Below are 57,671 nucleotides of genomic sequence, written 5' to 3' on the forward strand. Positions count from 1 at the left end.
AGGCCCTCGTAGCGCCTGAAGCCTCCGAGGCACCCGAGGCCCTCGTAGCACCCGAGGCACCCATGGCCCCCATGGCCCCCGCGGTGCCCTCCCTCACCCCGGAGGAGGCCTTCGACGCGCTCTACGCCCACGCGGCGCCGGGACTCCTCCACCAGACGTACCTGCTCACCGGCCGCCGCCGGCTCTCCCGGGAGGCCGTCGAGCGCGCCTTCCAGCAGGCATGGCAGCGCTGGCCCGAGGTCGCGGTCGACCGGGACCCGGTGGGCTGGGTGCGGGCGGCGGCGTACGAGTACGCGCTGTCCCCCTGGCACCGGCTGCGCCGCGCCCACAAGCATCCGGACGCACCGCCGACCGAACCCGCGCGGCGGGAGCTGCTCGGGGCGCTGCTGGAGCTGCCGCCGCCGTACCGCCGTACCGTCCTGCTCTACGACGGTCTCGGCCTCGACCTGCCCGACACGGCGGCCGAGACGGAGGCGAGCACCCCCGCCGCCGCCAACCGCGTCATGCATGCCCGCACCGCCATCGGCGAGCGCGTGCCCGCGCTCGCCGACCCCGACGCCCTGCAGCGGACGCTGGGCGCGCTGGTCGCGGAGACACCGACGGCGACGCTCGCGGAGGCCCGGTCCGTACGGGACGGCAGCGAGCGGAGCAGCCGGATGTGGACGCGTGCGGTGGTGGGGGTGACGGCGGCCCTCATCGCGGTGACGGCCCTGACGGCCGCGACCGCGCCGACGCAGTACCTGCCGCTGATCCACCCCGGCGAGCGGGTCAACGGGGTACCCGTCCGCGGCGGCTCGCCGAAGCTCACCCCCGAGGACGTGAGGCTGCACGACCGGCTCCGCTCCCAGCCCCACAACGGGCCGGAGCGGCTGATCCCCGATCCGCACTGACTCCCGCCCCGCGGTACGCGAACGGGCCCCGTCCCCACCCGGTCTCCCGGGCGGGGGCGGGGCCCACCTGTGCGGTTCAGACGTTGCTCGAGCCCGCGAGGCTTTGCTTAACCGGCCAGAATGGCGCGCGCCAGCTTGGCGGTCTCGGTCGGCGTCTTGCCGACCTTGACGCCGGCGGCCTCGAGGGCCTCCTTCTTCGCCTGGGCGGTGCCGGAGGAGCCGGAGACGATGGCACCGGCGTGGCCCATGGTCTTGCCCTCGGGCGCGGTGAAGCCCGCGACGTAGCCGACGACCGGCTTGGTGACGTTCTTCGCGATGAAGTCCGCCGCACGCTCCTCGGCGTCGCCGCCGATCTCGCCGATCATGACGATCAGGTCGGTGTCGGGGTCGGCCTCGAACGCGGCGAGGGCGTCGATGTGCGTGGTGCCGATGACCGGGTCGCCACCGATGCCGACGGCGGACGAGAAGCCGATGTCACGGAGCTCGTACATCATCTGGTACGTCAGCGTGCCGGACTTCGAGACCAGGCCGATGCGGCCCGGCTTCGTGATGTCGCCCGGGATGATGCCGGCGTTGGACTGGCCCGGGGTGATGAGACCGGGGCAGTTCGGGCCGATGATGCGGGTCTTGTTGCCCTTCGACTGCGCGTACGCCCAGAAGGCGGCGGAGTCGTGGACGGCGATGCCCTCGGTGATGACGACCGCGAGCGGGATCTCGGCGTCGATCGCCTCGACCACGGCGGCCTTGGCGAAGGCCGGCGGGACGAAGAGGACGGAGACGTTGGCGCCCGTCTTCTCCATCGCCTCGGCGACGGAGCCGAAGACCGGGACCTCGGTGCCGTCGAAGTCGACGGACGTACCGGCCTTGCGCGGGTTCACGCCACCGACGATGTTGGTGCCGTCACCCAGCATGAGCTTGGTGTGCTTCATGCCCGTGGCACCGGTCATGCCCTGGACGATGACCTTGCTGTCCTTGGTGAGGAAGATAGCCATGGTGTGCTTGACCTCGTCCCTTACTTCGCAGCCGCGAGCTCGGCGGCCTTGTCGGCCGCGCCGTCCATGGTGTCCACACGCTGCACGAGCGGGTGGTTCGCGTCCGACAGGATCTTGCGACCCAGCTCCGCGTTGTTGCCGTCGAGGCGCACGACCAGCGGCTTGGTGACCTCTTCGCCCTTGGAGGCGAGGAGCTCCAGGGCCTGCACGATGCCGTTGGCGACCTCGTCACAGGCGGTGATGCCACCGAAGACGTTGACGAACACGGACTTGACGTCCGGGTCGCCCAGGATGATCTCCAGGCCGTTCGCCATGACCTCGGCGGAGGCGCCGCCGCCGATGTCGAGGAAGTTGGCCGGCTTCACGCCGCCGTGGTTCTCACCGGCGTACGCGACGACGTCCAGGGTCGACATGACCAGGCCGGCGCCGTTGCCGATGATGCCGACCTCGCCGTCCAGCTTGACGTAGTTGAGGCCCTTGGCCTTGGCCGCAGCCTCGAGCGGGTTGGCTGCGTCCTTGTCCTCGAGCGCCTCGTGCCCGGGCTGACGGAAGTCGGCGTTGGCGTCCAGGGACACCTTGCCGTCCAGCGCCAGGATCCGGCCGTCCTTGGTCTTGACCAGCGGGTTGACCTCGACGAGGAGCGCGTCCTCGGCGACGAAGGTCTTCCACAGGGTCACCAGGGCCTCGGCGACACCCTCGGCCACGTCGGCCGGGAACTGCGCCTGGGCCACGATCTCGCGGGCCTTCTCGATGCTCACGCCGTCGACGGCGTTGACCGGGACCTTCGCGAGGGCCTCGGGGGTCTTCTCCGCGACCTCCTCGATGTCCATGCCGCCCTGCACCGACGCCATCGCGAGGAAGGTGCGGTTGGTGCGGTCGAGGAGGTACGAGACGTAGTACTCCGCCTCGATCTCCGGGGACAGCTCGGCGATCATCACCTTGTGGACCGTGTGGCCCTTGATGTCCATCCCGAGGATGTCCGTCGCGCGGGCGACGGCCTCGTCCGGGGTGGCGGCCAGCTTCACGCCGCCGGCCTTGCCGCGGCCGCCGACCTTCACCTGCGCCTTGACGACCGACTTGCCGCCAAGACGCTCGGTGGCCTCGCGCGCCGCCTCAGGCGTGTCGATGACTTCACCGGCCAGCACCGGTACACCGTGCTTGGCGAAGAGGTCCCTCGCCTGGTACTCGAACAGGTCCACGCGCGTCCGTCCCTTTTCTGATGATCGCGGTTCGTTGTCTGCGTGGGCGTGCCGCGGAGGGCAACGTGACTGCGCTGTCACAAGGGAGGCGTACACGGTGTCCGTGGACGCGGCATGTCCGTCTCGCAGGTTATCCCCGCAGGCCGTGGGTCCCTAAATCGCAGGTCACACAGGAGCGGTGATACGGGTCACAGATCGTAGGGGTTCCGGGGCGGTCCGTAGGGGTCCACGGCGGTGACCTGGTGACCCCTGGCACAGGTGGGAACAGGGGTGTACGGCCCTCACGACGCGCCCGGACGCGAGGTGAGGGCCCCGAGGACCCCGATGTGATATGGGCCTCAGTGTGCCCGGACGCGGCCGGCCGGGTGGTTAACCGGCTACGGATTCCGCAGTGTCTGTGCCGTGCCCGGCACGGGCAGCGGCCGCTTCTCGATCGCCGCCGCCATCACCTCGGGGAAGAGGTCCGGGGTGCAGGCGAAGGCGGGGGCGCCGAGCGCCGCGAGCGCCGCCGCGTGCTCGCGGTCGTAGGCGGGGGCTCCCTCGTCGGAGAGCGCGAGGAGGGCGACGAACTGGACGCCGGACGCCTTCATGGCCGCGACCCGCTTCAGCATCTCGTCGCGGATGCCCCCCTCGTAGAGGTCGCTGATGAGGACGACGACGGTGTCGGCCGGCCGGGTGATCTGGGACTGGCAGTAGGCGAGGGCGCGGTTGATGTCGGTGCCGCCGCCGAGCTGGGTGCCGAAGAGCACGTCGACGGGGTCGTCGAGCTGGTCGGTGAGGTCGACGACCGCCGTGTCGAAGACGACGAGCCGGGTCGCGATCGACCGCATGGAGGCGAGTACGGCGCCGAAGACGGAGGCGTAGACGACGGAGGCCGCCATCGACCCTGACTGGTCGATACAGAGGACGACGTCCTTCTTGACCGACTGCGCCGCCCGGCCGTAGCCGACGAGCCGCTCGGGGACGACCGTGCGGTACTCGGGCAGATAGTTCTTGAGGTTGGCGCGGATCGTGCGGTCCCAGTCGATGTCCCGGTGCCGGGGCCTGCTGATCCGGGCCGAGCGGTCGAGCGCACCGGTGAGGGTGGCCCGGGTACGGGTGGCGAGCCGCTTCTCCAGGTCGTCGACGACTTTCCGTACGACCGCTCGGGCCGTCTCCTTGGTCGTCTCGGGCATGACCTTGTTCAGGGAGAGCAGCGTGCCCACGAGGTGGACGTCCGCCTCGACGGCCTCCAGCATCTCGGGCTCCAGGAGGAGGGTGGAGAGCCCGAGGCGGTCGATGGCGTCGCGCTGCATGACCTGGACGACCGAGCTGGGGAAGTACGTCCGGATGTCGCCGAGCCAGCGGGCGACGGAGGGCGCGGAGGCACCGAGGCCTGCGGACCGGTCGCGCCCGGTGCCGCTCGCCCCGGTCTTCTTCGTGCCTCCTCCGTAGAGCGCGGTCAGGGCGCCGTCCATGGCGGCGTCCGTGCCGGTGAGGGAGCGGCCGGTGCCGTCGGCCTCGCCGCCGCCGAGGACCATGCGCCAGCGGCGCAGCCGCTCGTCGTGCCCCGTTCCGCCGGTCGTTCCGGTCATCGGCCCGCTCCCGCCATGTCGATGTCTCCCAGGATCAGCGCGAGCACCGGGAGGACTCCGTCGGCCCGCTCGTCGTCGAGGCCGGTGCCGAAGCCGGGCAGGCCGGCCTCCGTGCGGCCGGATGCGGCGGACGGGCCGCGGGCGACCAGCTCGCCCAGGGTGCGGCGCACGCCGGGTTCGTACGCCGAGAACGTGCGGCGCAGCAGCGGCAGGACGTCGGTGAAGGCGTCCGCCGTGACGTTCGTCAGCCAGGTGTCGACCAGCACGAGCAGCCGTTCGTCGTGGACGAGGAGCATCCCTCCGCCGGAGGCGCCGCCGACGAACCCCTCGATCCAGGCGGCGGCGTCTGCGGGCGGGGTGCCGGGCGAGAGGGCGAGACCCATGAGCCGCGCGGCCTCGTCCTCGTCGAGGCCGCCCTCGTCGAGGAGCAGCCGGGCGGCGCGGCCCCGGATGGTGCCCGGCACGCTGTCGCGGCCGGCGAGCCCGCGCAGGACGCCGGCCCATCTGCCGGACAGCTCCGCACTGTCGGGGAGCAGCTGGAGCGCGCCGTGGACGCCGTCGAGATGGCCGCGCATCTCGACGGCCGCGTCCGTGTCAAGCCCGGTGCAGGCGGGCGGCAGGCCAACGCAGATCCGTTCGGCGAGCCCGGCCGCGACCTCGCCGAGCGCGGCCGTGTCGGTGGCGCGCACGTCTCCGTAGCGCAGGGAGCGGGCGAGCGCGGGGAGGGCCTGGGCGAGGTGGGCGACGTCGGTGTCGAGCGCGGCGCGGTCGGCGAGGGCCGTCATGACGACGGGCAGGGCGGCGCCGAGTCCGCCGAGCAGGCACTGCTCGGCGAGGGCGGTGACGTCGGCGAGGGACGTGGCCTCCAGGGCGCGGGCCTCGGCCTTGGCGGTGGCGGCGGACTCGACGGTGGTGCCCCAGACGCCGGCCTCGGCGACGCGGACGTGCAGCTCGGGCTCCCAGAGCAGCCGCCAGCTCTCCCGGAAGGTGCCGGTGCTGCCGCGTCCGGCGACGGGTGTGCCCCAGGCGACGGAGAGCAGGGTGAGCCGGTGCAGCATGCGGCTGCGTGCCGCGTCGTTCTCCTTGCGCAGGTCGAGCTCCAGCTCCCGCTCCTGCGCCTCGGGCTTGAGGCGCAGGCTCCGCTGGAGCCGGGCGAGGTCGCGCTGGAGCGGTACGGCGGGGGCGGCGGCCGGGACCTCGCCGAGGACGTCGCCGACGACGAGGCGGTCCCGCACGAGGTCGAGCTTCAGGTCGGAACCGTCGCACATCACGGCCCGCACCGCGTCGGTGGTCTCGCCGAGCCCGGCGAGCGGCCTGCCGCGCATCGCCGCGAGGGTCTCGGCGAGCCGCACGGCCTCGATGACATGGGCGGAGGAGACCATCGTGTCCTCCGCCCTGAGGAGGCCGGCGACCTTGGTCATCCACCGCTCGATCGGACGGTCGGGGGTGGCGAAGAGGTGTCCGTACCAGCCGGGGGCGTCGATGCCGGCGCCGTATCCGGAGCGGCGGGCGAGACGGCGGTGGGTCCAGGGCACCCAGGTCATCTCGGTCTTCACCTTGGGCAGCCCCTTGAGCAGGGCGCGGTCGGCGGTCGCGGTCGTCCTCCCCACCAGCGCGGGCACGTGCCAGGCACCGCAGACGACGGCCACGGCGTCGTCCCCGAACTCCTTGCGGGCGGCCCGGAGCTGGATCCGCATGTACGCCTCGCGGATCAGGTCGCGGGCGTGACCGCCGTGGCCGTACGTCTCGCGCAGGGCGCCCATGGCGTCGGCGAGCGCCCCGAAGGGGGCGACGGGGTCGGCGGCGCCGCGCAGCTCGACCACGTCCTCCCACCAGCGCTCGGGGTCGTCGTGACCGGCGGCGCTCGCGAGCTCGGCGATGGGGTCGATCCGCAGCCCCTGGTCGGCCTCGTCCTCCTCGCCGTCGCCCCAGGTGGGGTCGGTGGCGGCGAGGGTGTGGGCGGCGGGGAGGTCGATGAAGCGGACGGCGGCGCCGTGGTCGAGGGCCCAGCGGATCGCCACCCACTCGGGCGAGAACTCCGCGAAGGGCCAGAACGCGGCGCGGCCGGGGTCGTCCACGGCGTGGGCGAGGAGGGCGACCGGCGGCCGCATCCCGTCGTCGCAGGCGAGCGGCAGGAGTGCGTCGGCCTCCGGCGGTCCCTCGATCAGCACGACCGCCGGCCGCCGCGCCTCCAACGCCCCCCGCACGGCCCGGGCGGACCCGGGCCCGTGGTGCCGCACCCCGAGGAACAGGGTCCCGGATCCCCCACCGGGGGCGGCCGTCCCCCGAGAACGTCCCGTACCGGACGGCACGGCCTCGGCAGGCGCCGCCGCCGACGTCACGGCCGGCGCCGCACCGGCAGGCACCGCACCCTCGCAGGGGATCTGAGGTGCCGTCAGCGGCGGGGGTGCCTCCGTGGCCCGGGGCGCCCTCACGCGCTCACCTCGCGGCAGGCGCGGTAGAAGTCCTTCCAGCCGTCTCTCTCCCGGACGACCGTCTCCAGGTACTCCTGCCAGATGACGCGGTCCGCGGCCGGGTCGCGGACGACCGCGCCGAGGATGCCGGCGGCGACGTCGGCCGGGCGCAGCACGCCGTCGCCGAAGTGGGCGGAGAGCGCGAGGCCGCCGGTCACGACGGAGATGGCCTCGGCCGTGGACAGCGTCCCCGAAGGGGACTTGAGCTTGGTACGGCCGTCCGTCGTGACTCCGTCGCGCAGCTCGCGGAAGACGGTGACGACCCGGCGGATCTCCTCGACGCCCTCGGGTACGGCCGGCAGGTCGAGCGAGCGGCCGAGCTGGTCGACGCGGCGCGCGACGATGTCGACCTCGGCGTCCGGCGTGGCGGGCAGCGGCAGCACCACGGTGTTGAAACGGCGGCGCAGCGCGCTGGAGAGGTCGTTGACCCCGCGGTCCCGGTCGTTGGCGGTGGCGATGAGGTTGAAGCCCCGTACCGCCTGGACCTCCTGGCCCAGCTCCGGCACCGGCAGGGTCTTCTCGGACAGGATCGTGATGAGCGTGTCCTGCACGTCGGCGGGGATGCGGGTGAGCTCCTCGACGCGGGCGGTCAGCCCTTCCGACATGGCGCGCATGACGGGACTGGGCACGAGCGCGTCCCGACTGGGGCCGTGGGCCAGCAGTTTGGCGTAGTTCCAGCCGTACCGGATCGCCTCTTCGGGCGTCCCGGCGGTGCCCTGGACCAGCAGCGTCGAGTCGCCGCTGACGGCGGCCGCGAGGTGTTCGGAGACCCAGGTCTTCGCCGTGCCGGGCACGCCGAGCAGCAGCAGTGCCCGGTCCGTGGCGAGTGTGGTGACGGCAACCTCGACGATGCGGCGCGGCCCGACGTACTTCGGTGTGATCACCGTTCCGTCCGGGAGCGTCCCGCCGAGGAGATAGGTGGCGACGGCCCACGGCGAGAGCTGCCAACGGGCGGGCCGCGGACGGTCGTCGGCGGCGGCGAGCGCCTTGAGCTCGTCCGCGAAGGCCTGTTCGGCGTGCGGCCGCAGGACCTCGGAACCGAGATCTGCGACGGCCGGGACGGCGCCCGCCCCGGTGTCGGTGCCGACGCCGGGCACGGCGCTCGCGATGGTTTCGGACACGGTCATGGATCCCCCTCCAGATCGTTCGACCTGATGTGGGATCCACCGTGCACCATGGCACTGACAGTCGGCCCCGGCCGCTGTCCGGAGGGGCCGAAACCGGCTGTGCCCGCGGCCTCAGCCGGCGATCGGGGAGACCGCGACGCAGCCTCCGGCCATCGCCTCCGGGCCCTTCGCCTCCTTGATGACCTTGCCCTCGTGGATGACCTTGCAGGTGAGGTCGGACGGGTCGAGCGCGATCGGCATGACGGCCGGCGGCATGATCCCCTTCAGCGTCACCGTCTTCTTCCACGGCGTCGTCGGCTTCGTCTCCTTCTCGAGCTTCGGCTCCATCGCCGTGCCGCTGCCGCCGTGGTACTCGATCGACTCGATGCCCTTGCCGGAGACCTCGTAGGTGACCTGGAAGGTCTCGTTCACGGCCTTGTCGACCTGGTCCGCCGCCTTGTCCGCGGCCGAGCAGGCGCCGAGGCCGAACGCGAGACCGGTGACGGCGAGCGCCGAGACGGCGGTGCGGATGGTGCGCTTCATGAGGGGTCCCCCTGGTGCGGTTCGTGTGGCGGGTCGGGGGCAGACAATCGTAAAGGGAAGGCAAAGTCAAATACCCGGCTCCGCTCTCCCCTCGTTCGAACGAGCAGGTCAAGTCCGTTGTCAGTGGGGCCCCCTACCGTCGGGGGCATGAACACACAGGGGGTGCGCTGGACGGCGGATCAGGTGCTGGCACTGGCTCCTGACGACGCCTCGCGCAGAGCGGGGAGCAAGCTCGGCGCGGCCGGGCCCTGGTCGGGTACGGGCAGCGGCGACGGGGCCGTGTGGGGGCTGTGCAAGGGCAGCGGCAGCAAGCCGTACCGGACGGTCGTCGACGCCACGGGCCCGGCGTACAACTGCAGTTGCCCCAGCCGGAAGTTCCCGTGCAAGCACGCGCTGGGGCTGCTCCTGCTCTGGGCGTCGGACACGGCGGCCGTCGCGGACGCCGACGTGCCCGACTGGGCGTCCGGCTGGCTGGAGGGCAGACGCGAGCGCGCCGCCGTCCGCGCGAAGGGCGCGGACGGCGCGCCCCCGGCCGCCCCCGCCGATCCCGCGGCGGCGCGCCGCAGGGCGGAGCGGCGCTCGGCCCGGATCACCTCGGGAGCCGAGGAGTTGGAGCAGCGGCTCGCCGATCTGCTCCGCGGCGGCCTGGCCTCGGCGGAGCAGTCCGGGTACGGCCTGTGGGAGGAGACGGCGGCCCGTATGGTCGACGCCCAGGCGCCGGGACTCGCGGGCCGGGTGCGGGAGTTGGGTGCCATACCGGGCTCGGGCCAGGGCTGGCCGGTCAGGCTGCTCGAGGAGTGCGCCCTGACCCATCTCCTCGACCGGGCCTGGCTCTCCGTGGACCGGCTCCCCGCTCCGCTCGCGGCGACGGTACGGACCCGGGTGGGCCTCACGGCCCCCGCCGAGGGCCCCTCGGTACGGGATCGCTGGCTCGTCCTCGCCCAGTACGACACCGGTGACGGCAAGCTGACGACGCGGCGCATCTGGCTGCACGGCCGCGACACCGGGCGCACGGCGCTGCTGCTCTCCTTCGGAGCGGTCGGGCGCGCGCCCCAACTGGCGCTGCCCGTGGGTGTGGTGATCGACGCCGCGATCGTCCCGCACGCGGGTGCCGGGGCGCTCAGGGCGGAGCTGGGAGAGCGGTTCGCCGCCCCGGCCCCGCTGGACGCCCCGCCCCGCGGCGGCACCGTCGGCGACGCGCTCGCGGCGTACGGCCACGCCCTGCGGGAGGACCCCTGGCTGGATTCCTGGCCGGTGACGCTCTCCGACGTCGTACCGATACCGACGGACCACGGCTGGCAGCTCGCCGACGCGGCCCCGTCCAGGGACGACGGCGCGGCGCTGCCCGTCAGCGCGCCCGCGCTCGGGCGGCCGGGCCTGTGGCGGCTCGCCGCGCTCTCCGGTGGCGGCCCGGTGACCGTCTTCGGCGAGTGCGGGCACCGCGGGTTCACCCCGCTCGCCGCCTGGTCGGCCGACGCTCCCGGCGAGACGGTCCCGCTCCACTGACTCCGCCCGCCCGACTCCGTACGCCCGACTCCGTACGCCCGATGACAGCCTGGAGGCCTCCATGGACGCCTGGGAAGAACTCGTCACCTCGGCGCTGCTCGGCACGGATCGCCGACCGCCGGCGCTCCCCGTGACGGCCGCCAGCGGCGCTCCCGTCGCGCTGCTCGACGCCGCCGCGCTCCACACGGTACGGCGCAGGGCGGGCCTGCGACCCGGGCCCGCCGCCCCGGCACCCGAGCCCGCGCCCGAGGACCACCGCCGCCCTCTGCCCGAGGCCGCCCGCCACCGACTCGGCCAGCTGCTCGCGGGCCGCGCCGCCCCCGCCCCGTCCGGCGGTCGGCGCGGGGCCGCGCCCGACCTCGCCGAGCTGCTCCCCCAGTGGCTCGCCACGGCCAACGAACGCGGTTACAAGGCACCCGCGTCCGCTCTGCCCGCCCTCCTCGACGCCGCCCGCGCCCGTACGGACCTGCGGCCGCAGGCGCTGACCCTCGCCGGGCCGCGCGGGCTCTGGCTGGCCCGGCTCAACCCGGACTGGAAGTTCGCGCTCCGCGGTGCGGGAGGCAGCGCCGCGCTCCCCGACGTCCGGGACCGCGAGGCGGTCGAGGCGCTCTGGGAGGAGGGCCTGTTCGCCGAGCGCGTCGCGCTGCTCACCTCCGTACGGGCCGAGGACCCCGCCGCAGGACTGGCACTGCTGCGCTCCACCTGGACGGCGGAGCGGGCCGAGGACCGGCTGATGTTCCTGGACTCGCTGCGGGCCGGACTCTCCGGCACGGACGAGGGGTTCCTGGAGGAGGCCCTGTCCGACCGCAGCCGTAACGTGCGGTCCACCGCCGCCGAGCTGCTCTCCGCCCTGCCCGAATCGGCCCTCGCCGACCGGATGGCGGGCCGCGCGTCGTCCTGCGTCTCCCTGGACCGTACGGACGGGCCCGCGAGGATCGCCGTCGAGGCGCCGCACGAGTGCGACGCCGGGATGCAGCGGGACGGAGTCGTCGCCGTCCCTCCGGCGGGCCGGGGCGAGCGGTCCTGGTGGCTGGGCCGGATCGTGGAGTCGGCGCCGCTGTCCTGCTGGCCGGATCGGTTCAAAGGGCGCACCCCCGAGGAGATCGTCGCGCTGCCGGTCACGGACGACTGGGAGGGCGAGCTGCACGCCGCGTGGTGCCGTGCCGCCGTCCGCCAGCGGGACGCCGACTGGTCCCGGGCGCTGCTCGGCGCACCCTCCGCCCCGCCGGCGACCGGTCCGGGCACGTCGTCCCTGGCGGAGCGGGCGAAGCTGCTCTCGATACTCCCGCACGAGGAGCGGGCCCGCTGGGTCGCCTCGTTCATAGCGGCCCACGGCCTGTCGGAGGCCTTCCAGCTCCTCGGGGTCTGCACGGTGCCCTGGTCGGATCCGCTGGGCGGGGCGGTGATCGACGCCCTGGACATCGCGCGGGACGCGGGCAGCTACCCCTGGAGCTTCAGCGGGGTGATGGGGCTCGCCGAACGCTGCCTCTCGCCCGGAGCTGCCGACCAGCTGGAGTCGCTGACCGCCCTGACGACGGACCCGGAGGACGCCTCCCCGGGAGCCGGGGGGTACTGGTCGGAGGCGTTCCAGCGCCTGGTGTCGACGCTCCGCCTGCGCGCGCAGATGCAGAGGGAACTCACGGAGCCGGCGGATCCGGCAACCCCACCGGGGTAACCGCCTAGGCAGTGCGGCCCGGCGGGCACGGAGGGCGCGGGATTGAGCCGTTCGAGTGAATGCCCGTCACAGTCCCGGCCGCCGGGAGCACCCCGGCGCGGAGGCGCCACGACGCCGGCCGGGCAGCACGGCGTGACGGTGCGGGGCGCGGCTCGTGGGCCGTGGCACGCCGCCCGACGTCACGGGGCCAGGCAGGACGGCGCGCGGCGGCGGCAGGCACCGGGCGGCCCGGGGGGGGCGCCGGGCGGCCGGGGGGCGCCGGCGCCCCGTGCGGACCGGTGCCGACTCGTCCCCGCCCTGCCCCGTACCTGCCCCGCAGGGCTTACGCGGCGACGCGGACGTTCGCGTTGACCCACTCCACGATGGACGCCGTGGTCGCCCCCGGGGTGAAGATCTCCGCCACGCCCTTGTCCTTCAGCGGCGCGATGTCGGCCTCGGGGATGATGCCGCCGCCGAAGACCTTGATGTCCTCCGCGTCGCGCTCCTTCAGAAGCTCCAGGACCTTCACGAACAGCGTGTTGTGCGCGCCCGAGAGGATCGACAGGCCGATCGCGTCGGCGTCCTCCTGGATCGCCGTGTCCACGATCTGCTCCGGCGTCTGGTGCAGTCCCGTGTAGATGACCTCCATGCCGGCGTCGCGCAGCGCCCGCGCGATCACCTTGGCCCCGCGATCGTGGCCGTCGAGACCCGGCTTGGCCACCACCACGCGGATCGGACCGGTCACACCCATCACTGCCTCCACATGCGACCCCCGCGCTTCATTGCCGGGGAGGTGAACGAACGTTATCGCCAGCATCCCGCACGGCGCTGTTTCGCGGTGGGCACCGAGGGGGAAATCACACGGTGGGACATTGTTCGCCTGCGCCGGACCCCCGGGCCCTCCTCCTGGGCCCACCAGCCGCAAGGGTCGTGCGCAAGGGAGCCGCAACGGGGTAGCCGTACTTCCGGGCCGTCAGCCGGCGGCCCGGACGTACGGCTCACCGGACTACCGTTCGGCGCCCGCGTGCCGCTCGGAGGTAGCCGATGGAGCTCACCAGGCTCACCAAGGTCACCACAGCACTGAAGGCCAACGCCCTCGAGCTGGCGATCCTCACCGGCCATCTGCTCCTCTACCCCTCCGGCATCGTCTCCGAGCGCCCCGAAGTCGCCGCCGACACCGCGCCGGGGACCGGGGCCGGGGCCGGGCGTCCCGTCGTCCTCCTCCACGGCTTCGTGGACAACCGCAGCGTCTTCGTCCTGCTGCGCCGCGCCCTGGCCCGGCATGGTCGTCACCCCGTCGAGTCGCTCAACTACTCTCCGCTCACCTGCGACCTGCGTGCCGCCGCCGAGCTGCTCGGCCGCCATGTCGAAGAGGTCTGCGCCCGCACCGGCCGGTCCGAGGTCGACCTCGTCGGGCACAGCCTGGGCGGCCTGATCGCCCGTTATTACGTACAGCGCCTGGGCGGTGACGCGCGGGTGCGGACGCTGGTCATGCTCGGTACCCCGCACGCCGGTACCACCGCCATCGCCTGGGTCGGCGCCCATCCCCTGATCCGCCAGATGCGGCCCGGCTCCGAGGTGCTGCGGGAGCTCGCCGAGCCGGCGCCGGGATGCCGGACGCGCTGCGTCAGCTTCTGGAGCGACCTGGACCAGGTGATGGTGCCGGTGGAGACGGCCCGCCTCGACCACCCGGATCTGCGCGTGCACAACGTTCAGGTCAGCGGCATCGGCCATCTCGCCCTGCCGGTGCATCCGACCGTCGCGGCGGGGATCTGCGAGGCGCTGGACGTCGACGAGCCCGGCGCCACACCGGAGGCCGAGCCGGGGGCCGCCTCCGTCGCCTGAGCCGGTACGGATTCAGGGGATCTGACGACCCGCCAGAAAGCATCTGTTCTTCGAACGTTCCTCGAACACAAGCCAAAGCTCTTCCCCGAGGCCGCCGAAACACGGCCGATTGCCCGTTTCCTGTGGAACCAAAACCCTCGGAAGATTGTCGGTCGCGTATACCGCCGGGTACAGTCGCGCCACTGCTTAACCCCGGGACACCCCTCGACGGGCCCGCCCCGGACTGGTCCTGCCGCCGAGGCGAGAGAGAAGTTGGTGAACGACCAGCACCCCCACGCCGGGTACGTCGGAGACGACGCCCACAGCACCGGCGGCTTCGCCACGGACCCGCTCTTCGGCGCCCTTCCGGGCGGCTACGACGCCGGTCACAGCGGCCAGTACGACACCACGCAGTGGAGCGGCAGCCACCAGTGGGAGTCCGGCGCCTATGGGGCGACGGGCCAGTACGACACCACCGGGCAGTACGACACCACCGGGCAGTACGCCACGACGGGTCAGTACGACACGACCGGCCAGTACGACACCGGCGCGCAGTACGACACCACCGGTCAGTGGGACGCCTCCGCCTGGACCGAGGCCCAGCAGACGGGTCAGTACGAGACCGCGCACTTCGCCTCGTACGACACCACCGGTCAGTGGACGACCCCCGCGTTCGAGACGGGTACGTACGACGCCACGGCCTGGAACTACGCCACGGCGCAGCAGGACGTCCTGGTCGCGGACCCCGTCGTCCCCCAGCAGTACACCCCCGAGTACGAGTTCGCCCCCGCGCCCGAGGCGCAGGCCGAGCAGCCCGACGCGTACGAGGCGCCGTACGAAGCGCCCCACGAGGACACGTACCGACAGGCCTACGAGGAGCCGTACGAGCAGCCCCGTGAGGAGCCGTCGTACGAGGAGTCGCACGAAGGCGACTACACCTACGCGTACGACTACGAGGCCGCCGCGGAGTCCGAGGAACCGGCCGCCGAGTTCCCCGAGGAGTCCCCGGCCGAGGCGGAACCCGCCCCCGCCGTCGCGACCGCAACGGCCGGCCGCCCAGTGCGCCGCTCCTCCGGCGGCAGCCGGGGCCGGCGCCGTACGCCCGCCAAGCGCTCCGCGCTTCTGACCGTCGCCGTCCCCTCCGCCTGTGTGATGGGCGTCGCCGGGATCGCCGCCGCCTCCGTCGGCGGGCTCGCGGACGCGGGTGCCGACACGAAGGACGACACGACGGCGCTCGCCGCCGCCGACCCCGCCTCGGTCAAGCCGGTCGCCGCCAACAACAAGCTGGACACCCAGCTCGCGGCGCTCAGCGCCGACGCCCGCGACTTCGGCGACCGCGCCAGCCGCACCCAGGAGCGCATCGACCTCAAGGCGCGCCAGGACGCGGAGAAGAAGAAGCGCGAGGAGGAGGCCGCCCGCAAGGAGGCGATGCGTCCCAAGTTCGCGCTGCCGGTGAAGCTGCACCAGCTCAGCGCGAGCTACGGACAGGCCGGCGTCAACTGGATGTCCGTGCACACCGGCATCGACTTCCCCGTCCAGTACGGCACGAAGGTGATGGCCGCGACCGACGGCACGGTCCGCACCCAGTGGAACAGCGCCTACGGCAACATGGCGATCGTGACCGCCCCGGACGGCACCGAGACCTGGTACTGCCACCTGAGCAGCACCAAGATCCGCTCGGGCAAGGTCAAGGCCGGCGACGTCATCGCGTACTCGGGCAACTCGGGCAACTCCACCGGCCCGCACCTCCACTTCGAGGTCCGTCCGGGCGGCGGCGCCGCGATCGACCCCGAGGCGTGGCTGCGCAGCCACGGTCTCAACCCGACCGGCTGACACATCCGCAGAACCATGGGAGAGGGCCCCGGCCGAAGCCGGGGCCCTCTCCCATGTGCCGTCGTCCTACAGCTTCTCGACCGGCGCGTACCGCAGCAGCAGCCGCTTGGGCTTCTCGTCGCCGAAGTCGATCGTCGCCTGCGCGTCGGCGCCCGCACCCGTCACCTGCATGACCGTGCCGAGGCCGAACTGGTCGTGCGTGACCCGGTCGCCGACCTGGAGCGTGATCACCGGCTTGTCGCTGGTCCGCCGGGTCGCGAAGCCCGAGGGGCCGGAGCGCGCGCGGGAGGAGGAGAGCGAGGAGGTGATCCCCGAGGTCGGCCCGGCGGGCTTGACCATGGGACCGGTCCGCTTCCACTCCAGATACGACGCCGGGATCTCCTCCAGGAAGCGCGAGGCCGGGTTGTACGAGGGCTGGCCCCAGGCGCTGCGCATCGAGGAGCGCGTCAGGTACAGCCGCTCGCGGGCGCGGGTGATGCCCACGTACGCCAGCCGCCGCTCCTCCTCCAGCTCCTTGGTCTGGCCGAGCGCGCGCATGTGCGGGAAGACGCCGTCCTCCATGCCGGTCAGGAACACCACGGGGAATTCGAGGCCCTTGGCGGTGTGCAGCGTCATCAGCGTGATGACGCCCGACCCCTCCTCGTCCTCGTCGGGGATCTGGTCGGAGTCGGCGACGAGCGCGACCTTCTCCAGGAACTCGGCCAGGGTGCCGGTCTCCTCCTCGCCGCGCTCCTGCTCGAACTCCAGCGCCACGGCGGCCAGTTCCTGGAGGTTCTCGATACGGGTCTCGTCCTGCGGGTCGGTGGAGGCCTGCAGCTCGGCGAGGTACCCGGTCCGCTCCAGGACGGCTTCGAGGACGACGGCCGGGCCGGCGCCGGAGTCGACGACCGTACGGAGCTCCTCCATGAGGGCGTTGAAGCGCTTGACCGCGTTCGCGGACCGCGCCGCCATGCCGTACGCCTCGTCGACCCGCTTCAGCGCCTGGGGGAAGGTGATCTTCTCCCGGAGTGAGAGGGCGTCGATCATCGCCTCGGCGCGCTCGCCGATGCCGCGCTTGGGCACGTTCAGAATGCGGCGCAGCGGCACGTTGTCCTCGGGGTTGGCGAGGACGCGCAGGTAGGCGAGGACGTCGCGGACCTCCTTGCGCTCGTAGAAGCGCACGCCGCCGACGACCTTGTAGGGCAGGCCGACGCGGATGAAGATCTCCTCGAAGACCCGGGACTGGGCGTTGGTCCGGTAGAAGACGGCGACGTCCCCGGCCTTGGCGTCGCCCGCGTCCGTGAGCCGGTCGATCTCGTCGGCGACGAACTGGGCCTCGTCGTGCTCGGTGTCGGCGACGTAGCCGGTGATCTGCGCGCCCGCGCCCGCGTTGGTCCACAGGTTCTTGGGACGGCGGGACTCGTTGCGCTCGATGACGGCGTTGGCGGCGGAGAGGATCGTCTGCGTGGAGCGGTAGTTCTGCTCCAGCAGGATCGTCGTCGCGTTCGGGTAGTCCTCCTCGAACTGGAGGATGTTGCGGATGGTCGCGCCGCGGAAGGCGTAGATCGACTGGTCCGCGTCACCGACGACGCACAGCTCGGCCGGGTCCAGGTCCTCGTAGCCGGTGCCGACCAGCTCCCGCACGAGGGTGTACTGGGCGTGGTTGGTGTCCTGGTACTCGTCGACGAGGACGTGGCGGAAGCGGCGGCGGTAGTGCTCGGCGACGTCCGGGAACGCCTGGAGCAGATGGACCGTCGTCATGATGATGTCGTCGAAGTCCAGGGCGTTGGCCTCGCGCAGCCGTGCCTGGTACATCCGGTACGCCTCGGCGAGCGTCTTCTCGAAGCCGTCGACGGCCTGGTCGGCGAAGGTCTCCTCGTCGATCAGCTCGTTCTTCAGGTTCGAGATCTTGGCGCTGAAGGACTTCGGCGGGAACTTCTTCGGGTCGAGGTCCAGGTCACGGCAGACCAGGGACATCAGGCGCTTGGAGTCGGCGGCGTCGTAGATCGAGAAGGAGGACGTGAAGCCGAGCTTCTTGCTCTCCCGGCGCAGGATGCGGACGCATGCGCTGTGGAACGTCATGACCCACATGGCGTTGGCGCGCGGGCCGACGAGGTGCTCGACGCGCTCCTTCATCTCGCCCGCGGCCTTGTTGGTGAAGGTGATCGCCAGTATCTGGCCGGGGTGGACGTGCCGGGTGCCCAGCAGGTGGGCGATGCGGTGGGTGAGCACCCGGGTCTTGCCGGAGCCGGCGCCCGCGACGATGAGCAGCGGGGTGTCGGTGTGGACGACGGCGGCGCGCTGCTGTTCGTTCAGCCCGTCCAGGAGCGCGGCGGCGTCCACGACGGGGCGGGCGGCTCCGTCGCGGTAGTACGCGTCCCGGGCCGGCGGCGCGTCGAAGCGCCCCCCGAAGAGGTCGTGCGGGACCTCCTCCGCGGCCGGGGCGCCGTGCACGTGGTGCTCGTCCTCGGGCGGGGGCGGAGGCTCCTCCGGGGAGTGGTTCTGGAGGCTCGCCAGGAAGCTGTCGTCAAAGAGGCTGCTCATCGCCTAACGAGTCTAGGCCGCCGCACCGACAGCCCGCCCCACCTCCCGAAGTGAGAGGGAGATTACGGAACGTGACGATCCACTTTAGGTCACGGAAAAGTATCGGGCATATCGAACATCGGCCTTCACAGCACCCTCACCGGTTGGCTAGCGTGCTCGCCCAGGCAGCCCGTCCGCTCCGACGGCGAAACGCGCCGAGCGGGCCGCTCACGCCGAAGCCGGCCCTGCCCCGCGGCAGTTGACGCCGGTCGTTCCCCTCGGCGGCCACGGAAGGAGATGCCGGTCTTGGCGTCCCATCGCAAGCCGCGCACCACCCGATCGCACTCCCCCGCCGTCGGGGTCACGACGGCGGCACTCGCCGGGGTCACGCTGCTGACCACGCAGAGTGCCCAGGCGTCACCCGCCGCCCCGGCCAAGCCGACGGTGGAGGAGATCCAGAAGAAGGTCGACGACCTCTACCGGCAGGCCGGTACGGCGACGCAGGAGTACAACCGCGCCAAGGAGGCCACCGACCAGCAGCGCCGCAAGGTCGACGGGCTTCTGGACGACGTGGCCAAGCGGACGGACGAGATCAACGAGTCACGGCGGGCGCTCGGCTCGTACGCGGCGGCGCAGTACCGGGCGGGGGCCGTGGGCCCGACCGCCGCGCTGATCTTCGCGGACAGCCCGCAGTCGTACTTCGACCAGTCCCACCTCATGGACCGGCTCACCGAGCGCGAGCGCAGCGCGGTGTCGGAGTACGAGAGCAAGCGGGTCGCCGCGGCGAAGCAGCGCGCGAAGGCGACGAAGAGCCTGGAGACCCTGACCGAGTCGCAGGCGACACTCCGTACGACCAAGCAGACCGTCCAGCGGAAGCTGGGCGAGGCGCGGACGCTGCTGGCCCGGCTGACGGCCGAGGAGAAGGCGCGGCTCGCGGAGCTGGAGCGCAAGCGGGAGGCCGAGGCACAGCGCAAGGCGGAGGCACGGGCCAAGGCGGAGGCCGCGGCCAGGGCCGAGGCGGAGGAGGCCGAGCGGCGCCGGCAGGAGGAGGCGGCGAAGGAGCAGCGGCCGACCACGCCGGCGCCCGGTGGATCGACCGGCGGATCGGGCGACTCGACGTACGCGGCGAAGGCGGAGAAGGCGCTGGCCTTCGCCCGCGCCCAGATCGGCAAGCCGTACGTGTGGGGCGCGACCGGCCCCAGCTCGTACGACTGCTCGGGGCTCACCCAGGCGGCCTGGCGGGCCGCGGGCGTCGACCTGCCCCGTACCACCTGGGACCAGGTGGAGGTGGGCACCCGGGTCGCCACGGCCGATCTGCTCCCCGGGGACCTCGTCTTCTTCTACGACGACATCAGCCACGTCGGTCTCTACATCGGCGGCGGCAAGATGATCCACGCGCCGAAGCCGGGCGCGAACGTCCGTGAGGAGTCGATCTACTACATGCCGATCTACGGCAGCGTCCGCCCGGCCTGAGCCGGATCTCGCGGGCCCGGCGCCGTCGGGCCCGGTGGCCCGGCCGGCTCCGTCAGGTCCAGAGGGTCGCGATGAAGATGTTCGCGACCGTCAGGCCGCCGACGGCGGCGAAGAGGCCCTTGTCGACCGTCTCCTCGTCCCGCTTCACGTACACGAGGGCGAGGATGACGACGAGCACCGCCGTCTTGATGCCGATCTTCACGTTGTTGACGCTCTGGTCGTCCGCCTGATTGAGGCCGACCAGGGCGATGCCGGTCACCAGCATGGTGAGCGCGCCGTGGAGCATGGCGGGCGTGAAGCGGGCCGTACCCGCGCCCATCGCCTTCATCTGGGTGAGGAACCCGCCGAGCAGCGAGGCGATTCCGATGATGTGCAGGGCGACGAAGACATTGATGAGTACGTCCATGGGGCGGAGCCTAACCGGGCACATAGCACCCCCGTTCGGCCGGGTACAGCTTGTCCGGCCCTTCGGTCATGCCCGCGCCTGAATGCGGCGCCCACCCGTCGCCGCGGCCGGAGCGGAACGGTCCCGAAGGGACAACTGGCGCCAATAGCGGTCAAGGCCACGCCGCCCCGTGACGGGCAGGTTTAGCGTCCTCCCCCAGGTGGCCGGCTCCCCACCACCGCCGGTCCTCCGGCGGCAGCCGGCCGCCCCCGCCGAGAATCCGGCGGTGGGCCGTCTCCCCTGTGCGGTCCATCGCCGGACCCGGTGGGCAACGACCCCCACAGGGAGAGGATGTGACCCGCCCTCGTGGCAGCGCACCGGAAGCCCAGGAACTCGTCCCTCGGTGGCCAGGCGGCACGCACCGCCGCCACGCTCGCCCTCGCCTCCGCGGCGACGGCGACCGTCTTCGAGGGCTCCGGGCACGCCGAGCCCCGGCTCACCCCCGCGCAGGTCAAGGCCAAGGTCGACCGGCTGTACCAGGAGGCCGAGGTGGCCACCGAGAGCTACAACGGCGCGAAGGAGAAGGCGGACGCGGCGCGGGACGCCCTCGACCGGCTGCGGGACGAGGCCGCGCGGAGGACCGCCCGGCTCAACACCGCACGCGACGGGCTCGGTTCCGTCGCCACCGCGCAGTACCGCTCCGGGGGCCTCGACCCCGCAGTGCAGCTCGCGCTCACCTCCGACCCGGAGCAGTATCTGGAGCGTGCCGCGCTGGCCGAGAAGGCCGGTCAGCGGCAGGCGGCGACCGTCACCTCGGTACGGCGGGAGCTGGCCGGGATCAGGCAGCTGAAGGCCGAGGCGGACGAGCGGCTGACGCAGCTGCGCGGGCACGAGGCTGATCTGCGGCGCCAGAAGGCGGCGGTACAGGGAAAGCTCGGGGAGGCGCGCTCGCTGCTGGCCCGGCTGACCGCCGAGGAGCGGGCGCGGTACGAGGCGGCGGCGTCCGGGGCGGGACGGGGTGACGCCGACGGGTCCTCCACGGGTACGACGGGGAGCCGGGCCGACCGGGCCTCGGGGATCCGCGGTCCGGTCACGGCGCCCAGCAGCCGTGCCGCGCAGGCGATCTCCTTCGCCCGGGCCCAGCTCGGCAAGCCGTACGTGTGGGGCGCGACGGGCCCGTCGGCCTACGACTGCTCCGGACTGACGCAGGCCGCCTGGCGCTCGGCGGGGGTGGCGCTGCCCCGGACGACGTACACGCAGATCAACGCGGGGCAGCGGGTCTCCCGATCCGAACTGGCCCCGGGCGACCTGGTCTTCTTCTACTCGGGGATCAGCCATGTCGGGCTCTACATCGGCGGCGGCCAGATGATCCACGCGCCCCGGCCGGGCGCGCCGGTGCGGGTCGCGCCGATCGACGAGATGCCCTTCGCGGGAGCGACCCGCGTCTCGTGACGCCCGCGACTCGTGAGGCCGTCGGCCCGCTCGGCTCGGGCCCCGCTCGGGCTCAGACCAGCCGGCGGGCCGTCGCCCAGCGGGTCAGCTCGTGCCGGTTGGACAGCTGGAGCTTGCGCAGCACCGCGGAGACGTGCGACTCGACCGTCTTCACCGAGATGTAGAGCTGCTTGGCGATCTCCTTGTAGGCGTACCCCCGGGCGATCAGCCGCAGGACCTCGCGCTCGCGCTGGGTGAGCCGGTCGAGGTCCTCGTCTACCGGCGGGGCGTCGGTGGAGGCGAAGGCGTCGAGCACGAAGCCCGCGAGCCGGGGGGAGAACACGGCGTCGCCCTCCTGGACCCGGAAGATCGAGTCGACCAGGTCGGTGCCCGTGATCGTCTTGGTGACGTAGCCCCGGGCGCCGCCCCGGATCACCCCGATCACGTCCTCGGCCGCGTCCGAGACCGAGAGGGCCAGGAACCGCACCGGGTTCTCGGGCGCCGTCATCAGGCTGGCGCAGCGGCGCAGCACCTCCACCCCGCCGCCGCCCGGCAGGTGCACGTCGAGCAGGACGACCTCGGGGCGGGTCGCGGTGATCACCGTGACCGCCTGGTCGACGTCGGCGGCCTCCCCGACCACCTCGACGCCGGTGACGTCGGTCCGGCCGATCTCGGCCTGCACCCCCGTGCGGAACATCCGGTGGTCGTCGACGAGCACGACCCGCACCCGACGCTCCGTGGTCGGTGCCGCCGTCGTCCCGGTCCCGGTCTCGTCGCTCATCCGTCCGCCCTCTCCATCTCAAGCTCCACTTCGGTGCCCCCGCCCGGCACGGACCGCAGCCGGGCCGAACCGCCGTTGCGCTGCATCCGGCCGATGATCGATTCTCGTACGCCCATCCGGTCGTCGGGCACCGCGTCGAGGTCGAAGCCGGGGCCGCGGTCCCGCACGGAGACGAACACCGTACGGCCCTCGACCTCCGCGTAGACCTGCACCGCCCCTCCCTCGCCACCGTACTTGGCGGCGTTGACCATCGCCTCGCGCGCGGCCTGCATCTGCGCCACCAGCTTCTCGTCGAGCGGGCAGTCCCCCACGACCACGACCTCCAGCGGGACGCCGTGCTTGTCCTCGACCTCGGCGGCTGCCCGCTTCACCGCCTCGGCGAGCGTCTCGGGCTCCTCGCTCTCGTCCTTGCCGGTGCCCTCCGGCCTGTACAGCCAGTTCCGCAGCTCCCGCTCCTGCGCGCGGGCCAGTCGGCGCACCTCGCCCGGCTCGTCCGCGTTGCGCTGTATCAGCGTGAGCGTGTGCAGGACGGAGTCGTGGACATGGGCCGCGACCTCGGCGCGCTCCTGCGCGCGGATCCTCATGGTCCGCTCCTCGGAGAGGTCCTGCGACATCCGCACCAGCCACGGCCCGGCGAGCAGCGCTATGCCGGTGAGCACGGCTATCGCGGCGGTGAGCGCCGTGCCCAGCTGGGCCGCGGAGCCCCGGACCACCATGAAGACCGTGAGCCCCATGCCGACGAGGGCGACTCCCGCGAAGCCGCGGGCGAGCTGGAGGGTGCGCCGGCGGCGGCCCGGCTCGGTCCAGCTCTCGCGGCGGGCGTTGTCCGCCTGCCGCCAGACGAGGACGACACCGACGCCGATGAGGAGCGTGGGCCAGACATAGCGGTCCGTCCGGTTGCCCCAGTCGATGTTGCCCGCGAAGACGGCGGCGCCGATCGCCAGCGCGATCAGGGCGAAGGCCTGGCCCCGGTCGGGCTTGCGCAGCCGGCGTCTGCCGTCCGCGGTGGTCTCGAAGACGGGACGGGGCGTGCTCCGGCCGCCGACACCGAGCGGGACGACGATCCAGAACACCGCGTACAGCAGAGCACCCAGGCCGTCCGCGAGGAGAAGGACCAGGAACAGGACGCGGACCCAGACCACGGGCAGTCCGAGATGTCCCGCGAGGCCGCGCGCGACACCGCCGAGCCACCGTCCGTCGGCGCTCCGGTAGAGCTTGCGCACGGGCGGTTCGTCGGTCTCGGTGACATGGGCGGCTGCGGGCATGCACCGATCGTCACACGTGCAGCCGGGCCGGTACATCAGGGTCGACCCCTGAGATCGCCCCTAGGAGGCGGCCCCCGGGACGTTCTCAGGGTGGACCGCCTCCGGAATATCAGGGTCGGGCCAGGGTCGGCCCCGGTGCCGCGGCGGGGCGGCGGCCGTCACCATGGACGCATGACGAGTTCGACGCCTTCTTCGCACGAGGCCCCGCCGCCGGCGGAGGCTTCCGCCGCCGCGCCCCTGCGCCGCTCGCGGCAGCACCGGGTCGTGGCCGGTGTGTGCGGTGGCCTCGGCCGGCACTTCGACCTCGATCCGGTGATCTTCCGTATCGCGATCGGCGTACTGTCCGTGACCGGCGGCTTCGGGCTGATCTTCTACGGCTTTGCGTGGCTGCTCGTCCCGCTCGCGGGCGAGGAGGAGAACGAGGGCCGCAGACTGCTCGCGGGCCGGGTCGACGGCACCGCGCTCGTGGCCGTGCTGATGGCCCTGGTGGGGTGCGGTGCCCTGCTGTCGATGCTGCGCAACGGCGGGACGCTCGCGTTCGCGGTGATGCTGTCGATAGCGGTGTGCGGCGCGGCGGTCTGGTCGCAGCGGCGCGCGCAGGTCACCACGGGCGAGGCCGAGGGCCGCATGGACGCGGCGACGGCGGCCGCGGTCGCGGAGGCGCCGCCCGAGACGAAGGCGCCGCCACTCGTGGAGTTCCCCTCGTGGTGGAAGGACCCGATCGTGAAGGACGGCTCGACGGGCAAGGTCGCCATCGGCTACCTCTGGGGGCCGCACGGCGTAGGGCCCGACGGCCGCCTCCCGAACGGGGAGATCCCGGTGCCCGGCACCCAGTGGGGTTCGGACGACCCGGAGTACGGGCGGCGGCCCGAGGCGGCGGCCGTCCGGCGCGGGCCGCGCTCCATCGGCGGCCTGGTCTTCCTCCTCGCGCTGCTCGCGGGCGGCCTCGGGACGGGGCTGTCCTGGGAGACGCATCCGTTCGGCACGAGCCTGCAGATCGGTCTGGTCGCCGCCCTGGCGGTGTTCGGCCTCGGTCTGGTGGCCAGCAGCTTCCTCGGCCGGACCGGGTTCGGCACGATCTTCCTGACGGTGGTCACGGCGGGCCTGCTCGCGGTGGCGGCCGCGCTGCCGAAGGAGATCTCCACGGAGTGGGCGCGGACGACCTGGAGACCGGCGTCGGTCGCCGCCGTGGAGACCCGGTACGAACTGGGCACCGGCGTCGGGACGCTCGATCTGTCACGGCTCGCGGTCCCGGCGGGCACGACCGTCGGCACGGAGGCCGAGGTCGGCGCGGGCAGGCTGGAGGTGATCGTGCCGAAGAACGTCACGGTGAAGCTGCGGGCCCAGGTGGGCCTGGGCGATGTGCAGCTGCCGCAGCAGCGCCCCGAGGACATCGACATCGCGCCCGACCGCGACGAGCGCCGGACGCTGCCCCCCGTCGAAGGCACCACGCCCGGCGGAACGGTCGACCTCTCCCTGGAGGTCGGTCTCGGACAGGTGGAGGTCATCCGTGCTGCTTCATGAGTTCCGGCCCGGCCGCCTGATCGCCGGCGCGACCGCGATCGCCCTCGCCGTCCTCTACGCGGGGGACGCCGCGGACGCCTGGGAGACGCCCTGGTACGAGGTGATCCCGGTGCTCTTCGGGGGCCTGGGCCTGGCCGCGCTGGCGACCTGGGTGGCCTACCGGGTGCGCCGTCGTTCGGCGAGGACGGCGTCGAGCGAGAGGTACGCGGCCCCGGCGAGCACGAGCGGGAGCCAGGACATGAGATAGGCGAGGTCGTTGCCGTAGTAGTACGGGTCGACCTGCCAGCTGACCGTCAGCCAGAGGCTCAGGGAGATCAGCGCTCCGCCGAGCGCGGCCACCCGGGCGAAGAGGCCCACCAGGGTGCCGATGCCGACGGCCAGTTCGCCGAAGGCGATGGCGTACCCGAAGCCGACGGGGCTCTTGAGCGCCAGGTCGACGAGGGCGGGGATGGCCGAGGTGTCCCGGACGCCGCGCATCATCTCGCCGATGGAGCCGGTGCCGGTGTCGGACATGAAGGCGGAGTCGGTGAGCTTGTCGAGCCCGGCGTAGACGAAGGTGACGCCGAGGAAGATACGCAGCGGCAGCAGCGCGTAGTGCGAGGCGGCGGCCTTCCACGCGGTGAGCCCGCCGGACCGGCCAGGACCGGTGGAGCCGCCGTGACCTCCGCGCCCGCCATGACCGCCGTGGCTCCGATGACCGCCGTTCGGCGTTCCGTACGAACCGTTCGAGCGCGACGGCCCCGTGGGGCCGGAAGCCCCGGGCACCCCTGACGTTCCATTGCCGTGCTGTGCCATCGTCGGCCTGCCTCTCCACGCCACTGTCCGCGGAATCGATTGTCCCCGGACCCCCTCCCCGTGGATACGTGGAGGAGACGCGGAAGGTTCAGTCGACGACGTCGATCGTGACCCGGTTGGTCTCCACGCCGGAGGCCGTCACCACCGACACCTCGACCCGCCCGGGCTCCACGTCGACCGGGAGCGGAACGGTCAGGACGGTGTCCGTGGGGTTGGCGAAGCCGCCCGGGACGGGTACCAGGGGAACGTGCGCGTGGACGGAGCCGACGCGCACGACCAATCGGGTCAACGGGTCCGGTCCCGCGGCCCCGGCCGGGACGAAACCGGCCCCCCGGATCTCGATGTCGTCACCGGTGCGGATCGCGGCGTCCAGGTCGCCCGCCTCGCGGGACCGGACGACGGAGAGGATCGCGGGCCGGCCGCCCGCGGTGCACGTGGCCGCGAGGTATCCGGCCGCCGCCACGGCGACGAGGAGCACGAGGGACCACGGCACCTCGGGCAGCCGGTCGGGGTCGCGCCCGAGCCGTACGGCGGCGGAGACGAGGACGGCGGCGGAGACGAGGACGTGGGCGATGTCGGTGAGGCTGCCCCGGCCGTCGTCGTCGCAGAGCAGGTCGGCGGCGCGGGGCCGGTCGGCGCGGACCTTCTGCAGCCGCTGCCCCACGACGCGGGCCCACACGATCCGGCGGGCGGCGACGGCCACGGCCGCCGTGAGCGCGAAGACGGTGAGCAGTCCGGCGCCCCGGCCGATGCCGAGACCGACCCGGTCGGCGCCGGTGACCAGACGGAGCGTGAGGAACAGGACGGTGTAGACGGCGAAGAGCAGCCAGCCGGCGGCCACCGAGCGAGAGGTGGAGAGCCGGTTGTCCTCCCCGATCAGTGGAGCGAGGACGCCGCCGCGCTCCCGGTGGGCGTGGGCGGCGAAGGTCAGCGGGACGGCGAGGACGAGCGCGGCGAGGAGTCCCGCCGTACGCGGACCCGTCCAGCCCGTGCCGACGGCCGTGAGGGCCTGTCCGAGGAGCAGGGCGAGCACCCCGCCCCAGACGGCGCCGAGCGTGGCGTACCGGACCCGGCGCAGCCAGGCTTCGTCCGCGGCACGGCCCCGCGCCGCGACCGCGCGGGCGGACTGGGCGAGGGCGTCGGAGACCCACTGCCGCGAGGCGCCCGGCGAATGGGCGACGGCCGCGGGCACGCCCTGGCCGGCCGCCAGCTCGTCGCGCCGGGCGAGGAAGGCGGCTACCGCTCGCCGGTGACCCGCGCGCCCGCCCCCCGCGCATCCCGCGTGGTCACCGCACTGTCTCGCGTGGTCACCGCACTGTCTCGCCTCTTGCACCGCCACGGCGCCCACTTCCCGATCTCTCCGTCAACTGACCTTTGAATAATGGGAATTGTGTCGCACCGAAGAGCCTCCGGGTCGCTCCGTGCGCCCCGCGCAAGAGTGATTGAACCGTCATCACATTGACGTAAGGGCAGCTAAAGACAGCGGAGGGCGGTATCGGGGACGGTCCTGACGACGGTCGAGGCGGCCTTCTACGACAGCAGTTCGGGCTCGGCGCGGCTGATTCTGCGCCACAGCGGCTGGTAGTTGATCCAGGCGGCCAGGTCGGTGCCGAGCAGCTCACGGGTGGCGATCGCGTCCTTGTGCCCGATCGGCACGGGCTTCCCCGCGGCCCGCGCGGTCAGCTGCACCCGGGCGCACCGCTCCATGGCGATGAACCACCAGGCGGCCGCGTCGACCGAGGTCCCGACGGTCAGCAGGCCGTGGTTGCGGAGCACGATCGCCTTGTACGGCCCGAGCGCGGTGGCGATCCGCCGCCCCTCCTCGGGATCGACGGCGACACCGGTGTACGCGTCGTAGAGCGCGTGGTCCTGGTAGAAGCCGCAGGCCTCCTGGGTGATCGGCTCGATCAGGTCACCGAGCGCGGCCAGCGCACGCCCGTGGACGGAGTGGCTGTGCGCGACGGCGACGACGTCCGGCCGGGCCCGGTGCACCTGGGCGTGGACGGCGAAGGCCGCCTGGTTCACCGGTGCGGCGCCCCGCACGACCTGCCCGTCCCCGTTGACCAGGACGAGGTCGCTCGCGGTCAGCTCGGCGAAGGGCGCGCCGAAGGGGTTCACCCAGTAGCAGTCGGCGTGTTCGGGGTCCCGGGCGGTCACATGACCGGAGACCCCTTCCTCGTACCCGAACTGTCCGAAGAGTCTGAGCGCGCCCGCGAGTCTCCGCTTGCGGTGCGTCCGCTCCTCCTCGACGGTCCCGTGGACGGGCGGCATCGCGACATGGAGCTGATCGACGGGTACGGGTGCCGGTGTCTCGCTCATGCGCGGGAAGGTAACGCCGGGCCGTACAACTGACCAGAGAGATCACACGACGAAGACGCCCGACACGACGAAACCGCCGCCCCCGGTCGGCGGGGGCGGCGGTCTCACACGTACGCGGGGTCACCCGTACGCGGGGTCAGACCCGTACGGGTGCGACGGGAGGTACTACTCCCACTCGATGGTGCCCGGCGGCTTGCTCGTCACGTCGAGCACCACACGGTTCACATCGGCGACCTCGTTGGTGATCCGGGTCGAGATCCGCGCCAGGACGTCGTACGGCATGCGGGTCCAGTCCGCCGTCATGGCGTCCTCGGAGGAGACCGGACGCAGGACGATCGGGTGACCGTACGTCCGGCCGTCGCCCTGCACGCCCACGGAGCGCACATCGGCGAGCAGCACGACCGGGCACTGCCAGATCTCACGGTCGAGACCGGCGGCCGTCAGCTCCTCGCGGGCGATGGCGTCGGCCTCGCGCAGCAGGTCCAGGCGCTCCTTGGTGACCTCGCCGACGATACGGATGCCGAGGCCGGGGCCCGGGAACGGCTGCCGCTGGACGATCTCCTCCGGCAGGCCCAGCTCCTGGCCGACCATGCGGACCTCGTCCTTGAAGAGCTGGCGCAGCGGCTCGACGAGCTCGAACTCCAGGTCCTCGGGGAGGCCGCCCACGTTGTGGTGGGACTTGATGTTCGCGGTGCCGGTGCCGCCGCCGGACTCGACGATGTCCGGGTAGAGCGTGCCCTGGACGAGGAACGCGACATCCTCGCCGGCGCCCGCCGACTCGGCGACGATCTCGGCCTGCGCCTGCTCGAAGACACGGATGAACTCGCGCCCGATGATCTTCCGCTTCTCCTCGGGGTCGGAGACCCCGGCGAGCGCGGAGAGGAACCGCGCCTGTGCGTCGACGACCTTCAGCTGGACGCCGGTCGCGGCGACGAAGTCCTTCTCGACCTGCTCGGTCTCGTCCTTGCGCATCAGACCGTGGTCGACGTAGACGCAGGTGAGCTGCGAGCCGATGGCCTTCTGCACGAGCGCGGCGGCCACGGCGGAGTCGACGCCGCCGGAGAGGCCGCAGATGGCGCGCTTGGTGCCGACCTGCTCGCGGATGGCCGCGACCTGCTCGTCGATGACGTTGCCGGTGGTCCAGGTCGGCTCGATGCCGGCGCCCCGGTAGAGGAAGTGCTCCAGGATCTGCTGGCCGTGGGTGGAGTGCAGCACCTCGGGGTGGTACTGGACGCCGTAGAGCTTCTTCTCGTCGTTCTCGAAAGCGGCGACCGGCACGACGTCCGTGGAGGCGGTGACGGAGAAGCCCTCGGGAGCGGCGGAGCAGGCGTCGCCGTGCGACATCCATACGGACTGCTCGGTCGGGGTGCCCTCGAAGAGGGTCGATCCGGCCTTGGAGACGTGCAGCGGGGTACGGCCGTACTCGCGGGCGCCCGTGTTGTCGACGGTGCCACCGAGGGTGGTCGCCATCAGCTGGAAGCCGTAGCACATGCCGAAGACCGGGACACCGGCCTCGAAGAGGGCGCGGTCGAGGCGCGGGGCGCCCTCCGCGTAGACGGAGGACGGGCCGCCGGAGAGGATGATCGCCTTCGGCTTCTTGGCCAGCATCTCGGCCACCGGCATGGTGGACGGGACGATCTCGCTGTAGACCCGCGCCTCACGGACGCGTCGGGCGATGAGCTGGGCGTACTGGGCGCCGAAGTCGACAACGAGGACTACGTCCGGGTTGGTGACGTCGGGCGCGGCAGCGGGAGTCGCTGATGACACTACGGCGGCCTTCCGGCGGTAGGGAGGGGTTCCCCCGAGGGGGCTATTTGTCGATTCTACCGGCGCGCCGGGCTGGCTTTTCGTCTCACCATCCGAACCCGGGTTGTCCCGGTCACGGCGGAGGGGTCCATACTGTCCGCATGCGCAAGCTCACGACCTTCGTCTTTACCTATGGCACCGGCCCGTCCGGCTGCCATGGTCGTGCTGCTTGAGCAACTGACAAGCGACTTTCCAGGCGCCCCGGGCCGACAAGGCCCGGGGCGCTCTGTCGTTTCCGGGCCCTGCCGCTCCGGGGCGCCGCACCCGACACCACGAGGAGCCCCACCCATGACCGCAGTGACGCAGACCGCACCGGCCAGGACCGCTGTGCCGCCGACCGCCGTGCCCAGGACCGAGAAGACCGGCGCCCGCACCGACGAGGCCGCCGTGCTCATCGGCGACGCGCGGGAGCGGATCGACGCGCTCGACGACCGGATCATCGGTCTGATCCAGGAACGGATGGCCGTGTCGGCCGTGATCCAGGAGGCCAGGATCGGCTCGGGCGGCCGCCGGGTGAACCTGGCGCGCGAGATGGAGGTCCTCGGCCACTACAGGGACGCGCTGGGCAAGCCGGGCACGGCGCTGGCGATGACGATGCTGGAGCTCTGCCGGGGCCGCATCTGACCCCCCACCCCCTCCGGCGCGGGCTTCTCCGGTGCAGTACCGCCCGCGGGGTGCCTCCCGCGGGCGGGGTGACGGACCTGAGTTCGGGCCCGCTCTCACCCGTACGGCGCGTGACCGCCTCCCGGACCCCTTCGTTGGTCCCGGTGTCCGTGCCAGCCAGGGGCGGGCCCGAAAAAACCACGCGTGGCTTCGCTGGGGCGTGTGACGTACCGCAAGTACGTCGTGGGACCTCGCCCCAGCGCGCGTGACCGGACGGCAGGGGACAGCAGCCCGGTCACCCAGAAAGGGCGGTCGGCCCCGGGGACGCCCGGGGCCGACCGCAACCGGTCCAGACGGATGCGTCGGCATCCGTCCAGCACGAACACCCACCCTCCCGTCCCTCCACCCCACGCCATCCCTCGCGGCGCGACCCCCGGGCGCCGCGCTCCCCCCGGCACCGCCGCCGCCCCGACACCGGTGCCGAACACCAAGGGCCCCGTGCCGCGACCGGAATCGCGCCACGGGGCCCTTGCGCTGCCCGGGAACGGCACCCTCCGGCGAGAGTGACGCGCGTCACACGAAGAATCCGCTGATCGGCTACAACCAATCCCTCAGGCCACAGGTCATGTATGCAGCACCACCCAGAAGCTGGAGAGGCGCTGCACTCGGAGGGGGGTGCAGCGCCTCTTCCATGTCCGGAACGGAGTCGGGAGCCGGCTACGCCTTCTTCGGCGGGACCGCCGGCATCCCCAGGAACGGCAGCTTCAACGCGCCGAAGGCGTCCGCCGGGACCGTCGGGGACTTCGGGGCGACGGCCGCGACGCGGACGTACGCCTCACCCTGGCCGGGGCGCGGGTCCTCCTCGCCCTTGTTCGGCCAGAGGGACATCGCCCGCTCCGCCTGCGCCGTGATCGTCAGCGAGGGGTTGACGCCGAGGTTGGCGGAGACCGCGGCGCCGTCGACGACCGAGATGCCCGGGTGCCCGAAGAGCCGGTGGTACGGGTCGATGACGCCGGACTCGGCGTCCGCGCCGATCGGGCAGCCGCCCAGGAAGTGGGCGGTGAGCGGGGTGCCCATCAGCTCGCCGATGTTGGAGCCGGCGAAGCCGTTGATCTCCTCGGCGAGCAGGGACGCGGCCCGGGTCGCCTCGGGGATCTGGTTCGGGTTCGGCGCGCCGTGCCCCTGGCGGGCCGTGAGCAGGCCCTTTCCGACGCCGCCCGGCTTGCGGTACGTCGTCAGCGAGTTGTCGAGGGACTGCATGACGAGGCCGATGATCGTCCGCTCCGACCAGCGGCGGTTGGAGAGCGCGCGGAGGGCGAGGGTGGGGTGCTTGACCATCTCCAGGAGCCAGTTCCGCACCCGGTGGGCGCCGTAGGGCACCTGCAGGACGGTCATGCCGCCCATGGCGTTGGAGCCCTTGCCGTAGCGGACCGGCTCGATGTGGGTGTTCTCGTCCGGGTGGATCGAGGAGGTGATCGCGACGCCGCGGGTGAAGTCGACCTTCTCCGCGCCGTGCTTCCTGCGATAGCGCCGGTCGGTGGTCTGCGAGCCGACCAGCGCCTCCGAGTTGGTACGGGTCAGCTCGCCGAGCCGGGCCGAGATGCGGGGCAGCAGCCCGGTGTCCTTCATCCGGTGCAGCAGGGTCTGCGTCCCGTACGTGCCGGCCGCGACGACGACCCGCGGCGCCGTGAAGGTCCGGCCCCTGCCCTTCTTCTTGTCGTCCGTCGGCAGCGTCTTGACCGCGTATCCGCCGCGCGAGTCCTCGGTGAGCGCGACGACCGAGGTCATGGGGTGGACGACGGCACCGGCCTTCTCGGCGAGGTAGAGGTAGTTCTCGTTGAGGGTGTTCTTGGCGCCGTGGCGGCAGCCCGTCATGCACTCCCCGCACTCGGTGCACGCCGTGCGCGAGGGCCCGACGCCGCCGAAGTACGGGTCGGCGACCTCCGCGCCCGGCTTCGCGCGCGACGTACCCTCCCCGTCCTCGCCTGCGGCGTCCTTCCCGTCGCCGAAGAACACCCCGACCGGCGCCATGTGGAAGGTGTCCCCGATGCCCATGGCCTGAGCGGTCGCCTTGAGGTGGACGTCCGAGGGGGTCATGGTCGGGTTGAGCCGTACGCCCAGCATCCGCTTGGCCTGGTCGTAGTACGGGGCCAGCTCCTCCTGCCAGTCCGTGATGTCCTTCCACTGCGGGTCCTGGAAGAACGGCGTGGGCGGTACGTAGAGGGTGTTGGCGTAGTTGAGCGAGCCGCCGCCCACCCCCGCGCCCGCCAGCACCATCACGTTGCCCAGCAGGTGGATGCGCTGGATGCCGTAGAGGCCGAGGGCCGGGGCCCAGAGGAAGTTCTTCAGGTCCCAGGAGTTCCGGGGCAGGTCGGTACGGGCGAAGCGGCGGCCCGCTTCCAGGACGCCGACCCGGTAGCCCTTCTCGGTGAGGCGCAGGGCCGTGACCGAGCCGCCGAACCCGGAGCCGACGACGATGACGTCGTAGTCGTACGCCGCGTCCAGGTCGTCCTCGTCCTGAATCTGGGCAGGGGGTACCGCGGTCATGGCTCTCCTCGTGCGAAAAAGGGGCGGAACGGGCGGGCGGGTGTCAGCGCAGGCGCAGGGCCTTCATCGCCTTCAGGGACAGGCTCATGAACGCGGCGTACTTCTCGTCGTCCATCCCGAAGGAGGGTGCGAGCGGGATCAGCCGCTGCTGGGCCACGGTCTGGGCCTCGGTGAACTTGAGGATGCCCTCCGAGCCGTGGCGCCGGCCGAGCCCTGAGTCCTTCATACCGCCCATCGGCGCCTGGACGCTGCCGTACGCCGGTGCGTACCCCTCGTTGATGTTGACGGTGCCGGTGCGCAGCCGGGCGGCGACGGCGTGGCCGCGCCGGGAGTCCTTCGTCCAGACGGAGGAGTTGAGCCCGTACGGGGTGGCGTTGGCCAGCTCGACGACCTCGTCCTCGTCCTTGAAGCGGTAGATCGAGACGACCGGTCCGAAGGTCTCCTCGGTGCAGACGGCCATCGGGGCCTCGACGCCGTCGAGGATGGTCGGCTCGTAGAAGAGCGGGCCGATGTCGGGGCGGGCGACGCCGCCCGCGACCAGCTTGGCGCCCTTGGCGACGGCCTCCTCCACGTGCTTCGTGACCGTCTCCAGCTGCCGTTCGCCGACGAGGGAGCCCATGTCGGCGCCGTAGGAGAGGGAGTTGCCGAGGCGCATCGCCTTCGTACGGGCGGCGAAGCGGGCGACGAAGTCGTCGGCGACCGACTCGTGGACGTACAGCCGCTCGATGGAGATGCACAGCTGGCCGGCCGAGGAGAAGCAGGCGCGGACGGCGCCGGCGGCGGCCTTCTCGATGTCGGCGTCCTTGAGGACCAGCATGGCGTTCTTGCCGCCGAGCTCCAGGGTCACGCCGACGAGCCGGGCCGCGGCGCCCTGGGCGACCTCGCGGCCGGTGCGGGTGGAGCCGGTGAAGGAGACGTAGTCGGCGTGCTTGACGACCTCGGGTCCGACGACCGGGCCCTCGCCGATGACGACCTGGAAGACCTCGGCGGGCAGACCGGCCTCGATGAGGAGGTCACGGGCCCAGAGCGCGGTGAGCGCGGTCTCGGTGTCCGGCTTCATCACGACGGCGTTGCCGGCGACGAAGGCGGGCAGGGCGTCGCCGACCGACAGCTCCAGGGGGTAGTTCCAGGGCGCGATCTGGCCGACGACACCGCGCGGCTGACGCAGCTCGGTGACCTTGGTGAGGGTCGGCACGACGCCGGTGTGGTGCTTGGGGCGCAGGTAGGCGGGGGCCTTGCGGCCGTAGTGGCGGGCGGCGACCGCGACGGCGAGGACCTCCTCGTGGGCGTGCAGCCTGGCCTTGCCGGTCTCCAGCTGGATGAGGTCGAGGACCTCGCCCTGGCGCTCCAGGACCAGGTCGTGGAAGCGGAGCAGGACGGCCGCGCGGGCCTTGACGGGGGTCGCGGCCCAGACGGCCTGGGCGGCGCGGGCGCGGGCGAAGGCCTCGGCGACGTCCTCGGGGGTGGACTCGGGCAGGTCGGCCAGCTTCTCCCCGGTGAAGGGGGTGTGGTTCGCGGTACGGCCGGAACCGGCGACTCCGCGGGTGAGCTGGGCGACCACCTCGGGGGTGACCACGTCGGCGGCGGTGCGGGCACCGGCCGGCGAGGGCGCGAGCGGGTTCGTGCCGGGGGCGGTGCCGGCCGGGGTGGCGAGTGCCTGCAAGTCCGTCATGAGGGCGAGAGTAGGCCGCATTCCGGTCTTTGGGTACCCGTCGGTAACGCGTTTTCACCGGGTGCGCACAATCGCGCCAGCGATCACTGGCACATAAGCCCTGATCAGCGGCTTACGGTCGGACGCGAGTGCGATCTCGCGGATTCTCCGCCCGGTCAGCCGCCCGGCGCCCGCCAGTGCTGGAGAACGATGTCGAACTGCTCCCGGGTGGTCTCCCAGCTCGACTCCGGGGAGGCCATGTAGATGGCGTACTCGGTGCCGTCGTCCGCGAAGTACAACTGGTCGATGGCGTGTCTGGGGCCCGGGAACTCCTGCTTCTCGTACCAGGTGAACTCCCACCGGGCGGAGCGGACCTGATCGCGGTAGGTGTTCTGGTTGAGCTTGATCTTCTGGTAGTTCATGCGCTTCTTGAGCGTCTTCTCCAGGTCCAGCACGTGCATGTACGGGTTCTCGAAGTCGGGCGTGGGGTCGGCGCTGATCCGGATCCGGTGGCGGCCGTTGTCCGGCGTGTAGTCGACGCTGTCACCCTCCGTCTGCCGCTTCCAGCCCTTGGGCACGACCAGACTGAACCCCTTGGGGTCCTCGACGCGGTGCCAGCCGGCCGGCAGGGCGCCCTCGGCGGCCTTCGTCACCTCGGGCTGCGTGCCGCCGCCGGTGTCTCCGGCCCTGCCGCCTCCCTCACCGCCCCCGCCGGAGTAGTTCATGGCGGCGAAGACGGCTCCACCGGCCACGAGGGCGGCGAGAACGGCCGTCAGGACCGCCTGACGCCACCGGCCGCGGCCCTTGGGCGCGGGGAGTCCCGACCCGGGGGCGGCGGGGGTGGATCCCGGCACGGCGCCGGAGGGGGAGACGGGGGTGTCGTGGGACGGGGAGACGGACGTCGGGAGCGGGGTGGCCGTCGGAGTCGGGGACTCCTGGGCGTGGAGCGGGGCGGTCGCGGAGACCAGCTCCTCCTGTCCCACCCGACGTGTCGGCACGTACGCCTGCGCGGCCCGGGGCGCACGGCCCTCCATGGCGTCGAGCAGCATCCGCTCGGCCTCGTCGGCGCGCGGCCGCTCCGCCGGGTCCTTGCGGAGCAGTGCGACGATGACGGGCGCGAGCGCGCCCGCCTTCGCCGGATGCGGCGGCTCCTCCGTCACCACCGCCTGCATGGTGCTGATCGGCGAGGTCCGCCGGAACGGCGAGGTCCCCTCCACCGCCGTGTACAGCGTCGCGCCCAGCGACCAGAGGTCGGAGGCCGGGCCGGGGTCGCCACCGCGCACCCGCTCCGGCGCCAGATAGTCGATGGAGCCGACGAGTTCACCGGTCCGGGTGATCGTCGAGTCGCCCTCGATGGCTGCGATGCCGAAGTCGGTGATCAGGACCCGCCCGTCGCGGGCCAGCAGGACGTTGCCCGGCTTGACGTCCCGGTGCAGCACGCCGGCCGCGTGCGCGGCGCGCAGTGCCCCGAGGACGTGCAGCCCGATCCTGGCCGCCTCGCCGGCCTCGATCGTGCCCGCCTCCTTCGCGGCGTCCGCGAGCGAGGGTCCGTCGACGTACTGCATGACGATCCACGGGCGGTCGTCGTGCTCCAGTACGTCGTGCACGGTGACCACGCCGGGATGGGTGATCCGCGCGGCGGCGCGGGCCTCCTTCTGCGTACGGGCGTGCAGGACGAGGCGGTCGGCCTCGGCCACGAACCGACCGGCCGTCAACTCCTTGACCGCCACCACCCGGTGCAGTACTTCGTCGTGCGCCCGCCAGACCTTGCCCATGCCGCCGCGGCCGATCGCCTCGCCCAGCCGGTACCGTCCGGCGAGCAGAAGACCCGCGCCCGTTTCCGCACCCTGAGAATGTTCCACTGTCCCCCGCCTGTTCCTTCGGATGCCAGGTTACGGAGGGGGGGACGGAAGACGGAACCTCGGGGCTGGCAAAGGAACCGCACCGTGACCGAACCGCCCCTGTTCGCGCGCTCGGCCGGGCCGATGTCCACGTGGCCCGGTCAGCGTGTGGCGCGGTAGACCTTCACCGCCTGGTCGTAGATCTCGGACACCTTGTCGCGTTCGCTCTCCGGACCGATGACCTGGACGACGTGGTACCGGCCGTCCTCGATGAGGGCGAGGTTGCGGACGAAGACGTCGCGGCCCGTGCTGTCCTGCCAGGTGAACTGGCCGACCGCCATGGACTGCTGCCCCACGTCGATGCGTCGCAGCCCGGTGGCGCCGGACCAGCTGGAGTCCCGCCACGGCTGGAGCTCGCGCTCCCTGGTGCGCTGGTACGCCATCGGATCGGAACCGTGGGCCTGCACGGTGTCCCGGCCGGGGACGACGATCAGGGTGAAATCGCCTCCGGTGTAGCGGACTTGCCCGGCGTCGTTGATCGGGCTGCGCCGCCAGTCCTTGGGGACACCGACCTCGAAGCCCTCCGGGTCCTTGCGGAGGGTGTACCCGGCGGCGAGGGCGGGGGTGCTCGGGGTGGCGGCCGGCGGGGTCGTCTTCGCGGTGCCGGGCGTGGTGCCGGGGCTGCTGCTCTGCCCGGCGCTCGGCTCGGCGGGCCGCGGGGACCGCGGCGCGGTGGTGGGCGTACCGGTGTGGGCGGCGGGGCTCCCGCCGTCCGCGCCGTCCTTGGGCAGGAACAGCACGGCGTACGCGACGGCTCCGACGAGCAGGAGCAGCACCAGGAGCAGAAGCGTCAGGCCGAGGGAGCGCGGGGAACGGCCGGCTCCGCCCGCGCCGCGGGGTCCGCGGGGCGGGCGCGGCGCACGGGGCGCACGCTGAGGCAGCTCCTCGTGGAAGTGGTCCTGGGCGAACTCCTGGCGCGGCTGCCGCTGTCCGGTCTCATGGCTCGGTCCGGAGCGGTGCCGCTGCCCGGGCTCATGGCGTACCTCTGCCTGGGACGGACCAGGGGTGGGCAGTTCCTCGTGGCGCCTGCCCTTGCGGTGCCGGTGACGGCCCCCCGCCGCTCCTCCGCGGCGCCTGCGCACCAGCTCGCCACGGCGCCGTACGACGGGCAGCCGTGTCGCGTCCACGGACGGCAGCGGGACGATCCCCACCCCCGCCTCGGGCTCGGGGGCGGACCGGACGAGCGAACGCAGCCAGCCGCGCAGCTCCTCGAAGTCGGGCCGCTCCGTGGGGTCCTGGCGCAGCAGGGACTCGACGACCGGGCGCAGCGGCCCGCACTCCTCGGCGAAGGCCGGGGGCTCGGCGCAGACCAGCTGGACGAGTTCGGCAGCGCTGTCCTCGGGGTACGGGGCGTGGCCCTGGACGGCGCGGTAGAGGAGCGCGCCGAGCGCCCAGAGGTCCGTGGCGGGGCCGATGGGCGGGGCCAGGCGCCAGTTCTCGTGGACCGGTCCCGCCTGCTCGGGCGCCCAGCGCTCGGTGACCGCGCCGACGACGGCGATCCGTGCCTGGCGGGCCCGTTCGGCGGCGAGCCGGGTGGCCGGGCCACGGTAGACGGCCGTGGGCGCGCCCGCTTCGACCGCTCCGTCCCAGCCGCCGGAGGCGGATACGGGTACGGGGGCGCGCTCGGACCGTTGCGCAGGGGTGTAGCCCGCGGGGAGGGCGGGCAGCGCGTTGCCGCCGCCCGCGGGGACCGGCCCGGAGGCGTCGCGCGAGGCGTGCGGGCCGTCGCTCCAGGTCCCGGCGAGCAACGCGCGGGGCGGTCCGCCGCCTTCGTCTCCGTACCCCTTGCGGTACGGGGCCGGGTACTCGTCCTCGGTGTCGTCCTCGTCCTCGTCGTCGCCGGTCTGGGACCACCAGTGCGGCTCCGGCCCGAGTCCCTGCGCGGGGACGGGCGCGGGGGGCGTCGGGAGGGCGGCGGGCGGCTCCGGGTCGTGGGCTGCCCGCGCGTCCGCCTCGGGGCCGGGCTCGGGCGCCGGACGCTGTACGGGGACGGCGGCTCCGGTCTCGCCGATGTGCGCCGCGGCGCGGGCGCCCGCCCGGTACGCGGCGATGGCGCCCGCCCGGGCCGCCCGGACGTCCGTGACCGGCGGGGGGCCGCCCGCGGGGAGTTCGGGCCGTCTCGCCGCTCCGCCCGCCTCGTGTGTGCCCGCGGCCTCGTCCGTACCGGAGCGGGCGCCGCCCGGTCCGTCCTCGCCCCCGTACTCCTGCGCGTGCCCGGGCTCGTGCCCCTCGGCGTACTCCTCCGCGCGGGCTCCCCCGCGGGCTCCCCCGCGGCCCTCCGGGTAGTCCCCGGTGTGCGCCGGCTCGTCGTCCTCGGCGAGGGGCACCGGGGCGTACCCGCACAGGGCCTCCTCCGCCGCGCCCGCCGCGAGCCCGGTCAGGAGCACCCGTCCGTCGTCGCAGACGAGCACGGTGCGCGGGGTGATGTTCCGGTGGGTCCAGCCGTGCGCGTGCAACGCCCGCAGGGCCGTGAGGACGTCGGAGCCGATCTCCGCGGCGCGGTAGGGGCTCAGGGGGCGCTCGGCGAGGAGCGCCGCCAGCGGCCTGGCCGCGATCAGTTCGCTCACTATCCAGAGCGAACCGGCCTCCGCGAACACGTCGAAGACCTGGTCGAGCAGGGGGTGGTCCGGGATCTGGGCGGCGGCCTGTGCCGCCTCGACGGCTCGCCGCACGGCGGGGTCGGCGGGCCGCCGCGTCGCCCGGCCGGAGGCGGGCCGGTGCGGGGTGAATCCCGTGCCGTCCTCGTCGACGACCTCGGCGTCGATCACCTCGGGCAGGGGCACCTGGTGGACCAGGACCTCCTGACCGCTGTAGGTGTCGAAGGCGCGGGTCTCGACGAGTTCGTACGCGTCCTGCGGCGGTACGGGCAGGCGATAGCGGTCGGCGAGCACCCTTCCCGCGTAGTCGTCCACGACGCCTCCCCACCGAGCGCGCTGTCCCCCGGGTCGCACGGATCCCGTTCAGCTCACGAATCGCACGGAACGCGCGAAACCGTCAATTCCGGTCTTGGTCCGTACAGTTGACGATGCTTTTCGGCTGCGTACGGTCCACGTCCTCTCACGATACGTGGCGCCGGTCAGTCCTTGGGGCTGAACGTGGCGAACGCGGTGTCCCGCAGCGTCTTGCACGCGGAGCCGTTCCACTCGTCCGCCTTGCAGCTGACCATGATCGAGTAGCCGTGCGTGGCGTCCACCTTGAAGCCCCGGTTCAGTATCCGGACGCGCATACCCTTCTCGTTGCGCTCGAACTCCCAGTCGGCGACCGTCGGGTACCCCTTGTACGCCACGGACTTGATGCCGATGTGGCGGTAGCCGTTGCTGCTCGCCGAGACGCCGGCCACGGCCGCGGCCCACGCCGAGGCCGCGTCGTCCTTCGGGCTTCCGTTGTAGTCGACCTGGACGCGCGGGTATCCGCCGCCGGCGTTGAAGATCCCGCCCGAGTTCCGACCCGCTATGCCGTTGAGCTTGAACGTGGACGGCATCGCCATGACGAAGTGGAACTGCTTGTTGGTCACCATGACGTACCCGGCGGGGAGCTGCGCCCCGGGGGTGCCGGCGCTCGGCGTCCCCGAGGGCTTGCCGCTCTGCCCGCCCGAACCCGAACCCGAGCCGGAGCCGGAGTCCGAACCCGAGCCGGTCGGCTGCTCGCCGCCCTGCTGACCGGAGTCGTTCGGCTTCTCGCCCTTGCCCTGGTCGGAGCTGTCGCCGCCCGTGGCTCCGGCCGAGGCCGTCGTGCCGGAGCCCTTGCCCGCGTTGCCCCCCTTGTCGTCCTCGCCGCCCCCGAGGGAGACGGCCAGGATCGTGCCGAGGAGGGCGAGGACCACGATCCCCGCGATGATGATCAGCGTGCGGCGCGGTACGACGTCGGTGAGTGAGGCACGCGGCTGCACCGGCCTGTTCCCGCCCTGCAGCGGCTCGGGCCGTGGCCTGGGCTCGGACCGCACCGAGGCGGCCGCGTCACGTACCGACTTCAGCGCACCGCGCATCCGTTCGGCCGCCTCCGCGGTCTTCTCCTTCGGCGTGGACGCCGGACGCTTCGGCGGCTCCGGCGGAACCGGGGGCAGCGGCACGACCCGGGTCGCCTCGGGCGACGGCTCGGGCTCCACCACCGGTACGGGCGCGGGGGCGTCGAGCACGGCCCTGAGCAGCAGGCGCGCGCCGGCGTCGTCGAGCCGCTGGTCCGGGTCCTTGACGAGCAGGCCGTAGATGACCTTCTCCAGAAGCGGCCCCGCGTTCTTCGGCGGGTCGACGGGCTCGGTCATCACGGCGGTGAGCGTCGCGATCGCGGAACCCTTGTCGTACGGCGGGCTGCCCTCGACGCTCGCGTACAGCAGGCCGCCCAGCGACCACATGTCGGCGGCCGGGCCGGGCTTGTGGCCACGCGCCCGCTCGGGCGAGATGTAGGAGGGCGCGCCGACGAGCATGCCGGTGGAGGTGATCGAGGGGTCGCCCTCGACCTGCGCGATGCCGAAGTCGGTGAGGACGACGCGGCCGTCCTCGGCGATCAGCACGTTGGACGGCTTCACGTCGCGGTGCAGGATGCCCTGCCGGTGCGCCGAGCGCAGCACGTCGAGGATCGCGAGGCCGACCTCGGCGGCGCGGTGCGGAGTGAGCGTGCCGTCCTCACGGACGGCGTCGGCGAGGGACTTGCCCTCGATGAGCTCCATGACGATCCACGGCCGGTCGTCCTCGTCGACGACGTCGTAGACGGTCACGGCGCCGTTGTTGCGGATCCGGGCGATGGCCTTCGCCTCGCGCAGGGTCCGGGTGATGAGGCGTCGCTTCTCGTCCTCGTCGATGCTGTTGGGGAAGCGCAGCTCCTTGACGGCGACGGTGCGGCCGAGGGTCTCGTCGACCGCGCGCCACACGGTGCCCATGCCGCCGCGCCCGAGGACGCCGTCGAGCCGGTACCGCCCGGCGAGCAGGCGGCCCTCGGCCGTCGCCCCGGCGGGCTCCGCCGACCCGGAACGCCCGCCCCCGGCGGGCTTCCTGAGCCTGGGAGCCTCGGCCTTCGGCCCCGCCCCCGGCACGGCGTCGGCCGGCTCGGCCTCGACTCGCCCGGCACCGCCACGCGCGGCTCCCGACGGCCGGGCATCGGACGGCGCCGCGTCCGACGGCTCGGAGGCCGCCGGCTGCCCCGCCCCCGGCGCCCTCTCGGCCCCGGCCGGCTTCTCGGCCGCGGACGAACCGTCCCTCTCGGACCCGGCCCTGTCAGATCCGGCCCTCTCCGCCACTGCCGAACCGTCCTTCTCGGACCGACCGGACGTGCCGGTCCCGGACGTGCCCGTCCCGGACGTGCCGGTCCCGGACGTGCCCGTCCCGGCCGGTTCCGTCCCGGACTTCACGTCCGGCTCCGCCTCACGTGCCGCGGGAACCACACCCCGGTCGCCGTCGGTCCCGGCACCCGCGCCGGCGTCCCGCCGAGGGTCCCGCGCCGTGTCCCGCGACTGCTCCGCCTCCGACATGCGTCCCCTCTGCGATCCTGATCTTCGCCCGCGTCTGCCGCTTCCCGCGCGATGCGGTAACCCGCCCTGGAAGAGAGCCCATTGTCTCTCACCCCGGGACCGATCCCGCTCCGGGGTCCGCACTCCGAGAAGAGGGCTCCGCGGGAAAGCGTTGCCGTCATGGCCCCCGACGCCGAAGCACCCCCCTCGGGTTCCGTACCCGTACGAACAGGATGCCGCAGACGCCTCCCAACGTCCCCTCCCCGAAGCCGAGTTCGTCCGGCGCACTCGGTGAACCCCGCCGGGCGGGTCAGATCGGCACGATGTCGGGGGCGCCGAGACGTGCCGCGTCCGCCGTCAGGTCGTCCGGCTGCCGCTGCGACTCGCGCTCCGCCTCCACCCGCTTCTCGTAGTGCTCCACCTCCTTCTCGATCTGATGGGCGTCCCAGCCCAGCACGGGCGCCATCAACTCGGCGCACTCCCGCGCGCTGCGCGTCCCCCGGTCGAAGGTCTCGATGGAGATCCGGGTGCGCCGCGTCAGGACGTCGTCCAGGTGCCGGGCACCCTCGTGCGAGGCCGCGTAGACGATCTCGGCGCGCAGGTAGTCGTCCGCGCCCGCCAGGGGTTCGGCGAGGCCCGGGTCGGCGGCGATGAGCTCCAGGAGCTCCTCGGTCGTCGAGCCGTACCGGTTGAGCAGATGCTCCACCCGGACGACATGGAGTCCCGTCCGGGCCGCGATCCTCGCCCTCGCGTTCCACAGCGCCTTGTAGCCCTCGGCGCCCAGGAGGGGGACATCCTCGGTGACACAGGCGGCGACCCGCTGGTCGAGCGCGTGCACGGCCTCGTCCACGGCGTCCTTGGCCATCACCCGGTAGGTGGTGTACTTCCCGCCGGCCACGACGACGAGGCCGGGCACCGGGTGCGCGACGGTGTGCTCGCGCGAGAGCTTGCTCGTGGCGTCCGACTCGCCCGCGAGCAGCGGCCGCAGGCCCGCGTACACGCCCTGGACGTCGTCCCTGGTGAGCGGCGTCGCCAGCACGCTGTTCACATGCTCGAGGAGGTAGTCGATGTCGGCACTGGACGCGGCCGGGTGCGCCTTGTCCAGGTCCCAGTCGGTGTCCGTGGTGCCGACGATCCAGTGCCGTCCCCACGGGATCACGAACAGCACGGACTTCTCGGTGCGCAGGATCAGTCCGGTGTTCGAGTGGATCCGGTCCTTGGGAACGACCAGGTGGATGCCCTTCGACGCCCGCACATGGAACTGGCCGCGCTCCCCGATGAGCGCCTGGGTGTCGTCCGTCCACACCCCGGTCGCGTTGACGAGCTGCTTCGCGCGGATCTCGTACTCCACGCCCGCCTCGACGTCCTGGACCCTGGCGCCCACGACCCGTTCACCCTCACGGAGGAATCCGATCACCCGGGCCCGGCTCGCGACCTTCGCTCCGTAACTCGCGGCCGTACGGACCAGAGCGGTGACGAAGCGGGCGTCGTCCATCTGGGCGTCGTAGTACTGCAGGGCGCCGACCAGGGCGTCCTTCTTCAGACAGGGGGCCACCCGCAGCGCGTTGCGCCGGGAGAGGTGGCGGTGGACCGGCAGTCCGCGGCCGTGGCCCGAGGAGAGGGACATCGCGTCGTACAGCGCGACGCCCGAGCCCGCGTAGAGCCGCTCCCAGCCCTTGTGCTGCAGGGGATAGAGGAACGGGACGGGCTTCACCAGATGGGGTGCAAGCCGCTCCAGGAGCAGGCCGCGCTCCTTCAGCGCCTCCCGCACCAGCGCGAAATCCAGCATCTCCAGATAGCGCAGGCCGCCGTGGATCAGCTTGCTGGAGCGGCTGGAGGTACCGGATGCCCAGTCGCGGGCCTCCACGAGGCCGGTCGAGAGTCCTCTCGTGACCGCGTCGAGCGCCGTCCCCGCGCCGACCACGCCGGCGCCGATGACCAGTACGTCCAGTTCACGCTCGGCCATGCCGGCCAGCGCCTCGGCGCGCTCGGCCGGTCCCAGTGTCGCTGTCCTCACCGCTGCCTCCCGTCGTCCCCCTGCGTGATCGGGCTCACAGAGTTGATTCTGTCCCGGCCCTCCGACTTCAGCCACCGCCTGTGGATAACACTCGGCGACCTTTGACCACGCAATGCGGCATATCGGTCATATTTACGCCTAGTCTGACATTGCACTCGCCCCGTTCTGTCCACCGGGCTTGCGCGTCTCGTCCCCTCCGGCTATTGGGAAGGACGGCCCACCTTCATGCCCGCTGACCTCGCCGTCATCGGCCTCGGCCACCTCGGACTCCCCCTCGCCCAGGCCGCGATCGCCGCCGGCGTCGACACCATCGGCTACGACACCGACGCCCGGCCCGTCGCCGAACTCGCCGCCGGGCGCCCGCCCGTCGACGGCTCGCTCACCGCGTCGGAGATCCGCCGGATGCTCTCGGGAGGCTTCCGGCCGACCACCAACCCGGCCGAACTCGGCCGGGTCCGTACGGCCGTCATCTGCGCCCCGACCATGCTCGGCCCCGACCGGAACCTCGACCTCACGGCCGTCGTCGACGCCGCGCGCGCCCTCGCCGCGAGGCTGCGGCCCCACACGACCGTCCTGCTCGAATCCCCCGTCCACCCCGGCACCACCGAAGGTGTGCTGAGGGACGTCCTGGAGGAGGGCTCCGGGCTGCGCGCGGGCCGCGACTTCCACCTCGCGTACTCCCCCGGCCGGCTGGACCCCGGAAACCGGGCGCACGGCTTCACCGGCACGCCCAAGGTCATCGGCGGCCTCACCCCGGCCTGCACGGAGTCCGCCGCCGCCTTCTACGGCCGGCTCACCGACAAGGTCGTCCGCGCGCGCGGCCCGCGCGAGGCCGAGACGGTCAAGCTCCTGGAGACCAACTTCCGGCACGTCAACATCGCGCTCGTCAACGAGATGGCGGTGCTCTGCCACGAACTCGGCGTCGACCTGTGGGACGTCATCCGCTGCGCCGAGACCAAGCCCTTCGGCTTCCAGGCCTTCCGCCCCGGCCCCGGCGTCGGCGGCCACGGCGCCCCCGTCGAGCGCCTCGGCACCCACCGCCCGCTCCGGATGGTCGAGCTGGCCACCCAGGTCAACGAGCGCATGCCGCAGTACGTCATCCAGCGCTGCGCGACCCTGCTCAACGAGCACGGCAAGTCGGCCCGCGGAGCCCGGGTCCTTCTGCTCGGCATCACGTACAAACCCGATCTCGCCGACCGGGAGGGCTCCCCCGCCGACGAGATCGCGCGCCGCCTGATGGACCTGGGCGCGGTCGTCAGCTACCACGACCCGCACGTCCCGGACTGGCGCGTCCGCGACGTCCCGGTCCCGCGCGCCGACTCCCTCTACGAGGCCGCCGCCCACGCCGACCTGACGGTCCTTCTGCAGCACCACCGCACCTACGACCTCCAGGGCCTGGCGGTCAAGGCGCAGCTTCTCCTCGACACCCGCGGCGCCACCCCGGCGGGCGCGGCCCACCGCCTCTGAAACCGGCGGGCGCGGTGTCGGAGCGGGCTGTTACTCTCCGGGCTCTTGATCGCACATCCGTGCGCCCGTGTCCCTGGGGGGATCAGCACCATGTCTCAGCCCGTTCCGCCGCCCGGCAACCCGTTCGCCGAGGGCGCCGCGCCCACCCCGTACCCGGCCGCCCCGCCGCCGGCGCCCGCACGCGACAACGTGGCCCTCGGCCTCGTCGCCGCCCTGGTCGCGGCTCTCGTCGGCGCGGGTCTCTACGGCGGCCTCGCCGGCGCCGTCGACCGGGAGATCGGCTACGCCGCCGTGGGCGTCGGCTTCCTCGTCGGCTTCGCCGCCGGCAAGGTCGGCGGCCGTAACCCCGCCCTGCCGGTGGTCGGCGCCGTACTGTCCCTCGGGGCCGTCTACGTCGGCCAGCTCCTGGCGATCGCGATCATCCTGGGCAAGGAGCTGAACGTCTCCGCGACGGACATGTTCGTCGAGCAGCTCGACCTCGTGACGGGGGTCTGGAGCGAGAGCAAGGACTTCATGACGTTCCTGTTCTTCGGCCTGGCCGCGTTCGCCGCGTTCGCGGGCTCGAAGAAGGCCTCCCAGTAACGTCCCCGTACGCGAAGGGGCCCCGCACCGAGTGGTGCGGGGCCCCTTCGCGTACGGGAGTACGGGACGGACCGGTGTCAGCGCTTGTGCTGGGAGTCCGCGACCGTGACCTCGACGCGCTGGAACTCCTTGAGCTCGCTGTAGCCCGTCGTCGCCATCGCCCGGCGCAGCGCGCCGAAGAAGTTCATCGAGCCGTCCGGGGTGTGCGACGGACCGGTGAGGATCTCCTCGGTGGTGCCGACGATGCCCAGGTCGACCAGCTTGCCGCGCGGCACGTCCTCGTGGACGGCCTCCATGCCCCAGTGGTGCCCCTTGCCCGGCGCGTCCGTGGCGCGGGCCAGCGGGGAACCGATCATGACCGAGTCGGCACCGCAGGCGATCGCCTTCGGCAGGTCGCCCGACCAGCCCACGCCGCCGTCCGCGATCACGTGGACGTACCGGCCGCCGGACTCGTCCATGTAGTCACGACGGGCCGCGGCCACGTCGGCGACCGCGGTCGCCATCGGGACCTGGATGCCGAGCACGTTGCGCGTGGTGTGCGCCGCGCCGCCGCCGAAGCCGACCAGGACGCCCGCCGCGCCGGTGCGCATCAGGTGCAGGGCCGCGGTGTACGTGGCGCAGCCGCCGACGATGACCGGGACGTCGAGCTCGTAGATGAACTGCTTGAGGTTCAGCGGCTCGGCCGCGCCCGAGACGTGCTCGGCGGAGACCGTCGTGCCGCGGATGACGAAGATGTCCACGCCGGCGTCGACGACGGCCTTGGAGAACTGCGCGGTGCGCTGCGGGGAGAGCGCGGCGGCGGTGATCACACCGGAGTCGCGCACCTCCTTGATGCGCTGCCCGATCAGCTCTTCCTTGATCGGGGCCGCGTAGATCTCCTGCAGACGGCGGGTCGCGGTGGACTCGTCCATCTCCGCGATCTCGTCGAGCAGCGGCTGCGGGTCCTCGTACCGGGTCCACAGACCCTCGAGGTTCAGCACGCCCAGGCCGCCCAGCTCGCCGATCCGGATGGCGGTCTGCGGCGAGACCACCGAGTCCATGGGGGCGGCCAGGAAGGGGAGCTCGAAGCGGTAGGCGTCGATCTGCCAGGCGATCGAGACCTCCTTCGGGTCCCGGGTGCGCCGGCTCGGAACGACGGCGATGTCGTCGAACGCGTACGCCCTGCGGCCGCGCTTGCCGCGCCCGATCTCGATCTCAGTCACGATGTGTGGCCTTTCCCTCTACGTCTGCGCCTACCAGTATCCCCGACACACGCGCGTGGGGCGGCTCCGGCCACATGCCGGAACCGCCCCACGCGTCGCGCTGCGTTACTTCCTGCTGTAGTTCGGCGCCTCGACCGTCATCTGGATGTCGTGCGGGTGGCTCTCCTTGAGGCCCGCGGAGGTGATCCGGACGAACCGGCCCTTGGACTCCATCTCGGCGACGGTGGCCGCGCCCACATAGCCCATCGTCTGGCGGAGGCCGCCGACGAGCTGGTGCAGGACGTTGGAGAGCGGACCGCGGTACGGGACCTGGCCCTCGACGCCCTCGGGCACGAGCTTGTCGTCGGAGGCGACCTCGGCCTGGAAGTAGCGGTCCTTCGAGTACGACCGGCCCTGGCCGCGGGACTGCATGGCACCGAGCGAGCCCATGCCGCGGTACGACTTGAACTGCTTGCCGTTGATGAAGAGCAGCTCGCCGGGCGACTCCTCACAGCCTGCGAGGAGGCTGCCGAGCATGACCGTGTCGGCGCCGGCGGCCAGCGCCTTGCCGATGTCGCCGGAGTACTGCAGACCGCCGTCGCCGATCAGCGGGACACCGGCGGGACGGGCCGCGAGCGAGGCCTCGTAGATGGCGGTGACCTGCGGGACGCCGATGCCGGCGACCACGCGGGTGGTGCAGATGGAGCCCGGGCCGACACCGACCTTGATGCCGTCGACACCGGCGTCGATCAGCGCCTGCGCGCCGTCACGCGTGGCGACGTTGCCGCCGATCACGTCGACGTTCACGCTCGACTTGATCTTCGCCATCCAGCTCAGGGCGTTGCTGTTGTGGCCGTGCGAGGTGTCGACGACCAGGAAGTCCACGCCGGCGGCGGCGAGCGCCTGGGCGCGCTCCAGCGCCTCGGGGCTGGCGCCCACGGCGGCACCGACGAGCAGACGGCCCTCGGAGTCCTTGGCGGCGTTCGGGTACTTCTCCGCCTTGACGAAGTCCTTGACGGTGATGAGGCCCTTGAGCACGCCCTCGTCGTCGACCAGCGGCAGCTTCTCGATCTTGTGGCGGCGCAGCAGCTCCATGGCGTCGACGCCGGAGATGCCGACCTTGCCGGTGACCAGCGGCATCGGGGTCATGACCTCGCGGACCTGGCGGCTGCGGTCGCTCTCGAAGGCCATGTCCCGGTTGGTCACGATGCCGAGCAGCTTGCCGTCCGGGTTGGTGACCGGGACACCGCTGATGCGGAACTTGGCGCACAGCGCGTCCGCCTCGGCGAGCGTCGCCTCGGGGTGGACGGTGATGGGGTCCGTGACCATGCCGGACTCGGAGCGCTTGACGAGGTCGACCTGGTTGACCTGGTCCTCGACGGACAGGTTCCGGTGCAGCACGCCGACGCCGCCCAGACGGGCCATCGCGATCGCCATGCGCGACTCGGTCACCTTGTCCATCGCCGCGGAGAGCAGCGGGATGTTGACCCGGACGTTGCGCGAGATGCGGGACGAGGTGTCGACCGCGTTGGGAAGCACCTCGGATGCTCCCGGCAGCAGCAGTACGTCGTCGTAGGTCAGCCCGAGTGTCGCGAATTTACCGGGCACTCCGTCGACGTTGACAGTCATGACACCTTCCCCAATGGCCTTGATCGGTGCGGATGTCCATGCTAACGGGCCTCGACGGTGTCTCATTCCACGATCAAGATCAGAGAGCAGCTTTGGACGTTCGTACGTATACGTGAGGGCCACCGACCCTCGTCGACCCTTACTGCTCGGCCAGTGCCCGAAGGCGGCTGAGCGCGCGGTGCTGCGCCACCCGTACCGCCCCCGGGGACATCCCGAGCATCTGGCCCGTCTCCTCGGCCGTGAGACCGACCGCCACCCGCAGGACCAGCAGCTCGCGCTGGTTCTCCGGGAGATTGGCGAGCAGCTTCTTGGCCCATTCGGCATCGTCGCTGAGCAGCGCGCGCTCCTCCGGGCCCAGCGAGTCGTCGGGCCGTTCGGGCATCTCGTCGGAGGGCACGGCCGTCGAGCCCGGGTGCCGCATCGCGGCCCGCTGCAGATCGGCGACCTTGTGTCCGGCGATGGCGAAGACGAAGGCCTCGAAGGGCCTGCCCGTGTCCTTGTAGCGCGGCAGCGCCATCAGTACGGCGACGCAGACCTCCTGCGCGAGGTCCTCGACGAAGTGGCGGGCATCGCCGGGCAGCCGGTTCAGCCGCGTACGGCAGTAGCGCAGCGCCAGCGGGTGCACGCGCGCCAGAAGGTCGTGCGTGGCCTGCTCGTCACCCTCGACGGCGCGGTGGACGAGCGCACCGATCTCCCCTGGCCCTACGGGCATGGGGGATCCCATGGTCTCGTCGTCGCGCATCGCTCCATGGTGCCTTGACGCCTCGGCGTCCGCGGCACCGCGTCCGTTGTTGTGCACCGAAGCGTTATGAGCAGGTGCGCCGGAACTCATCTCCTGCGCCCTCCCCTTCCGCTCGATCGACTCGTCCCCGAGGAACTCCACATCTCAAGGATGCGGCATCCCGCGCGGAAGTGACACAAGCCGCCGCGGCGGAGGCCCGACAGCCTGCGTGACAGGGCCCCGGGCTACCGCCCCGCCGGCACCCGGCGGACGGGGAAACGGCCGGTCGTCGCCGAGGGCGTGTTTCGAAAGCAGCGTCGTTCGCCCGAAGGGCGGGGCCGGGAGCGTCATGGGGGTCCCCCTGCTCGAGCGCAGCCGAGAGCTTGGGGGAGCGTGCGCACGGCGGAGGGAGGAAAGCGCAGCGGGCTGCACTGACGACCGACAACACGTCGAGCGTGCGAGCCAGGCGTTCCCGGCCGGACGGGCTTTCGAAACATGCCCTAGCGGACCAGGCCCCACCGGAAGCCGAGGGCGACGGCGTGCGCCCGGTCCGATGCGCCCAGCTTCTTGAAGAGCCGGCGGGCGTGCGTCTTCACCGTGTCCTCCGAAAGGAAGAGCTCGCGTCCGATCTCCGCGTTGGACCGGCCGTGGCTCATGCCTTCGAGCACCTGGATCTCACGTGCGGTGAGCGTCGGCGCCGCGCCCATCTCGGCCGACCGCAGCCGGCGCGGGGCGAGCCGCCAGGTCGGGTCGGCGAGGGCCTGGGTGACCGTGGCCCGCAGCTCGGCGCGCGAGGCGTCCTTGTGCAGATAGCCACGGGCGCCCGCGGCGACCGCGAGCGCGACACCGTCCAGGTCTTCCGCGACGGTGAGCATGATGATGCGGGCGCCGGGGTCGGCGGACAGCAGTCGGCGGACGGTCTCCACGCCGCCCAGACCGGGCATGCGTACGTCCATCAGAATCAGGTCCGAGCGGTCCGCGCCCCAGCGGCGGAGGACTTCCTCGCCGTTGGCCGCGGTGGTCACGCGCTCCACGCCGGGCACGGTCGCGACCGCGCGGCGAAGAGCCTCTCGGGCAAGCGGGGAGTCGTCGCAGACGAGGACGGATGTCATGGCCGCCCTCCGCAGCTGATGCGCGTCACCTAGAGCCTCCAGGGCTGGTACGTATCGTCACCTGTGCGGTTGACGCCCTCGGACACCTGCCCGAGCGCTTGTTCCTTCAACCGCCTCCGCACTCTCAACGATGGTCACTCGAAAGAGTTACGGGTCGGACGGCCGCCTTCGGCACTCTACGTGAGGGAGCGTGCGCGGAGGAGAGCGCCGCAGGTCATGCGTCCTTCACTGGAAGCTATGCCCCATTTAGCGGCTTTTCTTCCCTTTTTGTGGTGTCTGTGGCTAGATTCGCAATGAGTCATATTTACATCTACTTAGACAGTAGTTGTACTGTCGGGTCGAACCCGCAGGAGCGGGTACGCGAGACGCACGGGGGGCGAAGGGCCCCCGGCACATCAGCCATCCACCCGCCCACCAATCCGTTCGACACGGTTTCAAGGGGACAAGCGCAATGGCAGATTTCTCCCGCCTTCCGGGACCCAACGCCGATCTTTGGGACTGGCAGCTGCTCGCGGCCTGCCGCGGAGTCGACAGTTCCCTGTTCTTCCACCCCGAGGGAGAGCGTGGCGCGGCACGGAGTGCGCGCGAGAACTCGGCGAAAGAGGTCTGCATGCGGTGCCCGGTACGCGCGGAGTGCGCGGCACACGCACTCGCCGTACGCGAGCCCTACGGCGTCTGGGGCGGCCTCACCGAGGACGAACGCGAAGAGCTCATGGGACGGGCCCGCAACCGTCTGATCACGGCTTCGGCCACGGCGTCGGGTTCGACAGGCGTAGGGCGCGCCTGAACCTCTGTTCGCCCGAAGACATGAAGGAACGTTTCTTCTGCCCCTGACGGGGCCGGGGGTCGAGCCTCACCCGGCCCCCGGGGTCACACCACGCGCCCAGGGGGCGCGAGGGTGCGGATCCGTCAGCGTCCGGCTGCCCTGGTCAGTTCGTCGAGGGTCGCCGCGACCGCCGGGACCTTGGCCAGGTCGGGCAGCGTGAGGGCGACGATCTCGCGCTCCACGGCCGGCTCCACGACCACGGTCCGTGCCCCCTTGGGACGTACGGACTCGATGGCCAGCTGCGGCAGGACCGCGACGCCCAGACCGGCGCCGACGAGCCCGACCACGGCCGGGTAGTCGTCGGTGGCGAAGTCGATGCGCGGGGTGAACCCGGCCTCCTCGCACACCTCCACGAGCTGGCGCCTGCAGCGCGGGCAGCCCGCGATCCAGGACTCCTCGGCCAGCTCGGCGATGCCGACCGCGTCGGCGTCGGCGAGGCGGTGCCCCTCGGGCACGAGGCCGACCAGGCGGTCGGCGAGCAGCGGCCGGACGATCAGGTCGTCCCACTCCGCCGGCCCCGCTCCGTAGCGGAAGGCCAGGGCCACGTCGCAGTCGCCCTCGCGCAGCATCTCCACCGAGCGCGGCGGTTCGGCCTCCACCAGCGAGACCCGTGTGCCCGGGTGCGCCGCGCGCAGGGCGGCGAGGGCGGTCGGGACCAGCGTCGAGCTGCCGCTGGGGAAGGAGACCAGCCGGACGCGGCCGGCGCGCAGCCCCGCGATAGCGGCCACCTCCTCCTCGGCGGCGGTGAGCCCCGCGAGGATGCCCGAGGCGTGCCGGACCAGGGCCTCGCCCGCCTGCGTGAGCCGCATCTCGCGGCCGGTCCTGATGAGCAGGGTCGTACCGGCGGAGCTCTCCAGCGCCTTCATCTGCTGGCTCACCGCGGGCTGGGTGCAGCCGAGTTCGCGCGCGGCGGCGGAGAAGGAGCCGGTCGCGGCGACGGCGCGCAGGACGCGGAGATGGCGGGCCTCGATCATGGTTCGAGCATAAGCGATGCTTGGGCTTCTAGGCGAATATCTCTGGACAGCTTTGACCTGGACAGGACTTATGGTGCCGTTATGAAGGTTCTGAGCGTGAATGTCGGGCGTGCCATGGCCGTGGAGTACACGGACGCGCCCTCCGGGACGACCGGCATCGACAAGCGTCCGGTGGAGGGTCCGGTACGGGTCGAGGCGCCGGGCCCGCGCGGTGTCGGGGCGAGCGGGCTCGCCGGGGACAGCGTGTGCGACCTCCGCTTCCACGGCGGGAACGACCGCGCCGTGTCCGCCTTCGCCCGCGAGGACATGGACGCCTGGGAGCGCGAGCTGGGCCGACCGCTGGCCAACGGCTCCTTCGGGGAGAACCTCACCACCCTCGGGCTCGACGTGAACGGGGCCCTGATCGGCGAGCGCTGGCGGGTCGGCCCCGAGGTGGTCCTCGAAGTGACCGGTGGCCGCATCCCCTGCCGCACCTTCGCGGGCTTCGTCGGGGAGAAGGGGTGGGTCCGGCGCTTCATGGGGTCGGCCGCGGGCCCCGGCGCCCTGCTGCGCGTGATCGGGCCGGGCGCGTTCACGGTCGGCGACCCGGTCGAGGTCGTCCGCCGCCCCGACCACGACATCACGGTCTCCCTGCTGCACCGGGCCGTGACGACCGAGCGCTCGCTGCTGCCGCGCACCCTGGCCGCCGCCGCGTGGATGGACGGCGAACTGCTCGAACTGGCCCGTACCCACACGGAGAAGTACGGCACCGGCTCCTGATCGCGGAGGTCCGGGCCCGGGGCACTAACGTGCCGCCCATGACGAGTGCACTGATTACAGGCGCGACGGCGGGTATCGGGGCCGCCTTCGCGCGGAGGCTGGCGGCGGACGGACACGACGTCGTGCTGGTGGCCCGCGATGTGAAGCGGCTGCGGGAGCAGGCGACCGAACTGCACGACCGGCACGGCATCGAGGCCGAGGTCCTGGCGGCGGACCTGGCCGAGGAGAAGGGGATCGCGGCCGTGGAGGCCCGGCTCTCGGATCCGAAGCATCCGGTGGACCTGCTGGTGAACAACGCGGGCTTCGGCAACAAGGGCCGGTTCCTGGAAGTCTCCATGGCCGACGAGTTGAAGATGCTGACCGTGCACTGCGAGGCGGTGCTCCGGCTGACGTCGGCGGCGGCGGAGTCCATGCGCGCCCGCGGCCGGGGCGGGGTCGTCAACGTGGCCTCGGTGGCGGCGTTCGTCCCCCGGGGCACGTACGGGGCGTCGAAGGCGTGGGTCGTGCAGTTCACCCAGGGCGCGGCACGCGACCTGGCGGACAGCGGCGTACGGCTCATGGCGCTCTGTCCGGGCTTCGTGCGGACGGAGTTCCACGAGCGGGCCGGCATGGGGACGGAGAACATCCCGGGCTGGATGTGGCTCGACGCGGACAAGCTGGTGGCCACGGCGCTGCACGACCTGTCCCGCGGGAAGACGCTCTCCATCCCCGATCCCCGCTACAAGGCGCTGATGGGCGTGGTGAAGCTGACTCCGCGCGGTCTGCTCGGCGGGGTCTCCTCCCGGGCCGGACGTACCTACGGCCCCAAGTAGCGGGGTCCGGGCGGCGAGTAGCGGGTTCCGGGCGGCGGATGGCCCCGCCCGCCTCGGGCACTCAGGCCCCGCGCACCTCGCTCGGGTCCAGTTCGATCGCCGTCACGGTGCCGTCCCGCCAGGTCACGTGGATCGTGCGGCCGGCGACCCGGACGGCGGCGAGGGCCGTGACGGGGTCCGGGTCCGGTTCGGCGGTGAGGGAGGCGAGGGCGACGAACAGGGATCCGGCTCCGCCCGTGGTGCCGTGCAGGGCGGCGGTGCGGGTGTGCGGACCGCCCTGGAGCGTGGCGCCGGTGGCGAGCGGGACGGTCCCGGCGGCGCCCGGGTAGCCGTGGACGGCGTGCAGTTGGGCCGTCGGGCCGCCGGGGGTGGTGGCCCAGCCGGTCTGGCGGACGGGGGTTCCCTCGGCGGCGCCGAGCACGAGATGGGCGCGGACCTCGGCGCGTCCGTGGGCCAGGGTCGCGGAGAGGACCCGGATCCCGGGGAGCGGGGTGTGGAGCGAGGCGGCCCAGCCGGGGCCGGTGCCGGCCGGGGTCGCCGGGCCGCGCCGGGTGACCCGGCCGTCGACGACCAGGGCGAAGTGGTTGTCGGCGTGGTCGGGCGGGGCGGTCGGGCCGGTGCGGGAGGAGTACGCGTAGCGGGCGTAGCCGGAGTCGTCCTCGCCGTCCGGGTCGCTGACGACGTGGTTGCTGCCGTGGTTGTGGAGGCGTACGACCCCGTCGGCGGCGGTGGTGTGGATGAGCAGCCCGGCCGGGGCGACGGGGCGCACGGTGTCGGCGCGCTCGGCGGGCAGGGGCTCCTCGGGGTCGGTCCAGGCCGGGTGGCCGGCGGGCAGCAGGAGACCGAGGAAGCCCTTGGAGGCCCAGTAGGGCGAGGCGGGTCCCGAGTAGCTCTGGACGACCGGCGGGTACGGGCCGTGCCAGCCGAGCGTGAGCAGTCCGCGCTCGTCGCACGCGCCCCGGTCGAGGAAGTACCGCAGCGAGCCGGAGGCGAGACGCCGGGTGGCTCCGGGGGTGAGCGGGGTGTGGCCGGTGAGGGTGCCGAGCCAGGGGGCGGCGGCCGCGGCGAAGCGGTAGGTGAGGGAGCGTCCGTACGGGACGGGGGCGCCGTTCGCGTCGAAGAGGTGGACGTAGTCGTCGAGATGGGCGCGCAGGCGGGGGCCGTAGCGGTCGAGGAGGTCCCGGTCGCCGGAGAGGTGGGCGTGCAGGACGGGGTAGAAGTGCAGGGCCCAGGCGTTGTAGTGGTCGAAGGCGCGGTTGTCGCCGTCGCTGTACCAGCCGTCTCCCAGGTACCACCGCTCGATGCGGTCGAGGGAGCGGTGCACGGTGACGGAGGCGCGGTCGATCGTGGCGGCCGCGCGGTCCGTCTCGATGCCGGCGTCCCGGAGGAAGCCGGCGACGGTGAGGCCGAAGAGCCACCAGTTGTTGTCGACCGGGGAGGGTTCGAGGGCGGGCAGCAGCCAGTCGACGACTTGTCCGCGGGTGCGGTCGTCGAGGGTGTCCCAGAGCCAGGGGCGGGTCAGCCGCAGGGCGAGGGCGACGGAGGCGGATTCGACGACCGCCTGGCGCACGTCGGTGAGGAGCGGCCAGGATTCGGGCCCCTCCCCGCCCGGCGCCTCCGTGCCGGCGGCGAGGCCCTCGGCGTAGCGGGCCAGGTGGCCGTGCGGGTCCGCTCCGCGGGCGCCGGCGACACGGAAGGCGGCGAGCAGGAACGTACGGGCGTGGCCTTCGAGGCCGTCGGAGCGGGCGCCGGACCGGCTGGGCCGGGGGCCCGGCAGGCCGACGAGACCGTTGCGGGGCGAGGAGTACGGTCGCAGGGCCAGCAGGAGGCGGTCGGCGGTGTCCTCCCAGTGGGCGCGGGTCCAGCCGGTGAACGGACTGAGCTCACGGTTCTCGGGCGGCGTGGGCATGGTGCTCCCTGAGGCGGACGTCGTCGTCGGTCGTCGTCGCCGGAATCATGAGCCGGGCGCCGATCGAACGTCAATGGGACCAGAGCGAATGATCGAAACTCCTTCCGTTCGATCATTCTGGCGTAGGCTCCGCTTCCAGGTCCGACGAGCCGCCGGACCGACCGAACGCGAGGGATACACCGTGCGCGAGAGTGCCGCCGAACGACACGACCGACTCCTGGCCCTGGTCCGCGAGAACGGCACCGCCCGTGTCGCCGAACTCGCCGACCGGCTCGGCGTCTCCCCCGTGACCGCCCGTCGCGACGTCGAGGCGCTGGCCGCCAGGGGGCTGCTCGACCGGGTGCACGGACAGGTCTCCTGGCCTGCGCGGCACGCGGCCCCCAGCGTGGCGGGCAGTGCTGCCGGGGCGGCCGGTGCTGTCCGTGCTGCCGGGGCCCGTCGCTCGGGCGAGGGCCTGGTCCTGGGGCTGCTCGCGCCCTCGGCCACGTACTACTTCGCCGAGGTCATCCGGGGAGCGCACGAGGCGGCGGCGAACGCCGGTGCCCGGCTGATCCTGCGGATCTCGGACTACCGCCCCGAGGAGGACCGGGCGCGCACCGAGGGCCTGCTCGCGGCCGGCGCCGAGGGCGTGCTCGTCGCGCCCGGCTGGCGGGGCCCCGAGGACCGTCCGGCGTACGGGGACTGGCTCGCCGAACTCCCCGTACCCGCCGTGCTCCTGGAGCGCCGGGCCGACCCCGGCAGTCCGCTGGACGCCCTGGACCGGGTGGTCTCCGACCACGGCCACGGCGTCCTGCTCGCCCTGCGCCATCTGCTCGGCCTCGGCCGCGGCACCCCGCTGCTGGTCGCCCGGGGCGACAGCCCGACCGCGCTCGCGGTGCGCGCCGGTTACGCGGAGGCGCTGGCCACGCTGGACCTGACGGCGCCCGGGCCGGTGATCGACTCCGTACCGGCCGACCAGGATCCGGCGGGGTTCGAGGCCGCGGTGCGGGCCCTGCACGAGGCGGTGGCCTCGGGCCGCGCCGGCGCGGCGGTGGTCCACAACGACGTGGACGCGATCGAGATCGTCCGGCGGCTGGCGGAGCTGGGCGTGAAGGTGCCGGAGGACCTGGCCCTCATCGCGTACGACGACGAGGTCGCGGCGCTCGCCGACACCCCGCTCACGGCGGTCGCCCCGCCCAAGCGCCAAGTGGGCAGGCACGCCACGGAACTGCTGGTGGAGCGGCTGACGGAGACCGGTCAGGAGGAGTCGGCCCGGAGGCATCTGAGCCTGCTGCCGCGGCTGCGGGTGCGGTCGTCCTGCGGAGCTCCCGGAGGGGTCCACCCCGCCTGATCGATTCGATCTGTTTCCGATCGCGGAGGGATCCACGCCGGGCCCCGGACGGCCGCGGACCTAGACTGGAAAGGTCCCACCCGGTCCGGGAGGTGTCATGACTTTCGTACAGATCATCGATTGCAAGACCAGCCGGTTCGAAGATCTGAACCGGCTCATGGACAAGTGGGTCGAGCAGACCCAGGGCAAGCGGACAGCCAGCCACAGCGTCATCGGCAAGGACCGCTCCGACTCGGAGCATCTCGTGGAGATCGTGGAGTTCCCCTCCTACGAGGTGGCGATGACCAACTCGCAGCTCCCCGAGACGGACCGCATCTTCCGGGAGATGGTG

At 72.6% G+C, this 57,671-nt stretch carries 44 protein-coding genes (2 of these 44 cut by a window edge); 17 read left to right on the forward strand and 27 right to left on the reverse strand.

Annotated elements, in window-relative coordinates; genetic code table 11:
* On the forward strand, positions 1–890 hold the 3' portion of the coding sequence (locus ACF1G2_RS16340) for a sigma factor-like helix-turn-helix DNA-binding protein (RefSeq protein ID WP_391798900.1). It extends 556 nt beyond the left edge of the window; only the last 890 of its 1,446 coding nucleotides appear in the window; its start codon lies off the left edge, out of view; the stop codon is at positions 888–890.
* A gap of 107 nt (positions 891–997) precedes the next feature.
* On the opposite strand, the gene sucD is transcribed toward ACF1G2_RS16340, so the two are convergent.
* The 6 genes from sucD to ACF1G2_RS16370 form a co-directional block, all read right to left on the reverse strand.
* The gene (gene sucD / locus ACF1G2_RS16345) at positions 998–1,882 is read right to left on the reverse strand and encodes a succinate--CoA ligase subunit alpha (RefSeq protein WP_260229316.1); all 885 of its coding nucleotides are present in this window, start codon (positions 1,880–1,882) and stop codon (positions 998–1,000) included.
* A 20-nt stretch (positions 1,883–1,902) separates the two neighbouring features.
* Positions 1,903–3,081, reverse strand: coding sequence for an ADP-forming succinate--CoA ligase subunit beta (gene sucC, locus ACF1G2_RS16350; RefSeq protein ID WP_391798901.1), 1,179 nt, complete (start codon positions 3,079–3,081; stop codon positions 1,903–1,905).
* A gap of 377 nt (positions 3,082–3,458) precedes the next feature.
* Positions 3,459–4,655, reverse strand: coding sequence for a VWA domain-containing protein (locus ACF1G2_RS16355; RefSeq protein ID WP_391798902.1), 1,197 nt, complete (start codon positions 4,653–4,655; stop codon positions 3,459–3,461).
* Positions 4,652–6,967, reverse strand: a complete 2,316-nt coding sequence (locus tag ACF1G2_RS16360; protein ID WP_391799039.1) for a DUF5682 family protein — start codon at positions 6,965–6,967, stop codon at positions 4,652–4,654. Before ACF1G2_RS16360 ends, ACF1G2_RS16355 begins: the two co-directional genes overlap by 4 nt.
* Before the next feature lie 119 nt (positions 6,968–7,086).
* The gene (locus ACF1G2_RS16365) at positions 7,087–8,256 is read right to left on the reverse strand and encodes an AAA family ATPase (protein ID WP_391798903.1); all 1,170 of its coding nucleotides are present in this window, start codon (positions 8,254–8,256) and stop codon (positions 7,087–7,089) included.
* Between the two features lie 111 nt (positions 8,257–8,367).
* Positions 8,368–8,778: a hypothetical protein gene (locus ACF1G2_RS16370; protein ID WP_391798904.1), complete on the reverse strand. Its 411-nt coding sequence runs from the start codon at positions 8,776–8,778 to the stop codon at positions 8,368–8,370.
* Positions 8,779–8,925: 147 nt separating this feature from the next.
* Between ACF1G2_RS16370 and ACF1G2_RS16375 the strand changes: the two genes are divergently transcribed.
* Entirely contained in the window at positions 8,926–10,284 is a 1,359-nt protein-coding gene (locus ACF1G2_RS16375) for an SWIM zinc finger family protein (RefSeq protein WP_391798905.1), read from the forward strand.
* 61 nt (positions 10,285–10,345) lie between these two features.
* Positions 10,346–11,959, forward strand: a complete 1,614-nt coding sequence (locus ACF1G2_RS16380) for a DUF5691 domain-containing protein (RefSeq protein WP_391798906.1) — start codon at positions 10,346–10,348, stop codon at positions 11,957–11,959.
* Between the two features lie 322 nt (positions 11,960–12,281).
* Here ACF1G2_RS16380 and ACF1G2_RS16385 read toward each other — a convergent pair whose 3' ends face one another.
* A complete protein-coding gene (locus tag ACF1G2_RS16385) occupies positions 12,282–12,689 on the reverse strand; it encodes a cobalamin B12-binding domain-containing protein (RefSeq protein ID WP_391798907.1) in 408 nt (135 codons plus the stop codon).
* 293 nt (positions 12,690–12,982) lie between these two features.
* Between ACF1G2_RS16385 and ACF1G2_RS16390 the strand changes: the two genes are divergently transcribed.
* Positions 12,983–13,783 carry an esterase/lipase family protein gene (locus ACF1G2_RS16390; protein WP_391798908.1) on the forward strand — a complete coding sequence of 267 codons (801 nt, stop codon included), beginning with the start codon at positions 12,983–12,985 and terminating at the stop codon, positions 13,781–13,783.
* Positions 13,784–14,038: 255 nt separating this feature from the next.
* Positions 14,039–15,595: a M23 family metallopeptidase gene (locus ACF1G2_RS16395; RefSeq protein WP_391798909.1), complete on the forward strand. Its 1,557-nt coding sequence runs from the start codon at positions 14,039–14,041 to the stop codon at positions 15,593–15,595.
* A gap of 66 nt (positions 15,596–15,661) precedes the next feature.
* Here the strand turns inward: ACF1G2_RS16395 and pcrA are convergent, their stop codons facing one another.
* The gene (gene pcrA, locus ACF1G2_RS16400) at positions 15,662–18,118 is read right to left on the reverse strand and encodes a DNA helicase PcrA (protein WP_391798910.1); all 2,457 of its coding nucleotides are present in this window, start codon (positions 18,116–18,118) and stop codon (positions 15,662–15,664) included.
* A 276-nt stretch (positions 18,119–18,394) separates the two neighbouring features.
* Between pcrA and ACF1G2_RS16405 the strand changes: the two genes are divergently transcribed.
* A complete protein-coding gene (locus ACF1G2_RS16405; RefSeq protein WP_391798911.1) occupies positions 18,395–19,570 on the forward strand; it encodes an NlpC/P60 family protein in 1,176 nt (391 codons plus the stop codon).
* 52 nt (positions 19,571–19,622) lie between these two features.
* On the opposite strand, the gene ACF1G2_RS16410 is transcribed toward ACF1G2_RS16405, so the two are convergent.
* Positions 19,623–19,976 (reverse strand): hypothetical protein, encoded by a 354-nt coding sequence (locus tag ACF1G2_RS16410; protein ID WP_391798912.1) that lies wholly within the window; start codon positions 19,974–19,976, stop codon positions 19,623–19,625.
* Between the two features lie 345 nt (positions 19,977–20,321).
* On the opposite strand from ACF1G2_RS16410, the gene ACF1G2_RS16415 reads away from it, so the two are divergent.
* Positions 20,322–21,407 (forward strand): NlpC/P60 family protein, encoded by a 1,086-nt coding sequence (locus tag ACF1G2_RS16415; protein WP_391798913.1) that lies wholly within the window; start codon positions 20,322–20,324, stop codon positions 21,405–21,407.
* 52 nt (positions 21,408–21,459) lie between these two features.
* On the opposite strand, the gene ACF1G2_RS16420 is transcribed toward ACF1G2_RS16415, so the two are convergent.
* Together ACF1G2_RS16420 and ACF1G2_RS16425 are read right to left on the reverse strand one after the other, a co-directional pair.
* Positions 21,460–22,167, reverse strand: coding sequence for a LuxR C-terminal-related transcriptional regulator (locus ACF1G2_RS16420; RefSeq protein WP_391798914.1), 708 nt, complete (start codon positions 22,165–22,167; stop codon positions 21,460–21,462).
* Positions 22,164–23,432 (reverse strand): PspC domain-containing protein, encoded by a 1,269-nt coding sequence (locus ACF1G2_RS16425; RefSeq protein WP_391798915.1) that lies wholly within the window; start codon positions 23,430–23,432, stop codon positions 22,164–22,166. The genes ACF1G2_RS16420 and ACF1G2_RS16425 overlap by 4 nt, the downstream gene beginning before the upstream one ends.
* A gap of 171 nt (positions 23,433–23,603) precedes the next feature.
* Here ACF1G2_RS16425 and ACF1G2_RS16430 point away from each other — a divergent pair, with 171 nt between their 5' ends.
* Together ACF1G2_RS16430 and ACF1G2_RS16435 are read left to right on the forward strand one after the other, a co-directional pair.
* On the forward strand, positions 23,604–24,956 hold the full coding sequence (locus tag ACF1G2_RS16430) for a PspC domain-containing protein (RefSeq protein WP_391798916.1): 1,353 nt from the start codon (positions 23,604–23,606) through the stop codon (positions 24,954–24,956).
* The gene (locus ACF1G2_RS16435; protein ID WP_391798917.1) at positions 24,943–25,203 is read left to right on the forward strand and encodes a hypothetical protein; all 261 of its coding nucleotides are present in this window, start codon (positions 24,943–24,945) and stop codon (positions 25,201–25,203) included. The genes ACF1G2_RS16430 and ACF1G2_RS16435 overlap by 14 nt, the downstream gene beginning before the upstream one ends.
* Here the strand turns inward: ACF1G2_RS16435 and ACF1G2_RS16440 are convergent.
* The 4 genes from ACF1G2_RS16440 to guaA form a co-directional block, all read right to left on the reverse strand.
* Positions 25,113–25,721: a DoxX family protein gene (locus ACF1G2_RS16440; RefSeq protein ID WP_391798918.1), complete on the reverse strand. Its 609-nt coding sequence runs from the start codon at positions 25,719–25,721 to the stop codon at positions 25,113–25,115. The two genes, ACF1G2_RS16435 and ACF1G2_RS16440, sit on opposite strands and share 91 nt — an antisense overlap.
* 118 nt (positions 25,722–25,839) lie before the next feature.
* Positions 25,840–27,090, reverse strand: a complete 1,251-nt coding sequence (locus ACF1G2_RS16445) for a hypothetical protein (protein ID WP_391798919.1) — start codon at positions 27,088–27,090, stop codon at positions 25,840–25,842.
* Positions 27,091–27,281: 191 nt separating this feature from the next.
* Positions 27,282–28,070, reverse strand: coding sequence for a class II aldolase/adducin family protein (locus ACF1G2_RS16450; RefSeq protein ID WP_391798920.1), 789 nt, complete (start codon positions 28,068–28,070; stop codon positions 27,282–27,284).
* 165 nt (positions 28,071–28,235) lie between these two features.
* Positions 28,236–29,837 (reverse strand): glutamine-hydrolyzing GMP synthase, encoded by a 1,602-nt coding sequence (gene guaA / locus ACF1G2_RS16455; protein ID WP_391798921.1) that lies wholly within the window; start codon positions 29,835–29,837, stop codon positions 28,236–28,238.
* Positions 29,838–30,164: 327 nt separating this feature from the next.
* Between guaA and ACF1G2_RS16460 the strand changes: the two genes are divergently transcribed.
* Positions 30,165–30,500: a chorismate mutase gene (locus ACF1G2_RS16460; protein ID WP_391798922.1), complete on the forward strand. Its 336-nt coding sequence runs from the start codon at positions 30,165–30,167 to the stop codon at positions 30,498–30,500.
* 696 nt (positions 30,501–31,196) lie between these two features.
* Here ACF1G2_RS16460 and ACF1G2_RS16465 read toward each other — a convergent pair.
* The 6 genes from ACF1G2_RS16465 to ACF1G2_RS16490 form a co-directional block, all read right to left on the reverse strand.
* Positions 31,197–33,026, reverse strand: a complete 1,830-nt coding sequence (locus ACF1G2_RS16465; RefSeq protein WP_391798923.1) for a GMC oxidoreductase — start codon at positions 33,024–33,026, stop codon at positions 31,197–31,199.
* A 43-nt stretch (positions 33,027–33,069) separates the two neighbouring features.
* Positions 33,070–34,698, reverse strand: coding sequence for a succinic semialdehyde dehydrogenase (locus tag ACF1G2_RS16470; RefSeq protein ID WP_391798924.1), 1,629 nt, complete (start codon positions 34,696–34,698; stop codon positions 33,070–33,072).
* Between the two features lie 155 nt (positions 34,699–34,853).
* A complete protein-coding gene (locus tag ACF1G2_RS16475; RefSeq protein ID WP_391798925.1) occupies positions 34,854–36,539 on the reverse strand; it encodes a serine/threonine-protein kinase in 1,686 nt (561 codons plus the stop codon).
* Positions 36,540–36,679: 140 nt separating this feature from the next.
* On the reverse strand, positions 36,680–39,490 hold the full coding sequence (locus ACF1G2_RS16480; protein ID WP_391798926.1) for a serine/threonine protein kinase: 2,811 nt from the start codon (positions 39,488–39,490) through the stop codon (positions 36,680–36,682).
* A gap of 164 nt (positions 39,491–39,654) precedes the next feature.
* Positions 39,655–42,042, reverse strand: a complete 2,388-nt coding sequence (locus ACF1G2_RS16485; RefSeq protein ID WP_391798927.1) for a protein kinase — start codon at positions 42,040–42,042, stop codon at positions 39,655–39,657.
* Between the two features lie 289 nt (positions 42,043–42,331).
* Positions 42,332–44,038 carry an FAD-dependent oxidoreductase gene (locus ACF1G2_RS16490; RefSeq protein WP_391798928.1) on the reverse strand — a complete coding sequence of 569 codons (1,707 nt, stop codon included), beginning with the start codon at positions 44,036–44,038 and terminating at the stop codon, positions 42,332–42,334.
* Positions 44,039–44,263: 225 nt separating this feature from the next.
* On the opposite strand from ACF1G2_RS16490, the gene ACF1G2_RS16495 reads away from it, so the two are divergent.
* Together ACF1G2_RS16495 and ACF1G2_RS16500 are read left to right on the forward strand one after the other, a co-directional pair.
* Positions 44,264–45,505: a nucleotide sugar dehydrogenase gene (locus ACF1G2_RS16495; RefSeq protein ID WP_391798929.1), complete on the forward strand. Its 1,242-nt coding sequence runs from the start codon at positions 44,264–44,266 to the stop codon at positions 45,503–45,505.
* A 90-nt stretch (positions 45,506–45,595) separates the two neighbouring features.
* A complete protein-coding gene (locus ACF1G2_RS16500; RefSeq protein WP_391798930.1) occupies positions 45,596–46,087 on the forward strand; it encodes a hypothetical protein in 492 nt (163 codons plus the stop codon).
* 77 nt (positions 46,088–46,164) lie between these two features.
* Here the strand turns inward: ACF1G2_RS16500 and ACF1G2_RS16505 are convergent, their stop codons facing one another.
* From ACF1G2_RS16505 to ACF1G2_RS16520, 4 genes are all read right to left on the reverse strand, one after another.
* Entirely contained in the window at positions 46,165–47,289 is a 1,125-nt protein-coding gene (locus ACF1G2_RS16505; RefSeq protein ID WP_391798931.1) for a GuaB3 family IMP dehydrogenase-related protein, read from the reverse strand.
* Positions 47,290–47,394: 105 nt separating this feature from the next.
* A complete protein-coding gene (guaB, locus tag ACF1G2_RS16510; RefSeq protein WP_391798932.1) occupies positions 47,395–48,897 on the reverse strand; it encodes an IMP dehydrogenase in 1,503 nt (500 codons plus the stop codon).
* Between the two features lie 139 nt (positions 48,898–49,036).
* Entirely contained in the window at positions 49,037–49,639 is a 603-nt protein-coding gene (locus ACF1G2_RS16515; RefSeq protein WP_352188430.1) for a sigma-70 family RNA polymerase sigma factor, read from the reverse strand.
* A gap of 479 nt (positions 49,640–50,118) precedes the next feature.
* Positions 50,119–50,730 (reverse strand): response regulator transcription factor, encoded by a 612-nt coding sequence (locus tag ACF1G2_RS16520; protein ID WP_003948568.1) that lies wholly within the window; start codon positions 50,728–50,730, stop codon positions 50,119–50,121.
* Positions 50,731–51,181: 451 nt separating this feature from the next.
* On the opposite strand from ACF1G2_RS16520, the gene ACF1G2_RS16525 reads away from it, so the two are divergent.
* Positions 51,182–51,517 carry a WhiB family transcriptional regulator gene (locus ACF1G2_RS16525; RefSeq protein ID WP_391798933.1) on the forward strand — a complete coding sequence of 112 codons (336 nt, stop codon included), beginning with the start codon at positions 51,182–51,184 and terminating at the stop codon, positions 51,515–51,517.
* Between the two features lie 122 nt (positions 51,518–51,639).
* Here ACF1G2_RS16525 and ACF1G2_RS16530 read toward each other — a convergent pair whose 3' ends face one another.
* Positions 51,640–52,530, reverse strand: a complete 891-nt coding sequence (locus ACF1G2_RS16530) for a LysR family transcriptional regulator (RefSeq protein ID WP_383223176.1) — start codon at positions 52,528–52,530, stop codon at positions 51,640–51,642.
* Positions 52,531–52,611: 81 nt separating this feature from the next.
* Between ACF1G2_RS16530 and ACF1G2_RS16535 the strand changes: the two genes are divergently transcribed.
* Positions 52,612–53,289 carry an MOSC domain-containing protein gene (locus ACF1G2_RS16535; RefSeq protein ID WP_391798934.1) on the forward strand — a complete coding sequence of 226 codons (678 nt, stop codon included), beginning with the start codon at positions 52,612–52,614 and terminating at the stop codon, positions 53,287–53,289.
* Between the two features lie 38 nt (positions 53,290–53,327).
* Positions 53,328–54,101 (forward strand): SDR family NAD(P)-dependent oxidoreductase, encoded by a 774-nt coding sequence (locus tag ACF1G2_RS16540; protein ID WP_391798935.1) that lies wholly within the window; start codon positions 53,328–53,330, stop codon positions 54,099–54,101.
* A gap of 61 nt (positions 54,102–54,162) precedes the next feature.
* On the opposite strand, the gene ACF1G2_RS16545 is transcribed toward ACF1G2_RS16540, so the two are convergent.
* Positions 54,163–56,010, reverse strand: a complete 1,848-nt coding sequence (locus ACF1G2_RS16545) for a DUF2264 domain-containing protein (RefSeq protein WP_391798936.1) — start codon at positions 56,008–56,010, stop codon at positions 54,163–54,165.
* 181 nt (positions 56,011–56,191) lie between these two features.
* Here ACF1G2_RS16545 and ACF1G2_RS16550 point away from each other — a divergent pair, with 181 nt between their 5' ends.
* Together ACF1G2_RS16550 and ACF1G2_RS16555 are read left to right on the forward strand one after the other, a co-directional pair.
* A complete protein-coding gene (locus tag ACF1G2_RS16550) occupies positions 56,192–57,340 on the forward strand; it encodes a substrate-binding domain-containing protein (protein ID WP_391798937.1) in 1,149 nt (382 codons plus the stop codon).
* 97 nt (positions 57,341–57,437) lie between these two features.
* Positions 57,438–57,671: the start of an ester cyclase gene (locus ACF1G2_RS16555; protein ID WP_391798938.1), read on the forward strand. Its footprint extends 480 nt past the window's final position; the window shows 234 of its 714 coding nt (coding positions 1–234); it begins with the start codon at positions 57,438–57,440; its stop codon lies beyond the right edge, outside the window.

Source organism: Streptomyces sp. NPDC013457 (assembly GCF_043089925.1).
Classification (GTDB): Bacteria; Actinomycetota; Actinomycetes; order Streptomycetales; family Streptomycetaceae; genus Streptomyces.

Bases quoted from the DNA above. Each gene is read 5' to 3' on its own strand.
- ACF1G2_RS16525 (WP_391798933.1), top strand. From the start codon at position 51,182: ATGGCAGATTTCTCCCGCCTTCCGGGACCCAACGCCGATCTTTGGGAC.
- ACF1G2_RS16540 (WP_391798935.1), top strand. From the start codon at position 53,328: ATGACGAGTGCACTGATTACAGGCGCGACGGCGGGTATCGGGGCCGCC.
- sucD (WP_260229316.1), bottom strand. From the start codon at position 1,882: ATGGCTATCTTCCTCACCAAGGACAGCAAGGTCATCGTCCAGGGCATG.
- ACF1G2_RS16520 (WP_003948568.1), bottom strand. From the start codon at position 50,730: ATGACATCCGTCCTCGTCTGCGACGACTCCCCGCTTGCCCGAGAGGCT.
- ACF1G2_RS16385 (WP_391798907.1), bottom strand. From the start codon at position 12,689: ATGGGTGTGACCGGTCCGATCCGCGTGGTGGTGGCCAAGCCGGGTCTC.
- ACF1G2_RS16425 (WP_391798915.1), bottom strand. From the start codon at position 23,432: ATGCCCGCAGCCGCCCATGTCACCGAGACCGACGAACCGCCCGTGCGC.
- ACF1G2_RS16495 (WP_391798929.1), top strand. From the start codon at position 44,264: ATGCCCGCTGACCTCGCCGTCATCGGCCTCGGCCACCTCGGACTCCCC.
- ACF1G2_RS16535 (WP_391798934.1), top strand. From the start codon at position 52,612: ATGAAGGTTCTGAGCGTGAATGTCGGGCGTGCCATGGCCGTGGAGTAC.
- ACF1G2_RS16515 (WP_352188430.1), bottom strand. From the start codon at position 49,639: ATGCGCGACGACGAGACCATGGGATCCCCCATGCCCGTAGGGCCAGGG.
- ACF1G2_RS16355 (WP_391798902.1), bottom strand. From the start codon at position 4,655: ATGACCGGAACGACCGGCGGAACGGGGCACGACGAGCGGCTGCGCCGC.
- ACF1G2_RS16380 (WP_391798906.1), top strand. From the start codon at position 10,346: ATGGACGCCTGGGAAGAACTCGTCACCTCGGCGCTGCTCGGCACGGAT.
- ACF1G2_RS16405 (WP_391798911.1), top strand. From the start codon at position 18,395: ATGCCGGTCTTGGCGTCCCATCGCAAGCCGCGCACCACCCGATCGCAC.
- guaB (WP_391798932.1), bottom strand. From the start codon at position 48,897: ATGACTGTCAACGTCGACGGAGTGCCCGGTAAATTCGCGACACTCGGG.
- ACF1G2_RS16375 (WP_391798905.1), top strand. From the start codon at position 8,926: ATGAACACACAGGGGGTGCGCTGGACGGCGGATCAGGTGCTGGCACTG.
- ACF1G2_RS16530 (WP_383223176.1), bottom strand. From the start codon at position 52,530: ATGATCGAGGCCCGCCATCTCCGCGTCCTGCGCGCCGTCGCCGCGACC.
- ACF1G2_RS16465 (WP_391798923.1), bottom strand. From the start codon at position 33,026: ATGACCGCGGTACCCCCTGCCCAGATTCAGGACGAGGACGACCTGGAC.
- ACF1G2_RS16500 (WP_391798930.1), top strand. From the start codon at position 45,596: ATGTCTCAGCCCGTTCCGCCGCCCGGCAACCCGTTCGCCGAGGGCGCC.
- ACF1G2_RS16460 (WP_391798922.1), top strand. From the start codon at position 30,165: ATGACCGCAGTGACGCAGACCGCACCGGCCAGGACCGCTGTGCCGCCG.
- ACF1G2_RS16545 (WP_391798936.1), bottom strand. From the start codon at position 56,010: ATGCCCACGCCGCCCGAGAACCGTGAGCTCAGTCCGTTCACCGGCTGG.
- pcrA (WP_391798910.1), bottom strand. From the start codon at position 18,118: ATGAGCAGCCTCTTTGACGACAGCTTCCTGGCGAGCCTCCAGAACCAC.
- ACF1G2_RS16450 (WP_391798920.1), bottom strand. From the start codon at position 28,070: ATGAGCGAGACACCGGCACCCGTACCCGTCGATCAGCTCCATGTCGCG.
- ACF1G2_RS16390 (WP_391798908.1), top strand. From the start codon at position 12,983: ATGGAGCTCACCAGGCTCACCAAGGTCACCACAGCACTGAAGGCCAAC.
- ACF1G2_RS16365 (WP_391798903.1), bottom strand. From the start codon at position 8,256: ATGACCGTGTCCGAAACCATCGCGAGCGCCGTGCCCGGCGTCGGCACC.
- ACF1G2_RS16470 (WP_391798924.1), bottom strand. From the start codon at position 34,698: ATGACGGACTTGCAGGCACTCGCCACCCCGGCCGGCACCGCCCCCGGC.
- ACF1G2_RS16420 (WP_391798914.1), bottom strand. From the start codon at position 22,167: ATGAGCGACGAGACCGGGACCGGGACGACGGCGGCACCGACCACGGAG.
- ACF1G2_RS16485 (WP_391798927.1), bottom strand. From the start codon at position 42,042: ATGTCGGAGGCGGAGCAGTCGCGGGACACGGCGCGGGACCCTCGGCGG.
- ACF1G2_RS16430 (WP_391798916.1), top strand. From the start codon at position 23,604: ATGACGAGTTCGACGCCTTCTTCGCACGAGGCCCCGCCGCCGGCGGAG.
- ACF1G2_RS16370 (WP_391798904.1), bottom strand. From the start codon at position 8,778: ATGAAGCGCACCATCCGCACCGCCGTCTCGGCGCTCGCCGTCACCGGT.
- ACF1G2_RS16410 (WP_391798912.1), bottom strand. From the start codon at position 19,976: ATGGACGTACTCATCAATGTCTTCGTCGCCCTGCACATCATCGGAATC.